The 55,164-nt window shown below is 66.4% G+C and carries 62 protein-coding genes, 1 tRNA gene and 1 pseudogene (1 of these 64 cut by a window edge); 38 read left to right on the top strand and 26 right to left on the bottom strand.

The features are described 5' to 3' along the window. Positions 1-335: the end of a hypothetical protein gene (locus ACFW6D_RS05180; protein ID WP_379324920.1), read on the top strand. 718 nt of this gene lie to the left of the window's left edge; only the last 335 of its 1,053 coding nucleotides appear in the window; its start codon lies beyond the left edge, outside the window; it ends in the stop codon at positions 333-335. A gap of 87 nt (positions 336-422) precedes the next feature. Here ACFW6D_RS05180 and ACFW6D_RS05175 read toward each other — a convergent pair whose 3' ends face one another. Next, positions 423-632 carry a DUF5302 domain-containing protein gene (locus tag ACFW6D_RS05175; protein WP_379324918.1) on the bottom strand — a complete coding sequence of 70 codons (210 nt, stop codon included), beginning with the start codon at positions 630-632 and terminating at the stop codon, positions 423-425. Positions 633-805: 173 nt separating this feature from the next. On the opposite strand from ACFW6D_RS05175, the gene ACFW6D_RS05170 reads away from it, so the two are divergent. Continuing rightward, positions 806-1,627: a hypothetical protein gene (locus ACFW6D_RS05170; RefSeq protein ID WP_379324916.1), complete on the top strand. Its 822-nt coding sequence runs from the start codon at positions 806-808 to the stop codon at positions 1,625-1,627. On the opposite strand, the gene ACFW6D_RS05165 is transcribed toward ACFW6D_RS05170, so the two are convergent. Then, the gene (locus ACFW6D_RS05165) at positions 1,605-2,468 is read right to left on the bottom strand and encodes a DUF1266 domain-containing protein (protein WP_379324914.1); all 864 of its coding nucleotides are present in this window, start codon (positions 2,466-2,468) and stop codon (positions 1,605-1,607) included. The genes ACFW6D_RS05170 and ACFW6D_RS05165 overlap by 23 nt on opposite strands. A gap of 88 nt (positions 2,469-2,556) precedes the next feature. Between ACFW6D_RS05165 and ACFW6D_RS05160 the strand changes: the two genes are divergently transcribed. After that, positions 2,557-3,252, top strand: coding sequence for a helix-turn-helix domain-containing protein (locus tag ACFW6D_RS05160; RefSeq protein ID WP_379324912.1), 696 nt, complete (start codon positions 2,557-2,559; stop codon positions 3,250-3,252). Positions 3,253-3,375: 123 nt separating this feature from the next. Then, positions 3,376-3,864 (top strand): NUDIX hydrolase, encoded by a 489-nt coding sequence (locus ACFW6D_RS05155; RefSeq protein ID WP_379324910.1) that lies wholly within the window; start codon positions 3,376-3,378, stop codon positions 3,862-3,864. On the opposite strand, the gene ACFW6D_RS05150 is transcribed toward ACFW6D_RS05155, so the two are convergent. From ACFW6D_RS05150 to ACFW6D_RS05135, 4 genes are all read right to left on the bottom strand, one after another. Beyond that, a complete protein-coding gene (locus ACFW6D_RS05150) occupies positions 3,840-4,238 on the bottom strand; it encodes a VOC family protein (protein WP_379324908.1) in 399 nt (132 codons plus the stop codon). The two genes, ACFW6D_RS05155 and ACFW6D_RS05150, sit on opposite strands and share 25 nt — an antisense overlap. A gap of 50 nt (positions 4,239-4,288) precedes the next feature. Further along, positions 4,289-4,702, bottom strand: a complete 414-nt coding sequence (locus ACFW6D_RS05145; protein ID WP_379324906.1) for an arsenate reductase ArsC — start codon at positions 4,700-4,702, stop codon at positions 4,289-4,291. A 131-nt stretch (positions 4,703-4,833) separates the two neighbouring features. Further along, positions 4,834-6,135 carry a D-arabinono-1,4-lactone oxidase gene (locus tag ACFW6D_RS05140; RefSeq protein ID WP_379324904.1) on the bottom strand — a complete coding sequence of 434 codons (1,302 nt, stop codon included), beginning with the start codon at positions 6,133-6,135 and terminating at the stop codon, positions 4,834-4,836. A 56-nt stretch (positions 6,136-6,191) separates the two neighbouring features. Next, positions 6,192-6,869 carry a TetR/AcrR family transcriptional regulator gene (locus ACFW6D_RS05135; protein WP_379324902.1) on the bottom strand — a complete coding sequence of 226 codons (678 nt, stop codon included), beginning with the start codon at positions 6,867-6,869 and terminating at the stop codon, positions 6,192-6,194. A 130-nt stretch (positions 6,870-6,999) separates the two neighbouring features. On the opposite strand from ACFW6D_RS05135, the gene ACFW6D_RS05130 reads away from it, so the two are divergent. The 9 genes from ACFW6D_RS05130 to ACFW6D_RS05090 all read left to right on the top strand — a co-directional run bounded on the left by ACFW6D_RS05130 (position 7,000) and on the right by ACFW6D_RS05090 (position 14,975). Next, positions 7,000-8,493, top strand: a complete 1,494-nt coding sequence (locus ACFW6D_RS05130) for an MFS transporter (protein WP_379324900.1) — start codon at positions 7,000-7,002, stop codon at positions 8,491-8,493. Positions 8,494-8,661: 168 nt separating this feature from the next. After that, the gene (gene crcB / locus ACFW6D_RS05125; protein WP_379324898.1) at positions 8,662-9,072 is read left to right on the top strand and encodes a fluoride efflux transporter CrcB; all 411 of its coding nucleotides are present in this window, start codon (positions 8,662-8,664) and stop codon (positions 9,070-9,072) included. A 64-nt stretch (positions 9,073-9,136) separates the two neighbouring features. Then, on the top strand, positions 9,137-9,499 hold the full coding sequence (gene crcB, locus ACFW6D_RS05120) for a fluoride efflux transporter CrcB (RefSeq protein WP_379324896.1): 363 nt from the start codon (positions 9,137-9,139) through the stop codon (positions 9,497-9,499). Positions 9,500-9,546: 47 nt separating this feature from the next. After that, a complete protein-coding gene (pgm, locus tag ACFW6D_RS05115; RefSeq protein WP_379324894.1) occupies positions 9,547-11,184 on the top strand; it encodes a phosphoglucomutase (alpha-D-glucose-1,6-bisphosphate-dependent) in 1,638 nt (545 codons plus the stop codon). Beyond that, on the top strand, positions 11,181-12,512 hold the full coding sequence (locus tag ACFW6D_RS05110) for an MFS transporter (RefSeq protein WP_379324892.1): 1,332 nt from the start codon (positions 11,181-11,183) through the stop codon (positions 12,510-12,512). The genes pgm and ACFW6D_RS05110 overlap by 4 nt, the downstream gene beginning before the upstream one ends. 73 nt (positions 12,513-12,585) lie before the next feature. Beyond that, complete coding sequence (locus ACFW6D_RS05105; protein WP_379324890.1) at positions 12,586-13,326, top strand: DsbA family protein; 741 nt, start codon at positions 12,586-12,588, stop codon at positions 13,324-13,326. A 180-nt stretch (positions 13,327-13,506) separates the two neighbouring features. Beyond that, a tRNA-Ala gene (locus tag ACFW6D_RS05100) sits at positions 13,507-13,579 on the top strand. A 132-nt stretch (positions 13,580-13,711) separates the two neighbouring features. Beyond that, a complete protein-coding gene (locus ACFW6D_RS05095; RefSeq protein ID WP_379324888.1) occupies positions 13,712-13,999 on the top strand; it encodes a hypothetical protein in 288 nt (95 codons plus the stop codon). Positions 14,000-14,072: 73 nt separating this feature from the next. Next, on the top strand, positions 14,073-14,975 hold the full coding sequence (locus ACFW6D_RS05090) for an ankyrin repeat domain-containing protein (RefSeq protein WP_379324886.1): 903 nt from the start codon (positions 14,073-14,075) through the stop codon (positions 14,973-14,975). On the opposite strand, the gene ACFW6D_RS05085 is transcribed toward ACFW6D_RS05090, so the two are convergent. The 3 genes from ACFW6D_RS05085 to ACFW6D_RS05075 are packed head-to-tail and all read right to left on the bottom strand — an operon-like array spanning position 14,969 to position 17,204. Next, positions 14,969-15,388, bottom strand: a complete 420-nt coding sequence (locus ACFW6D_RS05085) for a type II toxin-antitoxin system VapC family toxin (protein WP_379324884.1) — start codon at positions 15,386-15,388, stop codon at positions 14,969-14,971. The two genes, ACFW6D_RS05090 and ACFW6D_RS05085, sit on opposite strands and share 7 nt — an antisense overlap. After that, positions 15,385-15,516 (bottom strand): hypothetical protein, encoded by a 132-nt coding sequence (locus tag ACFW6D_RS05080; protein WP_379324882.1) that lies wholly within the window; start codon positions 15,514-15,516, stop codon positions 15,385-15,387. Before ACFW6D_RS05080 ends, ACFW6D_RS05085 begins: the two co-directional genes overlap by 4 nt. Beyond that, positions 15,516-17,204, bottom strand: a complete 1,689-nt coding sequence (locus ACFW6D_RS05075) for a lipase family protein (RefSeq protein ID WP_379324880.1) — start codon at positions 17,202-17,204, stop codon at positions 15,516-15,518. Before ACFW6D_RS05075 ends, ACFW6D_RS05080 begins: the two co-directional genes overlap by 1 nt. 242 nt (positions 17,205-17,446) lie before the next feature. Between ACFW6D_RS05075 and ACFW6D_RS05070 the strand changes: the two genes are divergently transcribed. Then, positions 17,447-17,941: a hypothetical protein gene (locus tag ACFW6D_RS05070; RefSeq protein WP_379324878.1), complete on the top strand. Its 495-nt coding sequence runs from the start codon at positions 17,447-17,449 to the stop codon at positions 17,939-17,941. A 21-nt stretch (positions 17,942-17,962) separates the two neighbouring features. Then, positions 17,963-18,589, top strand: a complete 627-nt coding sequence (locus ACFW6D_RS05065) for an APA family fibronectin-binding glycoprotein (protein ID WP_379324876.1) — start codon at positions 17,963-17,965, stop codon at positions 18,587-18,589. A 12-nt stretch (positions 18,590-18,601) separates the two neighbouring features. Here the strand turns inward: ACFW6D_RS05065 and ACFW6D_RS05060 are convergent, their stop codons facing one another. Continuing rightward, positions 18,602-19,069 carry a nuclear transport factor 2 family protein gene (locus ACFW6D_RS05060; RefSeq protein WP_379324874.1) on the bottom strand — a complete coding sequence of 156 codons (468 nt, stop codon included), beginning with the start codon at positions 19,067-19,069 and terminating at the stop codon, positions 18,602-18,604. 161 nt (positions 19,070-19,230) lie between these two features. Between ACFW6D_RS05060 and ACFW6D_RS05055 the strand changes: the two genes are divergently transcribed. From ACFW6D_RS05055 to ACFW6D_RS05045, 3 genes are all read left to right on the top strand, one after another. Further along, positions 19,231-20,247 carry a fatty acid desaturase family protein gene (locus ACFW6D_RS05055; RefSeq protein WP_379324872.1) on the top strand — a complete coding sequence of 339 codons (1,017 nt, stop codon included), beginning with the start codon at positions 19,231-19,233 and terminating at the stop codon, positions 20,245-20,247. A 70-nt stretch (positions 20,248-20,317) separates the two neighbouring features. Then, positions 20,318-20,962 (top strand): dihydrofolate reductase family protein, encoded by a 645-nt coding sequence (locus tag ACFW6D_RS05050; RefSeq protein ID WP_379324870.1) that lies wholly within the window; start codon positions 20,318-20,320, stop codon positions 20,960-20,962. A gap of 36 nt (positions 20,963-20,998) precedes the next feature. After that, positions 20,999-21,322, top strand: a complete 324-nt coding sequence (locus ACFW6D_RS05045; protein WP_379324868.1) for a hypothetical protein — start codon at positions 20,999-21,001, stop codon at positions 21,320-21,322. Here the strand turns inward: ACFW6D_RS05045 and ACFW6D_RS05040 are convergent. From ACFW6D_RS05040 to ACFW6D_RS05015, 6 genes are read right to left on the bottom strand one after another with little or no spacing between them, the layout of a single operon-like run. After that, positions 21,319-21,966 carry a hypothetical protein gene (locus ACFW6D_RS05040; protein ID WP_379324866.1) on the bottom strand — a complete coding sequence of 216 codons (648 nt, stop codon included), beginning with the start codon at positions 21,964-21,966 and terminating at the stop codon, positions 21,319-21,321. The genes ACFW6D_RS05045 and ACFW6D_RS05040 overlap by 4 nt on opposite strands. Positions 21,967-22,021: 55 nt before the next feature. Then, complete coding sequence (locus ACFW6D_RS05035) at positions 22,022-23,512, bottom strand: DUF4246 domain-containing protein (protein ID WP_379324864.1); 1,491 nt, start codon at positions 23,510-23,512, stop codon at positions 22,022-22,024. A gap of 51 nt (positions 23,513-23,563) precedes the next feature. Beyond that, a complete protein-coding gene (locus ACFW6D_RS05030; protein WP_379324862.1) occupies positions 23,564-26,080 on the bottom strand; it encodes a polynucleotide kinase-phosphatase in 2,517 nt (838 codons plus the stop codon). Continuing rightward, on the bottom strand, positions 26,081-27,478 hold the full coding sequence (locus ACFW6D_RS05025; RefSeq protein ID WP_379324860.1) for a 3' terminal RNA ribose 2'-O-methyltransferase Hen1: 1,398 nt from the start codon (positions 27,476-27,478) through the stop codon (positions 26,081-26,083). A 41-nt stretch (positions 27,479-27,519) separates the two neighbouring features. Next, a complete protein-coding gene (locus ACFW6D_RS05020) occupies positions 27,520-28,857 on the bottom strand; it encodes a permease prefix domain 1-containing protein (protein WP_379324858.1) in 1,338 nt (445 codons plus the stop codon). Continuing rightward, a complete protein-coding gene (locus ACFW6D_RS05015) occupies positions 28,848-29,207 on the bottom strand; it encodes a PadR family transcriptional regulator (protein WP_379324856.1) in 360 nt (119 codons plus the stop codon). The genes ACFW6D_RS05020 and ACFW6D_RS05015 overlap by 10 nt, the downstream gene beginning before the upstream one ends. A 175-nt stretch (positions 29,208-29,382) precedes the next feature. Here ACFW6D_RS05015 and ACFW6D_RS05010 point away from each other — a divergent pair, with 175 nt between their 5' ends. After that, complete coding sequence (locus ACFW6D_RS05010; RefSeq protein WP_379324854.1) at positions 29,383-30,087, top strand: LppP/LprE family lipoprotein; 705 nt, start codon at positions 29,383-29,385, stop codon at positions 30,085-30,087. A 117-nt stretch (positions 30,088-30,204) separates the two neighbouring features. Here ACFW6D_RS05010 and ACFW6D_RS05005 read toward each other — a convergent pair whose 3' ends face one another. After that, the gene (locus ACFW6D_RS05005) at positions 30,205-31,305 is read right to left on the bottom strand and encodes a metallophosphoesterase (protein ID WP_379325051.1); all 1,101 of its coding nucleotides are present in this window, start codon (positions 31,303-31,305) and stop codon (positions 30,205-30,207) included. Between the two features lie 372 nt (positions 31,306-31,677). On the opposite strand from ACFW6D_RS05005, the gene ACFW6D_RS05000 reads away from it, so the two are divergent. The 3 genes from ACFW6D_RS05000 to ACFW6D_RS04990 all read left to right on the top strand — a co-directional run bounded on the left by ACFW6D_RS05000 (position 31,678) and on the right by ACFW6D_RS04990 (position 34,228). Then, the gene (locus ACFW6D_RS05000; RefSeq protein ID WP_379325049.1) at positions 31,678-32,766 is read left to right on the top strand and encodes an alpha/beta hydrolase; all 1,089 of its coding nucleotides are present in this window, start codon (positions 31,678-31,680) and stop codon (positions 32,764-32,766) included. A gap of 103 nt (positions 32,767-32,869) precedes the next feature. Next, positions 32,870-33,433 (top strand): nuclear transport factor 2 family protein, encoded by a 564-nt coding sequence (locus ACFW6D_RS04995; RefSeq protein WP_379324852.1) that lies wholly within the window; start codon positions 32,870-32,872, stop codon positions 33,431-33,433. A 420-nt stretch (positions 33,434-33,853) separates the two neighbouring features. After that, positions 33,854-34,228, top strand: a complete 375-nt coding sequence (locus ACFW6D_RS04990) for a nitroreductase/quinone reductase family protein (RefSeq protein ID WP_379325047.1) — start codon at positions 33,854-33,856, stop codon at positions 34,226-34,228. 103 nt (positions 34,229-34,331) lie between these two features. Here ACFW6D_RS04990 and ACFW6D_RS04985 read toward each other — a convergent pair whose 3' ends face one another. Both ACFW6D_RS04985 and ACFW6D_RS04980 read right to left on the bottom strand, forming a co-directional pair. Beyond that, on the bottom strand, positions 34,332-35,090 hold the full coding sequence (locus ACFW6D_RS04985; RefSeq protein ID WP_379324850.1) for a DUF2071 domain-containing protein: 759 nt from the start codon (positions 35,088-35,090) through the stop codon (positions 34,332-34,334). Beyond that, a complete protein-coding gene (locus ACFW6D_RS04980; RefSeq protein ID WP_379324848.1) occupies positions 35,087-35,425 on the bottom strand; it encodes a metalloregulator ArsR/SmtB family transcription factor in 339 nt (112 codons plus the stop codon). The genes ACFW6D_RS04985 and ACFW6D_RS04980 overlap by 4 nt, the downstream gene beginning before the upstream one ends. 204 nt (positions 35,426-35,629) lie before the next feature. Here ACFW6D_RS04980 and ACFW6D_RS04975 point away from each other — a divergent pair, with 204 nt between their 5' ends. The 4 genes from ACFW6D_RS04975 (at position 35,630) to ACFW6D_RS04960 (ending at position 37,775) form a co-directional block, all read left to right on the top strand. Next, positions 35,630-35,911: a hypothetical protein gene (locus ACFW6D_RS04975; RefSeq protein WP_379324846.1), complete on the top strand. Its 282-nt coding sequence runs from the start codon at positions 35,630-35,632 to the stop codon at positions 35,909-35,911. A 487-nt stretch (positions 35,912-36,398) separates the two neighbouring features. After that, positions 36,399-36,716 carry a hypothetical protein gene (locus tag ACFW6D_RS04970; RefSeq protein WP_379324844.1) on the top strand — a complete coding sequence of 106 codons (318 nt, stop codon included), beginning with the start codon at positions 36,399-36,401 and terminating at the stop codon, positions 36,714-36,716. A gap of 168 nt (positions 36,717-36,884) precedes the next feature. Next, entirely contained in the window at positions 36,885-37,181 is a 297-nt protein-coding gene (locus ACFW6D_RS04965) for a hypothetical protein (RefSeq protein ID WP_379324842.1), read from the top strand. Positions 37,182-37,319: 138 nt separating this feature from the next. Continuing rightward, entirely contained in the window at positions 37,320-37,775 is a 456-nt protein-coding gene (locus ACFW6D_RS04960) for a hypothetical protein (RefSeq protein ID WP_379324840.1), read from the top strand. A gap of 226 nt (positions 37,776-38,001) precedes the next feature. Here ACFW6D_RS04960 and ACFW6D_RS04955 read toward each other — a convergent pair whose 3' ends face one another. Together ACFW6D_RS04955 and ACFW6D_RS04950 are read right to left on the bottom strand one after the other, a co-directional pair. Then, on the bottom strand, positions 38,002-38,421 hold the full coding sequence (locus tag ACFW6D_RS04955; protein WP_379324838.1) for a hypothetical protein: 420 nt from the start codon (positions 38,419-38,421) through the stop codon (positions 38,002-38,004). 56 nt (positions 38,422-38,477) lie between these two features. Next, positions 38,478-38,912: a hypothetical protein gene (locus ACFW6D_RS04950; RefSeq protein ID WP_379324836.1), complete on the bottom strand. Its 435-nt coding sequence runs from the start codon at positions 38,910-38,912 to the stop codon at positions 38,478-38,480. Positions 38,913-39,141: 229 nt separating this feature from the next. Here ACFW6D_RS04950 and ACFW6D_RS04945 point away from each other — a divergent pair, with 229 nt between their 5' ends. Together ACFW6D_RS04945 and ACFW6D_RS04940 are read left to right on the top strand one after the other, a co-directional pair. Then, positions 39,142-39,675: a helix-turn-helix domain-containing protein gene (locus ACFW6D_RS04945; RefSeq protein ID WP_379324834.1), complete on the top strand. Its 534-nt coding sequence runs from the start codon at positions 39,142-39,144 to the stop codon at positions 39,673-39,675. A gap of 9 nt (positions 39,676-39,684) precedes the next feature. Next, positions 39,685-40,257 carry a PIN domain-containing protein gene (locus ACFW6D_RS04940; RefSeq protein ID WP_379233674.1) on the top strand — a complete coding sequence of 191 codons (573 nt, stop codon included), beginning with the start codon at positions 39,685-39,687 and terminating at the stop codon, positions 40,255-40,257. Between the two features lie 114 nt (positions 40,258-40,371). Here the strand turns inward: ACFW6D_RS04940 and ACFW6D_RS04935 are convergent, their stop codons facing one another. Next, on the bottom strand, positions 40,372-43,416 hold the full coding sequence (locus ACFW6D_RS04935; RefSeq protein WP_379325045.1) for an arabinosyltransferase domain-containing protein: 3,045 nt from the start codon (positions 43,414-43,416) through the stop codon (positions 40,372-40,374). On the opposite strand from ACFW6D_RS04935, the gene ACFW6D_RS04930 reads away from it, so the two are divergent. Then, positions 43,349-43,708: a hypothetical protein gene (locus ACFW6D_RS04930; RefSeq protein ID WP_379325052.1), complete on the top strand. Its 360-nt coding sequence runs from the start codon at positions 43,349-43,351 to the stop codon at positions 43,706-43,708. The genes ACFW6D_RS04935 and ACFW6D_RS04930 overlap by 68 nt on opposite strands. A 197-nt stretch (positions 43,709-43,905) precedes the next feature. Here ACFW6D_RS04930 and ACFW6D_RS04925 read toward each other — a convergent pair. The 3 genes and pseudogenes from ACFW6D_RS04925 to ACFW6D_RS04915 form a co-directional block, all read right to left on the bottom strand. Continuing rightward, positions 43,906-44,202: pseudogene (locus tag ACFW6D_RS04925) on the bottom strand (hypothetical protein); the annotation flags it as partial. 108 nt (positions 44,203-44,310) lie between these two features. Beyond that, positions 44,311-45,336: a serine hydrolase gene (locus ACFW6D_RS04920; RefSeq protein ID WP_379324832.1), complete on the bottom strand. Its 1,026-nt coding sequence runs from the start codon at positions 45,334-45,336 to the stop codon at positions 44,311-44,313. Then, positions 45,333-46,208, bottom strand: a complete 876-nt coding sequence (locus tag ACFW6D_RS04915) for a LysR family transcriptional regulator (protein ID WP_379324830.1) — start codon at positions 46,206-46,208, stop codon at positions 45,333-45,335. Before ACFW6D_RS04915 ends, ACFW6D_RS04920 begins: the two co-directional genes overlap by 4 nt. Before the next feature lie 195 nt (positions 46,209-46,403). Between ACFW6D_RS04915 and bla the strand changes: the two genes are divergently transcribed. Then, on the top strand, positions 46,404-47,294 hold the full coding sequence (gene bla / locus ACFW6D_RS04910; protein WP_379325043.1) for a class A beta-lactamase: 891 nt from the start codon (positions 46,404-46,406) through the stop codon (positions 47,292-47,294). A gap of 1 nt (position 47,295) precedes the next feature. Here bla and ACFW6D_RS04905 read toward each other — a convergent pair whose 3' ends face one another. Further along, positions 47,296-47,904, bottom strand: coding sequence for a TetR/AcrR family transcriptional regulator (locus tag ACFW6D_RS04905; protein WP_379324828.1), 609 nt, complete (start codon positions 47,902-47,904; stop codon positions 47,296-47,298). A gap of 36 nt (positions 47,905-47,940) precedes the next feature. Here ACFW6D_RS04905 and ACFW6D_RS04900 point away from each other — a divergent pair, with 36 nt between their 5' ends. From ACFW6D_RS04900 to ACFW6D_RS04865, 8 genes are all read left to right on the top strand, one after another. Further along, positions 47,941-48,348 carry a RidA family protein gene (locus ACFW6D_RS04900; RefSeq protein ID WP_379324826.1) on the top strand — a complete coding sequence of 136 codons (408 nt, stop codon included), beginning with the start codon at positions 47,941-47,943 and terminating at the stop codon, positions 48,346-48,348. Between the two features lie 73 nt (positions 48,349-48,421). Continuing rightward, positions 48,422-49,627: an SGNH/GDSL hydrolase family protein gene (locus tag ACFW6D_RS04895; protein ID WP_379324824.1), complete on the top strand. Its 1,206-nt coding sequence runs from the start codon at positions 48,422-48,424 to the stop codon at positions 49,625-49,627. A 198-nt stretch (positions 49,628-49,825) separates the two neighbouring features. Continuing rightward, positions 49,826-51,238: a sensor histidine kinase gene (locus ACFW6D_RS04890; protein WP_379324822.1), complete on the top strand. Its 1,413-nt coding sequence runs from the start codon at positions 49,826-49,828 to the stop codon at positions 51,236-51,238. Beyond that, positions 51,235-51,645: a roadblock/LC7 domain-containing protein gene (locus tag ACFW6D_RS04885; RefSeq protein WP_379324820.1), complete on the top strand. Its 411-nt coding sequence runs from the start codon at positions 51,235-51,237 to the stop codon at positions 51,643-51,645. Before ACFW6D_RS04890 ends, ACFW6D_RS04885 begins: the two co-directional genes overlap by 4 nt. Further along, on the top strand, positions 51,642-51,986 hold the full coding sequence (locus tag ACFW6D_RS04880; RefSeq protein WP_379324818.1) for a DUF742 domain-containing protein: 345 nt from the start codon (positions 51,642-51,644) through the stop codon (positions 51,984-51,986). Before ACFW6D_RS04885 ends, ACFW6D_RS04880 begins: the two co-directional genes overlap by 4 nt. A gap of 52 nt (positions 51,987-52,038) precedes the next feature. Beyond that, positions 52,039-52,581, top strand: coding sequence for an ATP/GTP-binding protein (locus ACFW6D_RS04875; protein WP_379325041.1), 543 nt, complete (start codon positions 52,039-52,041; stop codon positions 52,579-52,581). After that, positions 52,578-53,831, top strand: a complete 1,254-nt coding sequence (locus ACFW6D_RS04870; protein ID WP_379233654.1) for a cytochrome P450 — start codon at positions 52,578-52,580, stop codon at positions 53,829-53,831. Before ACFW6D_RS04875 ends, ACFW6D_RS04870 begins: the two co-directional genes overlap by 4 nt. Next, positions 53,828-55,048, top strand: a complete 1,221-nt coding sequence (locus ACFW6D_RS04865; RefSeq protein WP_379324816.1) for a cytochrome P450 — start codon at positions 53,828-53,830, stop codon at positions 55,046-55,048. The genes ACFW6D_RS04870 and ACFW6D_RS04865 overlap by 4 nt, the downstream gene beginning before the upstream one ends. The last annotated feature ends 116 nt before the right edge of the window (positions 55,049-55,164 follow it).

The raw sequence follows: 55,164 nt of genomic DNA, 5'->3' as shown, positions 1-55,164 counted from the left end.
TCCTGGAACGGCTCAGCGAGGGGGAGACGCCGACCCAGGTGGTGGTCGACCTGATCGCCGACGCCATCGCAGTCTCCGAAGGCAAGGTCCGCGACCTGGACGGCATCATCGAGGCCGCGCAGGAAATCGAGGAACGCGACGACGATCCCGACGCCTGGACCGACGGCTACCGCATCTGCCGCCTCGACCCCACCCGCCCGGCGATCGATCTACTCGAAGACCTACTCGGCGCGATCCGCGGCTGCTGGCTGGTCTACAGCGAGGCCGACACCGACGCCACCTTCGAGAGCACCGTTCGGACCGAAGCCGACGCGGATACCTCGCGCTTGCAGTAGCGCCCTCGCAAACGAAAAGCCCTGTGCTGCACGGTAATTACCGGCGGCGGCAGGGCTGATCACGGAATGGCGAGTCGATCGCGCGAGCTACCCGCCCGCGCGCCGACGGAACGTCCGCTTCCCACCTGCTTGCGCATGCGTCCCACGGACTTTGGCGGCATTCTGTGCCGCCCCACCCGTGGTGGAGTGGCCGTTCTTCCGCTCGAGCGCCTCACGGAACTTCCGCTTGGTCGCCTCTTCCGGGGTTTCGTTCACGTCACCGGACTGTTCGGCGGAGAGTTCCTGTTCATCGGGCATGAGTACAGCCTGCCACCTCAGCGCACCTTTCAACACCATCGGGGGAGGACCATCGCCCCGTCCGCAACGGTCCCTCGGTAGGATCCACCGATGCGGGGCAGGCCAGGAGGGATGTGGCTGTGATCGAAGTATGGGGTGCTCGAGTCGCGGTTCGTTATGCGAACGGTCGGCTGGTGACGACACCGCTGCGCGCGGACGACGAGACCGCGCTCGATATCGGCGTAGCCGAGCTGGCCAGGATCGCGCTCGCGACCACCGAGGACGGGCAGATGGCGCTGCTGCTGTTCTTCCGGTCGGCGGAGTTCGTGGTGAACGGTGCGCCGACGCAACGTCATCCGGTGCCGGTGTACCTCGAAACCGACTTACGCGAGCAGGCGCAGACACTGATCAGAGCCGTCGAACGCGACCTGATCAGCTTACGAAGGGTGTTTTCGCCTCGACCGAATCTCACTCCGCCGCAACCGGTTCAAGGCCCGAACGGTCGACAACGACCCGATGTCAACGCGGCCGCCTATCGAATGCGGCACGCGGGCAACTCCTTACGTGAGATCGACATCCTCCACGCGTGTGCTCGCCCCGACGAATACGTCCTCGAAATCGCACAGGCAGGCCACGAGGGCGCGCCGGGCTTGGTCGCGATCACCACGCTGCGCCTGCTGTTCGTCTCCGCGTGGGCGGTCTACGAATTCCCGGTATCGGTCCTCACCGGAGCCGAAGTTCTCACCGGACAGGTTGCGACACTCAGGATTTCGGGCGCGGGCGCCGACCTCGACTTCGTCGATTGGGAGCCCGCCGACTTCACCCGCATTACCGAGGCCGTCCGCCTCGCCTGCGAAATCGAGCACGTCGACGGCTCCATCGCCCAGTCCATGCCCAGTTCGGCCGACCTCTTCGGCGAATGGCAACTGCTGGTCGAGCGTCGCAAACTCGGCATGGTCGCCGACGACCCGTTCCGCCGTCAAGCCGTCGGCATCATGCTGACGATGCCGGGCTGAACACCGGCGCACCCGCATGCAGGGCCACCCGCCGCCACGGACTCGACGGCCGCAGGTGCAGCCCCGCGATCATCCGCCTGCGTTCGGCCACTTGGCTTTTCGCGACCGACAGGTCCTGTGTGGCCGCCCAGAAGATCGCCCCGGTGAGAAACCCGTCCCCGAACTGCCGCCAGTTGCGATAGTGCTGGCGCGCCCGGTCCAGCCCGGTCAGCATGTGCTCCCACGCCTCGTCCTCGGTCAGATAACCCGCCGTGCACGCGGCGCGGGCGATGAACACCAGGCGCGCCAGATCCCATGCGGTGGCGTCGATCTGCAGTGGCGTCGGCAGGCTGTCGGTGATGCCGAGCTTGATGGCCTGCAGCCACGCGTCGTAGTCGCGATCGATCCCGGCCGGCCCGCGATAGCCACGGAAACCCGAGAGCGTGTGCAGGAATTCGCGATGTTCGTCGGCCAACCCGGACCGGTCGACCCGGCCGGTATCGGTCGCCGCCATCACAGCCAGCGGATGCACGAGTTCGAACAGCGGCGCGTGCATCCCGACCAGCAGTCGCCGCGCGGTGTCGTGCGCGTCCTCGGCATTGTCGACGCCCCACGACTCGTGCAGTCCCTCGATCGCAGTCTCGCGCCGCGTAGATGCGCTGTCGGGTTCCTCCGGCACGAACTCGACCCCATCGCACTGCGCACCCCAACTCCGGCCGTAATACGCACCGACAGCCAGGGCCCGGATCCGGTCGTCATCTACGGCCGCCCCGGACCAAACGTCGGGTTCGCTGTCGATGTCCGCCCCCGGGAACCCGGCCACACGCGGCCGCCCACCCTGCACTGAAGCTGTCGGTTGCATGGCCACCCCTCTGCCGAGCCGAACGTAGTGCCGTCAGATCTTACGAGGGATAGACAACGTGTCAGTGGGTAGGGCTACCGTCGAAAGGGTGGCGGAATACCGGGAACGCGCATCACGGCTGGACCGAGCGGTGGTCTGGTCGCGGACGGTCCCTGCCCATACGGGCCCGGTCACCGTGTTCCCCGACGGGTGCATGGATCTGATCTGGACCGAGGGCACGCTGATGGTGGCGGGCCCGGACAGCCGTGCGTTCCTCACGCCGACCGCGCGGGCGAGCGAATTCGTCGGCATCAGGTTCGCCCCGGGCACCGCACCCGCGTTGCTCGGGATTCCGGCGGTGGAATTGCTGAACCAGCGAGTCGACCTGACCGAGTTGGCGCCGTCGCGCACGACCCGCGAACTCGTCGACCGCGTCGACAACGCGCCCGACCGCGTGGGGGCGTTGGAAGCGATCGCATTACGATTCGCCGCCGAAAAGGGCCCGGCCGACCCGGCGCTCACCGCCATCGTCGATTCCCTGTCGGCAGGCGCGACAGTGGCCGAAACCGCCGCCGAGACGGGCCTGTCGGCCAGAATGCTGCACCGGCGGTCGCTGTCGGCCTTCGGCTACGGACCCAAGATGTTGGCCCGTATTCTGCGATTTCAACGTGCGCTGGCGGCGGTTCGCACCGGAATTCCGGCCGCGCGAATCGCCGCGACGACCGGCTTCGCCGACCAGGCCCACCTGTCGCGAGAGTTCCGTGACCTGGCCGGATGTTCAGTTCGGGCCTTACAACCGCGCTGATCGACACCTCGATGCCCGGAAAGTCTCATTCGGAATCATCGTGACGGAGGGTTACGCTCACAGGGCACGACCTCCTCGCAAGTGCTTAGGCAAGCCCGAACACCGACGAGAGGATGTGACCTGATGATCGACGAATCCGTGTACTCCACACTCCGTATCGAGGCTGAACGAGACGAAATCCGTCGGCTTGTCGTCGGAGCGGTCATCGTCCGTCATTCTCGAGTGCTCATCCTGCGCCGCCGACGATCGGATTTCCTGAGCGGCCGATGGGAGTTGCCCAGCGGGGTCGTCGAGCCGGGCGAGGCACTCGACGAAGCCCTTGGCCGCGAAGTGTTGGAGGAAACCGGCCTGCAGGTCACCGGAATCAGCGATTATCTCGGTGATTTCGACTATCTGACCGGTGAAGGCGCCCGCACCAGACAGTTCACCTTCGTCGCCGACGTGGCCGCCACCGGACCGGTGACGCTCACCGACCACGACGCGCACCTGTGGACAAGGCTCACCGGGGAACCCCCGGTCAGCGACGAGGTCCGCGAGATGCTCGGCCGCTATCAGCAGCGTCAGCGCGACCCGCACGGCTGGTCGGCCTATTCGGCGGGCAACGGCGCGTAGAGGTCGATCCCGTGCCCGTCGGGGTCGGTGAGCGAGGCGTAGCGCTGACCCCAGAAGGCATCCCAGGGCGGCAGTTCCCCGTGATGGCCTGCGTCGACGAGCTCGCTGTAGAGCTTGTCGACCTCGGCCGGATCGGCGCACCGGAACGCGAGGCTGCTGCGGCCGGGTCCGGTCGGCGGCTGCCAGCTGGGCACGAACGAGGCGATCGTGGCCTCGGTGTCCAGTGCCAGCCGCAGGCCGTTGCCGATTTCCGCCTCGGCATGGGGCTCGGCCTCGGCACCGTCGGGGAACACCAGACCCAACCGGCGGTAGAAGGCCACCGAGGCGGCCATGTCGGAGACGACTACGGAAACGACATCGAGTTGAGGAGTCATATCCGCAGCGTAGGCGCCCGCTCCCGGCTCGGTCTTGAAGAAATCGGACGCTAGCGGGCGGGCACCGGCACCAGTTCCGCGATCAGGTTGCCGACCAGAATCCGCAGGTGGTCACGAATTCCGCGCACCACTTCGATCGGCTGCCCGGCCGGATCCGACAGCACCCAGTCGCGATAGCTGATCCCGGGAAAGTACGGGCACACCTCGCCGCACCCCATCGTGACCACCACATCCGAGAGCCCGACGACGTCGTCGGTGAGCGGTTTCGGTCGCGCGCCGGAGATGTCGATCCCGACCTCGGCCATGGCCGCCACCGCGGCGGGATTCAGCGCGGCCGCCGGTGCGCTGCCCGCGGTGCGCACCTCGATCCGGTCACCGGCCATGGCGCGCAGGAACCCCGCCGCCATCTGTGATCGGCCCGCATTGTGGACGCAGACGAACAACACTGTGGGTGTGTGGGCCATGGTCGCCCTTTCGGCGCAGGGGCGAAGTGCTTGTGGCGCTTCGGATATCGCCTGTCATCATTCCATCCGGGCGCAGTGTCGGGGCGGGTGTAGGCGAAGGCGGCGACACTGTTGTCCGTGCGGTGTCCGCCTCAGTCGAGGGTGCCGAGCACCCGGTTCACGTAGTCGTTGGCGAAGACCCCGATGGGGTCGAAGCGGCGGCGTACCTCGGTGAAGCGGTCCCATTCGGGGTAGCGCGAACGGAGGGTTTCGGCGGTCTGGAAGTGGCGTTTGCCCCAGTGCGGCCTGCCGTCGTAGGCATCGAATACCGCCTCGCACGCCCGGAAGTACGGTTCCCACACCATGCCCTGATACTGATGCACCGCGATGTAGCAGGTCTCGCGCCCGCTCGCGGGGGAGAGGAAGGCGTCGTCGGGAGCGACCCAGCGCACCTCGATCGGCATCGGCGTGCCGAATTGCCTTCCCAATTCCAGGATCTCGCGAATCGCGGCAGCCGCGTGCGCGCGCGGGATCGCGTATTCCATCTCGTTGAACTTCACCAGCCGTGGGGTGGAGAACACGCGGTAGGACCGGTCGACCTGGCGGTTGTTACTGCCCGCGAGGGTGGCCGCGCGGTGAATCATGGGGATGGTGGCGGGAATTCGCCGACCCAGCCTGCACATGCCGTCGTAGACGTGGTTCGCGACGAGGATGTCGTTGATCCACTCGCTCACCTTGCCGCGCGGTTGTTCGGGCGCCGAGGTGCGGTTGATGGCCTTGGTCATCGCGGTCTGGCTGTGCGGGAACGCGAAGAACTCGAAATGGGCACTACCGTCGGCGAATTCGTCGATCCCGTCGAGCAGCTCGGTCAGCGGCACCGGCTTCTCGACGCACTCGAGCACGAAGGAAGGCTCCAGTTGCAGGGTCGCCGCGGTGACGACGCCGAGCGCGCCGATGCTGACCCGCGCCGCCTTCCAGCCGTCCGGATCGGTCTGCTCGTTGAGTTCGGTCCGGGTGCCGTCGGCGCCGAGCACCTCCACCGAGTGCAGCGCCGCGGAGATATTGCGCAGCCGCGAGCCCGTGCCGTGGGTGGCGGTGGCGGTGGCGCCCGCGAGGCTCTGGGTGTCGATGTCGCCGAGGTTGGGGAAGGCCAGGCCGTGCGCGTGCAGCAGCGGGCTCGCCGCGTGCAGCGAGATGCCGGCTTCCACGCGCACCCGCCCGTTGGCGGCGTCGACGTCGAGCACCTTGTTCATTCCGCTGAGGTCGATCAGCGTGCCGTCGGTGAGCACCGCGTCGGTGAACGAGTGTCCCGACCCGGCCACGCGCACGGTCCGCCCCGCGGCGGCCGCATCGGTCACGATCGTGGCCAGTTCCTCGACGTCATGCGGTGCGGCGACGACGGCGGGTGTGCAGCGCTGCTGGCCTGCCCAGTTCACCCAGGTGCTCTTGGTCATGTGTCCAAGATTAGAGGATGCGGTGTGACGCGCGCTACTGGTCGGGTGTGCTCGGCTCAGCGACGGCGGCCGAGGCAGCCCGCGGCCTTGGCCTGCTCGACCTGTTCGTCGGTCATCGCCGCGACCAGCAGCGGCCTGCGAGGTACCGAATCGGTGCGCACGCCGTTGAGCGTGATGGCCATATACCGTTGCCACACTTCGGGATTCACCGGTCCGGCGAACTCGGCGATGGAATTGACCATGTGGATCAGGGCGAAGAAGTCCGTGGTGACGATGTCGGCGTCGACCGCGCCCGCGTCACGTGCGCGATCGACGATCGCCGCGACCGACGGGTGGATCCGGTCGCGCAACTCCGCGAATCGGGCCGGATCTTCCTCGAGCTCGAGCATCACCTCGCCGAAACCGCGATTGGTCGCCAGGTGTTTGCACGCGCTCTCGAAGAATTCGACGAGCCCGAGCCAGGCATCCGGATTGCGCAGGGCCTCCTCGGCCGCGTCGGCGAAGTCCTTGACGTGCTGGTCGAAGACCTCGGCGATGAGTTCCTTCTTGTTCGCGAAGCGCCGGTACACCGTGCCGACGCCGACGCCCGCGCGCTCGGCGACGTCGTCGAGGGTGATCTCGAGGCCGTGATCGGCGAACAGTTCCCGGGCGGCCTCGACGATGCGTTGCTGATTGCGGGCGGCGTCGGCGCGCAGTCTGCGGGGTGGAGTGGCAGTCGTCGTGGCGTGATTCACAAGTACATCCTATCAATCCGAGGATTAAGTGGAGGTCGTTTCTCCGTTACTCTGGTAGCTTCGAATGAAGCGGAGGCGTTATCTCCGATTATGCCACCCGGCAACCACCCGCAGCCTTTCAAGGGGAGTTATGACCACCACACTCGACACGGAGCCGAAAAGCTCCGCGGATACCGGGCGTCGCGGCTCGCACGCCCTGCGTTGGTGGGTGCTTGCCGTCCTCGGCATCGCCCAGCTGATGGTCGTGCTCGACGCGACGATCGTGAACATCGCCCTGCCCGCCGCCCAGGCCGACCTGGGCTTCGGCGACGGTGACCGCCAATGGGTGATCACCGGCTACGCGCTGGCCTTCGGCAGCCTGCTGCTGCTGGGCGGCAGGCTCAGTGACCTGTTCGGTCGCCGCAACACCTTCATCGTCGGCCTGATCGGCTTCGCGGTGGCCTCGGCCATCGGCGGCGCGGCCACCAGCTTCGAGATGCTCGTCGCGGCCCGCGTCGGCCAGGGCGTGTTCGGCGCGCTGCTCGCGCCCGCCGCGCTCTCGCTGCTCACGGTCACCTTCACCGAACCCGGTGAACGGTCCAAGGCATTCGGCATCTTCGGTGCCGTGGCCGGTGCCGGTGGCGCGATCGGCCTGCTGCTCGGCGGCGTGCTCACCGAATGGGCGTCGTGGCGCTGGGCGATGTATGTGAACCTGATCTTCGCCGCGGTCGCGCTGGTCGGCGCCGTGCTGCTGCTGGCCAAGCACACCTCCACCTCGCGGCCCAAGCTCGACTGGTACGGCACCGTCACCGTCACCGCCGCCCTGTTCGGCATCGTCTACGGCTTCTCCCACGCCGAGTCCAACGGCTGGAGCGACCCGACCACGCTGGCGTTCCTGATCGGTGGCGCCGTGCTGCTCGCGGCCTTCGTGTGGATCGAGACCAAGGTCGCGAACCCGTTGCTGCCGCTGCGCATCGTCGCCGACCGCACCCGTGGTGCGTCGTATCTCACGGTGTTCATCATGGGCATCGGCATGTTCGCGATCTTCCTGTTCCTCACCTTCTACATGCAGCTGACCCTGGCGTACACGCCGATCGTGACGGGTCTGGCGTTCCTGCCGATGGTGGCGGGCATGGTGGTCTCCTCGACCACCGCGCCGTCGCTGCTGCTGCCGCGGGTCGGACCCAAGATCGTCATCAGCGGCGGATTCCTGGTCGCCGCCGCGGGCATGCTGTGGCTCACCCAGATCGGTCTGGACTCGGGTTATGTCACCCACATCCTGCCCGCGCTGGTGCTGCTCGGCCTCGGTCTCGGTGGCGCGATGTCGGTCGCGTTCCAGGGCTCGACCGCAGGTGTACAGCACGAAGACGCCGGTGTCGCCTCGGCGATGGTCAACACCAGCCAGCAGGTCGGTGGTTCCATCGGCACCGCGTTGCTCAGCACCATCGCGGCCTCGGCGATGACCGACTACGTGTCCTCGCACCAGCCGGGCCCGCTCACCATGGCGCAGGGTGCGATCGAGAGCTACACCACCAGCTTCTGGTGGGCGACGGCCACTTTCGTCCTCGGCGCGATCGTGATCGCGGTCCTCATGCCGAACACGGTGCCCGCTCCGGCCGAAGGCGAGCCGGTACTGGCGCACTGATCTGACACTGCCGACGATGGCCCGAACCGACAATTGGTTCGGGCCATCGTCGTTCGCGGGTCCGGTCTGCTGAAAGTTTGCCGCGATCGCACCGCACGCCTTAGTGTCGGTGGGTCTCGATACCATCAGCAACGACCATCATCGGATCGACCAGCGGGGAGGCAGCGCATGACATCGCGGCCCCCGGCGCTGGATACGGCCGTCCTCGCGGCGATCTCGGTGGGGGGCGGGCTCGGTGCCGTCGCCCGTTTCGGAATAGGCCGTTGGTGGCCCCCGGCGGGCGGATTCCCGTGGTCGACATTGACTGTGAATGTGCTCGGCTGCTTCGCGATCGGGGTGCTGATAGTCGCGGTCACCGAGCTGTGGGCGGCACCGAAACTGGTGCGGCCGTTCCTGGGAATCGGTGTGCTGGGCGGCTTCACCACCTTCTCCACCTATAGCCTCGAGATACGGGGACTCCTCGACAGCGGTGCGATGGGCACGGCGATGGCCTACCTCGGTCTGTCGGTGCTCGCGGCGCTCGGTGCGGTGGCGATCGCGATGATCGCGACCCGGTGGGTAGCGCGGAGGGGTGCGTGAATTCGATGACGGAAGGGGGCGAGCCGATGGTCGAGATGTGGGCTCCCGCACGGGGAGGCGCGCGATGACGGTGGCGTTGGTGCTGGCCGGTGGCATGCTCGGTGCGCCCGCCCGATACCTCATCGACCGGCAGATGTCGGCCCGGTTTCCGACTGGGCTGCCATGGGGGACACTAACCGTTAACATTGTCGGTTCGGCGTTGCTCGGGGGTTTGATCGGCGCGAGTACCAGCAGTGCGCTGCTGGCGTTCGCGGCAACCGGCTTCTGTGGTGCGCTGACCACGTTCAGCACGTTCGGCTACGAGACGATCCGTCTGGTAACCGAGGGCGCCTACGTGTACGCCGTGGGCAACGTCGTGATCAGCGTCGCGGCGAGCCTGGCCGCGGTGTACGCCGCCGCGTCCCTGACCCAGTGGTTGTGCGCATGATTCTCATGACCAGCCGCGCGCAGCCGACACGGAAGGGAACACCCACCATGGCCCACGATCGCGCCGGACGGCCCGCCCGCCCGACCGACCTGGTGGACATCGCTCACCTGGTCACCGCGTATTACAGCCTCGTCCCCGACCCGGACGAGCCGAGCCAGCAGGTGGTGTTCGGCACCTCCGGTCACCGTGGGTCCAGCGAGGACGGCGCGTTCAACGAGGCCCACATCATGGCGATGACGCAGGCCATCGTCGAATACCGCGCCACCCGCGACATCACGGGCCCGGTCTACCTCGCGCGCGACACCCATGCCCTGTCCGAGCCTGCCTGGACCACCGCGCTGGAAGTCTTGGCAGGCAACGATGTGACCGCGGTGATCGACGCCCGCGGCCGCTACACCCCCACCCCCGCGCTGAGTCATGCCGTCCTGAACCACAATCGGGGCGGCACCAAGCACCAGGCCGACGGCATCGTCGTCACCCCCTCGCACAATCCACCGCGCGACGGCGGCTTCAAATACAACCCACCGCACGGCGGCCCCGCCGACACCAAGGCCACCGACGCCATCGCCGCCCGCGCCAACGAACTGCTGCGCGGCGGCCTCTCCGAGGTCAAGCGGGTCTCGCTCGATCAGGCGATGAACTCCCACGTCGAGCGCTACGACTACCTCGACAAATACGTCGCCGACCTGCCGAACGCGTTGAACCTGGACGCGATTCGCGGCGCGGGCATCCGCATGGGCGCCGACCCGATGGGCGGCGCGAGCGTGGACTACTGGGAGGAGATCGGGCAGCGTTTCGATCTCGAACTCGAGGTGGTCAACCCGTTCGTCGACCCCACCTGGCGTTTCATGACCCTCGACAGCGACGGCCAGATCCGGATGGATCCGTCCTCGCGCCATGCCATGGCGGCGCTGGTCGGCATCAAGGACGACTACGACATCTCCACCGGCAACGACGCCGACGCCGACCGGCACGGCATCGTCACCCCGGACGGTGGCCTGATGAACCCCAACCACTTCCTTGCCGTCGCGATCGAATACCTCGTCGCGAACCGGATGTGGTGGGACGCACTGACCAAGATCGGCAAGACGGTGGTCACCTCGTCCATGGTCGACCGCGTGGTCGGCGTGCTCGGCCGTGACGTGCACGAGGTGCCGGTCGGGTTCAAGTGGTTCGTACCCGGATTGTTCAGTGGCAGTTTGGCTTTCGGTGGCGAAGAGAGCGCGGGCGCGTCCTTCCTCCGGATGGACGGCACCGTGTGGACCACCGACAAGGACGGCATCCTCCTCGCGCTGCTCGCCGCCGAGATCGCCGCCGTCACCGGCCAAACCCCGTCGGCCCGCTACGGCGAACTCGAACGCCAATACGGCAGCCCCGCCTACGCCCGCATCGACGCCGCCGCCACCAGCGCACAGAAGGCCAAGCTGGCGCGCCTGACCCCCGATGCCGTCACCGGCACCGAGATCGCGGGCGAGGAGATCACCGGCATCCTCACCACCGCGCGCGGCAACGGCGCCCCGCTGGGCGGGCTGAAGGTGACCACCGAGAACGCCTGGTTCGCCGCCCGCCCGTCGGGCACCGAGGACAAATACAAGATCTACGCCGAGTCGTTCCTCGGCCCCGAACATCTCACCCAGGTGCAGGCCGCGGCCGAGGAGATGGTCAACCAGGCGCTGGGCGAGTGAGCTCTTCGACCAAAGTTCGGCTACCTCCCGAGATCTGGGTACTGATCGCGGCGGCGTTCGTGATCGCGCTCGGCTTCGGCCTCGTCGCACCGGTTCTACCGCAGTACGCGCGCGAATTCGGGGTCGGCATCGCGGCCGCGTCGGCGATCGTGAGCGCATTCGCGTTGATGCGGTTGTTGTTCGCGCCCGCCAGCGGTCGGCTCGTGCAGAAACTCGGCGAGCGGCGGGTGTATCTGGCCGGCATCGTGATCGTCGCGGTGTCGACCGGTGCGTGCGCGTTGGCGCAGACGTATTGGCAACTGCTGGTGCTGCGTTCGCTGGGCGGCATCGGGTCCACGATGTTCACGGTGTCGTCGATGGCGCTGATCATCCGGGTGTCACCGCCCGCCGCGCGTGGACGGGTCTCGGGCGTGTACTCGACGAGTTTCCTGATCGGTTCGCTGTTCGGTCCGCTGGTCGGCAGTAGTTTGGCCGGGTTCGGACTGCGCGCGCCGTTCGTCATCTACATGGCCGCGCTGCTCGTGGTGTGTGTGATCGTGTTCGCCGGGCTGCGGGAATCGCCGGTCCTCGCCCCCGAAAACGGTGTCGCGCCGGTCGAATTCACCTTCCGGCAAGGGTGGTCCGAACCCGCCTATCGCGCGGTGCTGCTGTCGAGTTTCGCCGGTGGCATCGCGGTGTTCGGCGTGCGGATGGCGTTCGTGCCGTTGCTGGTGGTGGAGACGCTGCATCAGGAAGTCGGCATGGCGGGCGTCGCGCTGACCGTGTTCGCCGCGGGTAATGCGGCGGTGCTGTTCCTTTCGGGCAGGCTCTCGGACCGGTTCGGTCGAAAACCGTTCTTGATCGCCGGGTCCGTCACCTGCGCGGTGGGCACCGGCGCGCTCGGCTTCGCGCCGAACCTGCTGTGGTTCCTGATCGCGTCCTTCATCGCCGGCCTGGGTTCGGGCATGTTCAGTCCGGTGCAGCAGGCGGCACTGGCCGATGTGATCGGGTCGCGGGCGCGCGGTGGTCCGGTGCTGGCCGCGTTCCAGATGGCGGCCGATCTCGGCACGGTGCTCGGTCCGATCGTCATCGGCTGGCTGGCCGAACGCACGTCGTTCGGGGTCGGCATGGCGGTGACCGGTGCGGTGCTCGCGGTGTCGGCGGCGGTCTGGGTGGTGACGCCGGAGCCCTCGACAATCGTGCATCCCGAAGATCCCGAGCATCCCGATCACGCGGGCGACGGCATCGACCCGCAGTGCAGTTGTGACGGCAGTCCCGACGGCGTTCCGGTGGTGCGCGACGGCATGGTTCCCGTCGGCCTGCGCAAGGAATACGGCGAATCGCAGTAGCTGATCCGCTGGTCAGAGGAATTTCGGCATGCCCGGGCGGCGAGCAGGCACGGCCTCGAGGCAGAGTGGACGGGTGAGCACAGCCGGTTCTTCGCACAATCCACGCCCCGTTTCCAGCAAAACCACCTACGCGCTGGCTGCGGTGGCGGTCGTCGTGATCGGTCTACTGATCTTCGCGGCGCTCAAGTGGAACAAGCAGGCACCCACCCAGGTCCGCAACGACGGCTACGGGGCCGTCCGCGACGCCGCCGTCCAGGTCACGACCACGCCCGAGGGCGTCATCCGCCTCGGTCGCCCCGACGCCACCAAGACCGTCGAGATCTTCGAAGACCCGATCTGCCCCGCGTGCGGCGTCATGGAAACGACCTTCGGTCAGGAACTGGCCCAGAAAATCGACGAGGGCAAGCTCGCGGTGAACTACCACCTCGTGGCGTTCCTCGACCCGCAGTCCAAGAGCAAGGACTACTCCACCCGCGCCGTCGCCGCGAATCTCTGTGTCGCCCAAGCAGGTTCCGCCGCGACCTACAGCAAGTTCCACGAGGCACTGTTCACGAAGAAGCAGCCCGACGAAGGCGGCTCCGACCTGAGCAACCCGGCACTGGCCACCCTCGCCACCGAATCCGGCGCCCCCGAGCCGGTAGCCGCGTGCATCTACAACGGCGCCCAGAACGAAGCCGCGAAGACCGTCGCCGCGAAGAACCTCGCCGACCTCGACGCCCGCACCGGCGACAAGGCCGCCACCCCCGCCATCTACGAAGGCGCCACCAAGATCGACTGGCTCGACGAGAACTGGGTAGTCACCGTAGCCCCCTGACCCCCACGTGAGGTTCGGCACATTCTACCCCTGACCAGCCGATCCGTCGCGCCCCCAGCTCCCCGAATCCAGCACCCCCACCCCCACACTTTCCCCATCTACCAGCCGATTTGTCGTCTCTCAGACGCATGGTGTAACTTCATTCAGGCAGCAGCGAGAGCCACTGCGACAACTGAACACGGGGCTATGGCGCAGCTGGTAGCGCACCACACTGGCAGTGTGGGGGTCAGGGGTTCGAGTCCCCTTAGCTCCACCCAACAACAAAAGGTCCGGCTTTCGAGCCGGGCCTTTTGCTGTTCACAACGACGTTCACAACGAGGTTCGCACCGAATTCGTTTGGGTCGGTAGGTAGTTCGCGGCGCAACAGCCTGCAATGATGGGCGACATGAGCCCTCCTGGTCAGCACAGTGAACTGCGTCTGACTGCCGAAGAATTTCTGGATGGCGCCGCCGACGAGCTCGGCGATATCGAGATCGTGAACGGCCGAGTCGTGCGCCTGAGGGCGCAAAGTGCACTTCACAGCCGAGTGGTGCGCAGGCTGGCGGGTTTGCTCGAAGCCGCACGCCGTGATGGTGGGCCGTGCATGGTCGTGGATTCCGTCCACCGTCGAGTCCTGCTCCTGGACGACCCGGTCGAAGTGACCGTCCCTTTCGACGTGCTCGAGCAATCCTGAGGAAATAGCCACGGCTCCGACGGAGCTCATCGCGAAGGCCGGTCCAATTCCGGCCGCCGCTAGGCTCGGCTGTGTGAGGTTGGATGATGATTTCCCCGCCGCGTGGGGGCGAACGCTGGTTGGCACACTTCATCAGGACCCTGACGATGGCGAGTGGGAGTTCAGCGACTGGTTCGAACTCGCTTACCCGAGTGAGAAGGACGGCCGCTACGGACATCACTCCGGTGGTTCGATCGCGCCGGACACCGTCGCGATCGCCGTCGACGGCGACATTATCGCTGTCGCCGATTCGGGTCATATCGCGCCGTTCAACCTCTACGTGTACGACCAGGAGTACTTCCAGTTCCTGCGCCTGCGTGAGGTGATCGACCCGGATCGGTGGGCTGAGCAGCCATGGGGACAGTTTCGCCCCGGTCAGCTTTTACATGCCTGGGACAAGTTTCACGGGCGTGTTTACTTTCGGCTTCCCGGGCGGCCGCCACTCGATTGGGGCTTCGATGATCCCGGCTGGCCGGGTTTACCTCCCGCTATGAGCTACGGCGGGGACTGGTACGACCTGGCGCAGCAGGTCGAAGACGAATACCCGACCGATTTGGCTGGCGAACCCGTCACCGCGTCCCCGCCGCGCCTGTTCCGGGCTGTCGAGGACAACGACGTGGCGACGGTGATCGAGCAACTCGCCGCCGGCGCCGATCCGAACATCGGTGTCGAAGCTCCTTTTGGTGTGCACGAGAGTTTCTGTGAGCCGCGGGGCCGGACCCCGTTGGGAATGTCGATTGCCGAGTGCTCACCGGAGATGACAGCGGCACTGCTGGCCGGAGGTGCTCGCGTAGACGGTGGGTCGCGGCATGCCTGGAGTCCGCTTCAGTATGCGATCAAACTCGGCAAAGCCGACCATATCGCCGTGCTGATTCGATACGGCGCCGCTGCCAGCTCTGACACGCGAACAGCGACATTGCCTACGGACCGTCAGTGATCCCAGGGGTTGATGACAGGCACGCCCATCGGCTCGAAGTCTTCGACATTGCGAGTCACCACCGTCATGCCGTGCTCGCTCGCCGTTGCCGCGATCATCGCGTCGCGCTCGGGACGGGGGTCGGGCACGTGCAACCGTGCGGCGCGGCGGCCGACGGCTAGGTCGAGCGGCAGGATTCGGTTCGCGAATACGTCGAGCACATCGGCTTCGAGCCACGTGCGCAGTCGACTTCCTCGGGCGGAGTCTCGCCGTTCGATCCGGCAGATACCGACTTCGACCTCCATGATCGTGATGACGCTCAGGAACAGGTCCGACGGTCGCCGCTGTGTCACCCATGAGCGCACCGCCGGGTTCGCTGAGTGTGACGGCTTGCGCAGTTCGCTGATGACGTTGGTGTCGAGGAGGAAAGTCACAGGTCTGCGACCCTCAGTTCCACCTGAAGTGGCGCCGGCTCGAATTCGATATCGTCGTCCATGCTCAGCCGGGACACGAGATCCTGACTGTCCGCCTTCAGGCGTCGGTATTCGTCGGTGCCGTCCATCACCCGGCGTTGCAGGTTGGGGTCGGGGCGGCGCCGGTCCAGCGGTCGAGGGTCCACTGGACGATTTGTGGGGTGAGGGGGGAGTCGGCGGCGACGAGGCTCATGTGGCTGAGGCCGGGGAAGGTGCGGTAGTCGATCGGTTCGCCTGCCGCGCAGCGTGCGTTGATCCAGTTCTGTTGTAGCTCAGGCTTGACGAGAGGGTCGGCGAGGCCTTGGGCGACCAGTACCGGTGAGGGGAAGGGACCGGTGGGGGTCTGGTTCTTCAAGAGGGTGCCGAATTCGCCGTTGAGAAGTTGATCGGGGAAGACCTGGTTCGGGATCTCGGAGCCGCGCAGGATTGCGGGGAGGGCGTCTTTGCCGTTGAAGCACAGGGTTCGGATCTTCTCGACGCCGTGTTTCGAGCCGGGAGTCAGGTGCTCGCTGAGCTGGAGTCGGGGGTAGAGGTTGTTCCAGGTGTTCGCGATGTAGGCGGAGATGGTCTTGCCGCCGACCTCGGATTTGTCGGCTTCCGCGAGGCCGAAGAGGTCGGCGGCGGGGGCGAAAGCGGCGACGCCTTTGACGTGGAACTCGGGGACGTAGCTGCCGGCGATCTGCCCGGTCCACAGCGCCGCTTGGCCACCCTGCGAATGTCCCCATATGACGGTGTCGGTGGTCGTCGAGATCTCGTCGAACTGCAGCGCCGCCCGCGAAGCGTCGAGCACGTTGCGCGCCTCGGCCTCGCCGACGAGGTACGGATGGGTGCCCTGCGTCCCGAGTCCGATGTAGTCCGAGGTCACCGCTACCCAGCCGTGCTGGGTCACCATCTCCTGGAGCGCGGTCCCGGCGCCGTCGTCGAACGGCGTGGCCGACAGCGACGGCGCGCATTTCGGCGCGATTCCGGTGGTGCCGTGGGCGACGGTCAGCAGGGGAAACGGTTCGTCCGAAGAGTTCTCGGGGGCGAGGATCGTGCCGCTCGATATTGCGGGCGAGCCATCGGGATGTGTTGTCGTATAAAGGATTCGCCACCCTCGCGCACCATCGGGCACGCCTTCGTCGAGCGCCTCGGACCGCAGTAGCTTGCCGGGTTCGCGCGGCACGTTCGCGGGCGCTGTGTAGAAGGGGCCGGGTTCGGGCAGCGGTACGCCGGAGAGCAGTCGAACGCTGCCGTAGGCGAGCAGCACGGCGATCGCGAGTGCCGAAGTGGCGGCGATGGTTCGGACCCAGCGGTGCCGGTGCCGCCGACGGGCAAGCGCGGTGAACAGCAGCTGCAACCCGAAGAAGACGAACCACGCCGCAACCCCGAACCGGAACAACACGAGCGTGAGAACCGGCCACGCGAACGCGACCACGCCAACAGTGATACTGGCGACCGCGGTGAGCGCCGCCGTGATCCGCTGGTCGACACCACCCCCGCGCACCACCTGCCACAACGCGACCACCCCGTGAACGATCAGCGCCGCCCCGATGAGAAAAGCGAGCCCCGGCGCCCCCGCCCTCGGCCACACCACCATCGCCCCACCCAGCACGACGAGCACGCCACCGAGCGCCCGCGCGTGCACCGGAACGCTGCCCGCAAGATTCGGGATCAAGGCTGTCGCGATCCCCACGAGAACGAACCCGACACCGGTAACGAGAGCGACCGTCTGCACATGCATCGGAGCGAGAAACAGCAGCACACCAACCGCGACGGCCGCGATCCCGATCGCCACGCGAAGCGGTGTCGACCCCAGCACTCGGCTACGCACCGCAGACCGCGCGCTCCCGGCCTCTTCGTTCAACGAATCCTCGCTCAACTCAACCTCTTTCGCCGCGGGTTCAGCCAGCACCCTCGACACCTGATCATCAGCCGAGCAGCACATCGAGGTGCTCGAAGAATATCGCCTGACCTGGTCAAAAGGACGCTGCCGAGCCCACAACCGCAAATGTCGGCAGGCGTGTCACAGTGGTGGTCATGCCCTATGACCTCCCGTGGTTCGATGACCGCCTGGTGTGGACCTTCCGCGTACTCGCCACCGGACCCGAGTTCCGTGAGACCCCCGGCCCGGGAATCGACGCACCACGCGCGTGGGTGGATGCGGTGGTCGCGGTGGCCCACGACCTGCGCCACCTACGTCACGGCCGGGAGGTCGATCCCGATCGTCTGATGTGGGAATTCTCCATCGGTGCCGACTACGACGTCGGAATCGGTTTCAGTTGGAGGTCCACATCGGCTATCGGCGGTTTCTCGAATGGCATGCCGATGGACGCCGCCTTCTGCGACGCCGCAGTGTGGGTCGCCGACCTCACGCAAACCGAACTGGCTGGATACGACTTCGTCCAGTGGCCGTCCCACGGGCACAACCTGCTGAAGCCCCGAAGCATCGACGGCCAACCCATATGGGCCCACCCCCACACCAACCACACCGTCTGTCCGATCGGCGAACTCAGCCGTGACGTGAAGTGGTAGGCGGGTTGTTAACGTCATGGGGTGGAACCTGACGAGGTCGACTCGACGACGCCCACGGTCTCGCGTCGTGCTGCGCGCTGGATTCTGACGGGGTGTGTGATTTCGCTGATCGGATCGCTGTGCGCGATCGGGTATCTGGCGTTTTCGCAGTACCGAATGGCGCATGACGATCGGATCGAAAGTGCCGAGGCGGGAATCAGTTTCGTTCCTCCCACGGGTTGGGAGCAGCGGTCGCAGGCGAAGGAGGACGGGGGTCGGCTGATCTATGGGCAGGTGGGACTGCAACGGCCCGGTTCGGACAATGGCTTCATCTTGATCGGCAAGCTCGACCAGTCGTTGTTCGCGTCCGGCGAGGCCGACAACGCACAGGCAGCGTGCTCGCTGGGTTCGGGGATGGGCGAGTTCTTCTTCCCGGCCCCCGGGCAGCGGACGGACCGTGCGGTGGAGGAAGTGCAGGGCAGCGATGTCAGCGGCAATTCGTGCTTCTATCGGGTGAAGTTCGAGAACGGCAGTCCCTCGGTCGAGGTGTATGCGGCAGTGGTCGGCTCTGGCGAGCGCCGCTGGTGGGTCTGCTGGCTCGGTGATGCCACCGCCCCGGTGGACCGGGCCGCCGCCGCCGAACTCGCGGCGTCCATCAGACCACTGTGATCGACCGCAAACTCAGTGGCCGGCGGTGACAGCGCGGTAGTCGGCGATCCGGTGCCCGGTCCGCCAGGGGCGCGCCGCACCCGACGCACACCAGCGCCACCACATCGACGGGTGCCTCAGCACGAGCGGCAGGACCGGCAGCGGATCGAAGTAGTTCATCCGCTGGATCGCCTTGCCGTCGCGCAGGATCATCCGATCGACATTCGGCCATTCGATCCGGTCGCGTCCCACGTGCGCGAGCAACCGGAACTCGATGAAGACCACCTCGTCGTCGCCGCGCCACCGGTCGACCTGCGCGCGCAGGTCGGGGAGGAACCGCCAAATCTGCTCGAACTCGCGTTGCGCTGCGGCGATGCCGTGCATAGGCGGTGACATCGGTTGGGTCAATACCACATCGGGATGCAGGATCTCGGGGATTCGAGCCACGGACGGCCGTTCCCAGAAGTCGATGAAATTCGCGACGAACTGTTCGGCGGACATGCGGCTTCCTCTCGTCATCTCGACGGTAGCGACTTACGCGCGCCGCCACGACCACCCTGAGTCGGATTCGTTGGGCGGTTCCGACCGGCCGATAGCGATCGGTCGTCATCGATCTGCAACCCGTTCACCCGGACGTGGCATCGATGCGCCATGCTTGTGCCGTGGTTATCGCGTCTGATGTCGTCCCCGTGCGTGGCAGTGAGTTCTCGGTTCTTTTGCGGCGCGTTCGGGCGGCGGGCCTGCTCGACCGGCAGGTGGGCTATTACGGGTGGAAGAGTGCGCTGACCGCGGGGGCTTTCATCGCTGGTTGGGCGGCCTTTTTCGCCATCGGTGACTCGTGGTGGACGCTGGCGGTCGGGGCGTTCCTGGCCGCGGTGTTCTCGCAGATCGCGTTCCTCGGGCACGACGCCGGGCACAAGCAGATCTTCGCCGGTCGCAAGGCCAACTATGTGTACGGCTTGATCGCGGGCAACCTCATGATCGGGCTGAGTATCGGCTGGTGGACCAGCAATCACAACCGTCACCACGCACACCCCAACACCGAAAACATGGATCCGGACGCGATGGGTGTGCTCGCGTTCTCCGGCGAGCGCGCGAAGGCCGGAAAGGGTTGGCGGCGTTTCATTTTCCGCTACCAGGCGTGGTTGTTCTTCCCGCTGCTGCTGCTGGAAGGTGGCAGTCTGCACTGGAAGAGCATCGTCGCGGTGTTCCGCTGGCCGATCCCGAACCGTGTCTGGGAGGGCGCGCTGCTCGCCGCCAACTTCATCGGCATCATCTCGGCGGCGTTCCTGGTGCTCTCGCCCGGTAAAGCGTTGCTGTTCATCGCAATTCAGCAGGGCCTGTTCGGCCTGTACATGGGCTCGACTTTCGCCCCCAACCACAAGGGCATGGAAGTGCTGCCCGACGGCGACAACACCGACTTCCTGCGTCGCCAGGTCCTCACCTCCCGCAATGTGCGCGGCAGTTTCCTCGTCGACACCGCGATGGGTGGCCTGAACTACCAGATCGAACACCACCTGTTCCCGTCGATGCCGCGCGCCAACCTGCGTCACGCGCAGCCGATGGTCGCGGAGTTCTGCGCCGAGATCGGCGTTCCCTACTGCGAGACGGGCTTGTTCGAGTCCTATCGTCAGGCGATGACCCACCTCAACGTAGTGGGTCGCCAGGCCGTGCGGTAGCTACCTGATTGTGGGCGGTGAGGATATGTTCGTCACTGCTCGCAGTTCGCAATCAGAAAGGGCACCGGTGATGGCTCAGAGGGTCCGCGTTCAGAACTTCACCATTTCCAGCGACGGATACGGCGCGGGGGAGGGGCAGAGTATGGAGCACCCCTTCGGCCACGCCAACCCCGCCGACCTCATGTTCTGGGCGGGTGCCACCGCGCACTGGCCCAACCGCACCGCCCCCGGCGGTACCTATGGCCTCGATGACTACATGACTCGCGACTTCACCTTCAACATCGGCGCGGAAATCATGGGCCGCAACAAGTTCGGCCCCCAGCGCGGACCGTGGGAGAACTACGACTGGCAGGGTTGGTGGGGCGACAACCCACCGTTCCACACCCCGGTCTTCGTCCTCACCCACCACGAGCGCCCGTCATTCACCCTGTCCGACACCACGTTCCACTTCCTCGACGCCACCCCGAAAGACGCACTCGCCCGGGCTTTCGAGGCGGCTGACGGCAAGGACGTGCGCATCGGTGGCGGCGTCGCCACGGTCCGCGAGTTCCTCGCCGCCGACCTCATCGACGCGATGCACATAGTCGTGGCACCAGTGGAAATCGGTGCGGGCGAACGCTTCTGGGAAAGCCCCGACGAATACGACGACCGCTTCCACCACGAACAGATCCCCAGCCCCAGCGGAGTGACACACCACTTCTTCTGGCGTCGATAAGTACCGCGTGACCTGCGCGGCAGCGATAATGGTGTGGTGCCAAAAGATCTCGTGCTGCTCGACAACCTGACGCTGGAACAGTCCTCGGTAGTCGCGAACAACGCGATGAACCGCGGCCGAGGACTGTCCGGCGTGAACAGCTACACCCGCGAGTTGGGATTCGATCCGTTCGAGATACTCGCCCAACGCCTACGCGCCGACCCGACCGCTGACGTCACCGGCCTCACTTACGACCGCCGCCGACACCAGATCCGCGGCCACGGCCACCTCGATTTCGCGGCCACCTACCTCGGCGCCGACCCCGCCTCAGGCCCCGGATACACCGGCCAACCATCAGTGATGTCGTACTACGACTGCTAGTTCTGGCATACGGGGAAAGCGGCGGCGGGGTGGCAGTGGGCGGGGCAGGCGAGGAGGTAGACCTGGTTGCCCAGCATCAAACCGTCGTCGAGGCCCTCTCGCTCGACGGATTCGTTGACGTATTCGTAGAACTCGAAGCCTTCTGGGATTTGGCAGAGGAAGACCAGGTCCGTGCCGCATGCGCAGCGGTGGTGTTCGGGGGCCTGCAGCCAGATCGGGGCACCGCCCACGCCGAAGCTCGCGTCGTCGGCCGCGACCTTTGTCAGGGTCAGGCGACGCGGTCGAAAGTAGGGGTCAGGGCTCGGCATCGGTATACCGTTGCGCTGCAGCAGGATCCGCCAAAACGCTAGATCGTTGTGGGGTGGTTTGTCCCAGAATTGCTCGGGGAGTTGTTCTTCGGATGCGTAGCTCGCGTCGGGTTCGTCGGGGCATTGGAACACCAACAGTTGGTCGCCGCCGAAGTGGGGGATGTCTGCTGGAACAGTTATCTGGAAGAACAGGGCCATCTGTGTGCCGCATCCACACGTCGGCCACGGCTGTGTCGCGTCCAATAGCGGCCATCCCCCGATGGTGTCCCGGTCTCCGGCTTCTGCGGCGTGCTCGCTGACGTTGATCGCGTAGGTTGTCTTCGCATCCGAACTCACCCGTCAAGGGTAGTGGTCGGCTGTTGCAGTTCGCACCGGCGAGCATTCGCCGAAATCAGTGCTCGCAGAGGTCGAATTCTCGCTCGTACAGGTCGTTGTTGTGTTCGTCGACGAAAAACTTCCGCTCTTGCATCAGCTGCGCGCGGAACTCCTCGGCTTGGGCCGCGGTCATCGTCGACGTGGGCGACCACGGTTGTTGGGGTGCGATGTCGGAGGTCGAGACGATCGTGACCGAGGGGTCGACCAGGAAGAACGCGAGGATCTTGCGGTGGCCGTTTCTGGTCGGGTCCTGCAGGCGGAACGGTGCGACGCGGTGTTGGAGGATGTTCGGGAAGGCCACGCAGCGGCCTGCCTTCGCCTGCACCGATCCCAGTTCTTGGTTGAGGGCGTCCTCGTTGTCGAGGCCGTAGACCTCGAGCATTCCGGTGCCGTCGTTCTGGTCGTATTCCGGGTCGTCGACGGCCGCGCGGAAGCCGAGCATGCTGTCGGTGATGTTGTCGGTGTCCCAGTAGTAGATGCCGGTGGCGACGATGCGTTCGTTGAGCATGGCTTCGACATGCCATGAGCCACCCGGGTATTCGGGCTTCTCGGGCGTGAGGTGGATGTTGGCCAGCCGCACGATCACCTGTAGCCGGCGGCCGTTGAGGTCGACCCGGACGGTGTCGTCGACGGGAGTCGGGGGCTCGAAGGTCGCAGCGTCGGGGATGGCCGGACGGCGGGTTTCCCACCAGTGGTCCATCACCTCGTCGAAACCATCCCGTGTGTCTTCGTCGGCGTCGTCGGGCAAGGTGGGTTCGGTATCGTCGTACCAGGTGAAGGGGTCGGCCTGAATCCGCGCAGGGCGGGGCTGGCGGAGATCGGTCAGCACGTTCGCCAGCAGGGGGAGCATGCGGGAAAAGAGTTCGGGGAGCACGGATTCGAGTGTGTGATGCCGGGCTGGATCGACATTGTTCACGTAGGAGCGGAAAGTGACGGCACCGTCGTCGGTGACGTCGACATCGGTGGGCAGCCACTGGAACTTCTGCGAGTACGCGTACGGGGCGTCGGTGGTCGCGGGGGTGAACCAAGGCGCGTCGGCGGGTTGGCTGACACCGCGCACCAGGCAATACAGCGACGGGTGGACGAGGTTGCGCACCTGCTCGTTCGAACCCGGATGCCAATCCTGTTCGGTCGCGGGGACCTCTTCGATAGCCCGCGCGGCATCCCGCAGGCGAGCCCGCAACGTGTCGTCGATCAGCGTGTCCGACTGCCACACACCGTCGACTGCGGACACCTCGATCCCGGTCGACTCGTCGCGCAGCGCGGCGTAGTAGCCCAATTCATCGAGGACGTAACGAATTTGGGCATCCGTCAATCCTTGATCGGCGGCTTCGCGACTCCAGCGCGCGACAATTTCGGCGTCGTTCATCTTCCGCTGCCACTCGGGTTTGGCCCGGATAGCGGCGCTCAATCGCATCATCTCGAGCTCGCGCACTGTTCGGATCGGCGCGACAGACACCAGATGGGCAACGCGAAAGGGCAACGGAAAAGGGGACGGCTTGCTCACCTCAGGCACCCTGCCACAGCTTCGCGGCGAAGACACATTCGCTCACGACGATCAGAGACGCGGATCGGTAGGCACGGATTCCATTGCCAGGATGGCGAATACGAGTTCGTGGATGCGCCACAACGGTTCGCCGGTCGCGACGGCGTCCAAGGCTGCCAGGCCGAGGGTGTGTTCGCGCAGGGCGAGGGTGCGTTTGCGGCTGAGGGTGCGGTCGCGAAGGCGAGTGAGGTGTTCGGGGGCGGTGTAGTCGGGGCCGTAGATGATGCGCAGGTATTCGCGGCCTCGGCATTTGATGCCTGGTTGGGCGAGTTTGCCCTTGGTGCGGTGGGCAAGGCCGGCGTGGGGCTTGATGACCATGCCTTCGCCGCCTGCCGCGGTGAGGTCGAGCCACCAGGTGGTGGCTTCGGCTTCGGCGACTGGATCGGACAGGTCGACGATGCGGTGGGCGGTGGGGCGGAAGGTTTTCGGGTCGGCGGCTACCAGGCGGTCGCTGATCGCGAGGTGCCAGCTGTGGTCGCGGTCGGCGTAGGTGGCGCCCTCGGAGGCGAGGAGGGCGAAGGGGGCGATCTGGACGCCGTCGAGACCTGTTGTCGGCCAGCAGTATTGACGGTAGGCCTTCGTGAAGGCCGTCGCGTTGTCGGCGCGGGCCGCTGTGCTGTCGCGCAGGGCGCCGAGGTCGAGGCCGCGGGCCATACCGGCATCGAGCGCGGCGACCGCGGACGGGAGCGCCGAGCGGGCGGCGGCACCGGCGGCGGCGTACTGCGTGCGGATCAGTCCGGTGGCCTTGGCGGACCAGGGCAGCAGTTCACAATCCAGTAGCAGCCAGTCGGTGTTCAGTTCGTCGAAAAGTGGTGCGGCAGCCGCCCGTACACGAGCGAGCAGGGTTTCGGTCAGGGTGGAATCGTTGAAGAAGGACCGGCCGGTGCGGGTGTAGATCGCGCCGGTGCACCCGTCGCCGACCCCGAAACGGGCGGCAGCCTGATCGCGGCACACGAGCACCACGGCCCGCGAACCCATGTGCTTCTCCTCGCACACCACCTTGTCGACCCCGGCCGCGCGATAGTCGGCGAAGGCCTCGGTGGGATATTCGAGGTGGCCCTCGACGCTAGAGGTGGACGGCGGCGACATGGTCGGCGGCAACCACAGCAGCAGGCGCGGGTCGATGGCGAACCGGCTCATCACTTCCAGTGCGGCAGCGGAGTTCTCGGCGTCGACGATCACCGTGCCGTGCTCGGTGCGGATGTGCCTGCGGCCGGTGACGTCGGCGAGATCGAGAGTCTCGTTGTCGCGGGTGGATTCGGCGACGAGCGGTTTGATCGGCTCGTAGTACACCTGTGCGGCCGGAACCGCGACGAAGGTCTTCTCCGGGTAGCGCATCGCCGTCAATTCGCCGCCGAACACCGCGCCGGTGTCGAGGCAGACGGTGTTGTTGATCCACTCCACCTTCGGCGTCGGCACGTGGCCGTAGACAACCGTCGCCGCACCGCGATAGTCACGCGCCCACGGGTAGCGCACCGGCAAACCGTATTCGTCTGTCTCCCCGGTGGATTCGCCGTAGAGACAGAAGTCGCGAACTCGTCCGGAGGCGCGACCGTGGTACTCCTCTTTGAGCCCGGCGTGCGCGACGACGAGGCGCCCACCGTCCAGTCGCAAGTGACTCACCAGATCGTGAATCCACTGTGCGGCGGCCGCGACGAATTCCGGTGTCTCACCGTCCAATTGCTCGAGCGTCTCCGCCAGGCCGTGCGACACCGTGACGTTCTTGCCGCGCAATTTCCGCAACAGCTTCTGCTCGTGATTGCCCGGCACGCACAGGGCATTGCCACTCGCGGTCATCCCCATCACCAACCGCAGCACGCCGGGCGAATCCGGCCCACGGTCGACGAGATCGCCGACGAACACCGCCTGACGACCCTCCGGGTGCGTGGCATCGACAGGTCGACCCTGCTCGTCGCGAACCAGCGTCCAGCCGAGTTCACCCAGCAACGTTTCCAATTCGGCGCGACAGCCGTGCACATCGCCGATGATGTCGAACGGGCCGGTGAGTTCGCGCCGGTCGTTCCATGCCTTTTCATAGGTGATCGTCACATCGGACGGATCGCTGACGACATGCACCTTGCGGAAACCCTCACGGCCCAGTTCGCGCAATGACCGCCGCAGATCCTGGCTCTGCCGCTTCAGAACATTGCGTCCGAATGTGCGGTCGGTGCGTCCCTGAGTCCGTTCCCACGCAACAGCTTCGGGGGTATCGATGACGATCGCCACCGGAAGCACGTCGAAGGACCGTGCCAGCGCCACCAATTCGGCGCGCGCGTGCTTCTGCACATTGGTGGCGTCGATGACGACCCGGCGACCGGCGCGCAATCGGATACCGGCGATGTGACCGAGCGCGTCGAAGGCATCCTTCGTCGCGGACTGGTCGTTCTCGTCATCGGCGACCAGGCCGCGGAAGAAGTCCGACGACAGCACCTCGGTGGGCTTGAAGTGCTCAGCGGCGAAGGTGGACTTGCCGGAACCGGAGATGCCGATGAGCGCGATGAGCGACAGTTCGGGGAGGTCGATGTTCATTTACGCGGCCTTCCGGAACAGTGCGAGCTGGGTGGGGGAGCCGGTCGAAGGGTCGTGGTCGCCGACCGGGCGGATATCGACGGTGTAGCCGAAGGTGTCGGCGACACGGGCGCACCAGGCGGCGAATTCCGCACGGGTCCACTCGAATCGGTGATCATCGTGACGGTGTCCGTCGAGAGTTTCGTAGTTCACGTTGTATTCCACGTTCGGCGTCGTCACGATCACCGATCCCGGTGCGGCATGGCCGAATACGGCGCGTTCGAGGGCGGGCAGCCGGGACTCGTCGACGTGCTCGATCACCTCCATGAGCACCGCCGCATCGAACCCTTGCAGCCGGTTGTCGTGGTAGGTCAGCGCCGACTGGATGAGCTTGATCCTGGCCCGCTGCCGGTCCGACATCCGCTCGAACTTCAAGCGTCGCTCCGCCATCGAGAGCGCGGCGCTCGACACATCGGCACCGACGATCTCGGTGAATCGTGGCTCGGCCTGCAGCGCCAGCAGCAAAGCACCTGGGCCACAACCGAGATCGAGCACGCGCGAGGCGCCGGTCTCGGCCAGCGCCGCCAGCACGGCCTCCTTGCGCAGCTTCACCAGTGGGGTCTTGCGTTCGGCTGCTTCGACGCGTTCGACTGCGTCACCGGGGATTTCGGCATCGTCGATCACTTCGTCGACCGAACGCAAACGTTCCAGCGCGGACAGGGTGAGCGTTCGTCGACCGGCCAGGTACCGGCGCGCGATCAGTTCGCGATCAGGATGCGTGCCGAGCCAGCCTTCACCCGCGCGCAACAGCTTGTCGACCTCGTCGGCATCCACCCAGTAGTGCTTGGCGTCATCGAGCACCGGCAGCAGCACATAGAGGTGGTTGAGCGCCTCGGCCAGCCGCAACATCCCGGTCAGGCGCAGGTGGGTGTAGGGCGACGGGCCCCACTCCGGGAACTCCGGATCCAGCGGCTCCGACGTGGTCGACACCGTCCAGCCCAGCGGCGCGAACAACCGCTCGACGATCCCCGTGCTACCGCGACACGGCAGCGCGGGAACTTCGATCTCCAGCGGAATCGCCGTGTCCGCCAGTTCGGCGCGATCGCGACTCGTCCCGTTCAACGCCGACCGGAACACCTTGCCCAAGGCCACCGACAGCAGGCTCGACGCCACATACGGCCGATCGTTGACATAGCGTCCCAGCGCGGAACCGTTGTGCCCCTTCGACGGTCGCGCCAGCTCCACGGGATCGACCTCCAGCAGCAGCGCGACCGTGCACCGGTCGACATCGGCGTGTGGATAGAACACGTGGGCCGTGCCGCCGGTGGTCGTGAACGACTGCACGCGGTCGGGATGCTTGACCACGAGGTATCCGAGGTCCGTCGCCGGGGTGTGAGTCGTGGAGATCGTCAAGAGCACTTACCGATCCTGTCACGCCTGGCCAGCGAATTTCGCCAGGATCAGACGAACCCGAACGACGGCGGGATGGCGACGATCACGATCGCGGCCCAGAGGCCGTACACCGGGAGGTAGTTGGTTTGCCAACGTTCCAGATCGGCGAAGCCCTTCGTTCCGCGGAGGAATCTGAAGCTCAGGTGTGCCGACCACACCAGGTTCACCAGCAACACCACGTTCAGCCCGAGGGCGACCACCTTGTTCGGGGTGGAGCCGAACTCCGCGATGCGGGTGAGCATGGCGGCCAACATCAGCACGTCCACGACCAGCGCCGTCACCACCAGCAACAGCTGTAGGCGGTCGAAGAAGCCGGGCCGGGCGAGCGGGTCGCGGGCGGAGATCGTGTAGAGGAGCAGGCCGAGGACCAGCACGAGGATCAGGTCCATCTGGATGAGCAGCTCGCGGTCGATGTTCGCCAGGCTGCGGGTGGACGCGAGGGCGATGAGCAGCGCGAACAGCATGACGATGGTGAGCGGGGTGAAGACCCGGGTGAGCACCGGCGCGATGTTCTCCACGACGTTCTGTTTGGCCTCGACCAGCCAGGCGGCGACGATCACCGCACCCGCCACCCCGAACGGGAGCACCCAGTCCTCGATGATCGGTTCGATGGTGACGTCGAGGGTGTCGAACGCGGCGACCGTGAGCCCGATCAGCACACCACCGCCGAGCGCCAGCAAGGTGAGGTAGACGAACCACTCCCCGGTGAACCGGATGAAGTCCATCCGACGCCGTGCGGACCGCCAGTCTCCGCCCGCGTAGGCGAGCCCGACCGCGAACCACAGCAGGATCGGCGCGTGGATCCCGGCGATGATCTCGGTCGCGCCCTCGGGCTCGAACGGATACAGGTTCAGCACCAGCGCCGCGAGTGCGAACGGCACGACCAGCACGGCGGCCACTCGGGCCGAAACCTGCCGCTTCCATGCGAAATATCCTGCGAGGAACGGCAATACGAGCAGGCTGATGTTGAGTCCCAGCGTGGATCCCTCGAGCCAGGTGAACCCGGCTTTCAACGCGAGCGCCGCGCCGACCGCGAGTCCGAGCACCACCATCAGTTCCCGTTTGCCCTCGCCACTGTCGGACTCATCGGGCACGAGAACCAGTTGCTTCCACAGTCTTTCGGAATGCTCGCGCGCGAACTCCCGCGAGATGGCATCCACGCTGCCCATCCGTTTGACCGCGACCAGGAACGCCTCGTCATCGGCGAGCCCCGCGTCCTGCAGCGTCGAGATCCGTTCGCGCAGATGGTCTTCCATCTCGTCGACATCGGCGACCGATATCGCGCGATGACGCTGGACGTAACCACGCCACTGGTCGATGAGTGCCTGCAACTCCATCACGCCCATCCTTTCGCCGCGAACGGCTGTGTGCCGTCGCGCCAGACCTGCTCCAGTGCCGCGCCGACCACGCGCCACTGCGCCTGTCGTTCGGCGAGCGCGGCCAGGCCCGAATCGGTGATCAAGTAGTGCTTGCGTCGGCGTCCACCCTCGGAAACTCGCCACGTCGAGGACACGTGTCCCTGTCGTTCCAGTCGGTGCAGCAGCGGGTACAGCATCCCGTCGGTCCACTGCATTCGTCCGTGTGACAGCTCGTTGACCTGCTCGAGGATGGCGTAACCGTAGGACTCGCCCTCGGCCAGAATCCCGAGCACCAGCGGCGTCGCCGAGGCGGCTACCAGGTCCTTGTCTATGCGCATCGCACTCCTATACCTAGAACATCTAGGTAATAACCTAGCACCTCTAGGTATCAGGGTGATGATCTCGCACCCTAGGGTGAGAGTTTCGTTTTACGGCCTAACGGCTGCCGCGAGGGCCCCGATGAAGTCAGCACAGACGCGCTACAGCGCGTAGGGGACACAGAATCGAGGAACCATGAAGAACGCAGTTCGGATGAGCGCACTGGTCGCCGTCGCCGCGGCAATGGTCGCAGGATGCACTGACGAGAGTGGTTCCGGCACAACGACATCGACCTCACGCTCGACGGCCGCGTCGTCGACGGTGCGCACCTCGGCGCCGGTGGTCGAACCGCCCAGCGCGATCGAGCCCGCTCCGCAACCCGGCGCCACCACCGCACCGGAGGTCGAAAAACCTTCGGCCACTGGGGTTCCCGAGGTTATCCCGGTACCCGATACCACCGCCGCGCCCGCTCCCGCGCCCGCGAACAACATCAGCGGCCCGGGGCGCTGCATCGACACGGGTTCGACCGGCGTGCAGAACGCGCTCGCGAGCCTGCCCGGAAGCTGGGTCGCCGGTCAGGCCTCCGCCAATGAGCCGGGCATGTGCGGTGAGCTGCTGTGGGTGCGCGCTATCGGCGGCAATTCGGCCGGAGCTCCGATTCACGTGCTGTTCTTCCACGACGGAAAGTATTTGGGTACAGGAACTTCCGAGCCGTACGCCTTCACCACGGTGACGGGTTCGAACCTCACCTCCGCGACTGTGCAATACCGCTGGTTGGCCGGTGACGAACCCTTCGCCGCGCCCCAGGGTGGTCCTGCCACGATCACCTACTCGTGGAACGGTTCGAATGTCGTGATGAGCGGTCCGCTGCCGACGGAAGTCACCCAGCCGCACCGCTGATCCACGCATGAACGAGTCGCCCATTCACGTTGCGTGAATGGGCGACTCGTGTGTCAGCCAGTCGGAGTAGGCGTCGTCGGAAGCTGATGTCGGAGTCGGCGCGGTTCAGGGAAAAAATCAGCGCTCCGGGTGCAGCACGAGCACCGTGATCTCGCTCGGCGCGAACACCCGCAGTTGCGGACCCCAGAAGCCGGTGCCGCGGCTGGTGTAGAGCTGGGTGTTGTTCGCGTGTCGGCTCAGACCGGCGACCACCGGCTGATCGAGGCGGACGAGATAGTGGAACGGCCAGATCTGGCCGCCGTGGGTGTGGCCCGAGATCTGCAACGCAACCCCTGCCGCGGCGCTGTCGAGGATCTGTTTGGGCTGGTGGGCCAGCAGGACCACGGGTACGTCGGGGGCGCCGGTCAGCGCGGCGGGCAGGTCGGGGCCGTGACCGGGCAGCCCGACACCGGTCGGGTCGTCGATGCCGGCGATGACGAGCCGGTCGCCGTCGCGGGTGAGGACGCTGTGCTGGTTGTGCAGCGGCTGCCAGCCGAGCGAGGCCATGTAGTCGATCCAGCCCTGCGCGTCACCGAAATACTCGTGATTACCGGTGATGTAGAACCGGCCCAGCGGGGCTTCGACCTTGCCGAGCGGATCGACCTGGGCCTGGCGTCTCGCGACCGAACCGTCGGCGAGATCACCTGCGTGACAAGCGATATCGGGTCGCTGCGCATTGACCACCTCGACCACACGCTCCGACCACCGCTGCCGGTTCAGTGCGGCGTAATGAGTGTCGGTGACGACCACGACTCGCAACCCGTCCAAACCTTCGGCCAGCCCGCGAATCGCGACATCGACCGTCCGCACCCGCGGCACCCGCCGCGCCTCGAACACGCCCCACCCGATCAGCACCGCCGACGTGACCAGCACCCCGACCGCCACGATCTGCGCGCCGTCGACCCCGGCCACCGCCAGCGCGCCCCGCGCGAACACCCCGATCACCGACCAGGAGAACACCACCCACACGACCCCGAGCAGGGTGTCGCCGACGATCACCGCCGGGTCGGACTGCGCGGGCCCGTGCCCGAGGAACATCGCCAGCGGCAAGCACACCGCGCCCGCCAGGCAGATCGCCGTCCCGATCCAGAACAGTGCCCCGCTGCCACCGGTCGGTGCCGAGACCAACATCCACCACGGCAGCCCGAACATCAGCGCGGGGACCAGCAACAACAACATCAGGCGTACGGCGAACTTCACGGCGGTCCCGTTCTGGGCAGGGCGGCCGGGCGCGGCCACGAATCGACTTCCAGCGTAGCGCTCGGTCCGCAGCGACCATGTCCTAGAACCCGCGGACCTCGGCTGATGAGGCAGAGCTATCGGTCGCTGGAACGAAGCGGGCTGTCTCACTGCACAATTGGATACGCCCCAGGAGTCAGGGGCGCGCTATGCTGCCCGGCAGGCCCCGTTCGCAGGTTTCCTACCGCAGCGGGTGGAGTGGGGACGCGGCGTGGCCGCATATAGCGAAAGGTCTGAACACCGATCATGCGTGGCGTAATCGTGGGAGGGGCGCACCAGCGCCGACACCGATCCGGGCTGTTGCGGCGGGCCATGGCCGGTGCCGTGGTGGCGGTGCTGCCGTTCGGTGCGACGATGGCGCCCGCGGCCGCCGATGCCGACCCGTCCGCCATCGACTTCCGGGTGGACACCTCGATGGGCGAGATCAACACCAGGATCATCCGGGCGGCCGACGGCAACACCGATCGGGTGGTCTATCTGCTCGACGGCGAACGCGCCGAGGACGACCTCAACGGCTGGGAAAAGCACACCGATATCCCCGCGAAGATGGCGAAATTCAACATCAACGTGGTGATGCCGGTCGGCGGGCAGTCCAGCTTCTACGCCGACTGGGAGCAGCCGAGCAGCTTCAACGGCGTCAACCCCGACGGCTCGATGCTGCCCAGCGCCGACTCCGGCTCTGCCATCGGCGGCTGGGAGGACACCCAGGGCAAGACCACCAAATACATGTGGGAAACCTTCATCACCGAAACCCTGCCCGAAGCCATGAAGTCCCGCCTCGGCTTCAGCTCCACCCGCAACGGTGTGGTCGGCCTGTCCAGCGGTGGCAGCGCGGCGATGCTGATGGCGGCCTACCACCCCGAACAGTTCACCTACGCGGGCTCGCTCTCGGGCTACCTGCACATGTCGATGCCCGGCATGCGTGAGGCGCTCGGCGGCGCGATGATCGCCAGCGGCGGCTACAACATCGAAGCCATGGCACCCGCGGGCAGCGAGAAGTGGATGCGGATGGACCCGTACGGCTTCGTAGACAAGCTGATCGCGAACAACACCCGCCTCTATGTCTCCGCAGGCAGCGCCAAGCCCGCCGACCAGGACCTGTCCTCGATCGACGCGATCACCCAGGGCATGCCCCTCGAAGCGATCGCCCTCGCCAACACCCGCTCGTTCGAAAAGCGTATCACCGCACAGGGTTACGAGAACGTCAGCTACGACTTCCCCGAAATCGGCATCCACAACTGGGGCACCTGGGAACAGGTAGCCATTCGCCTCATGCCGGACATGGCCCGCAATATCGGCAAGCCGCTGCCCGCCGGCGCGACACCCCCCGGCGGCGGCGCTCCGCCCGCCGACGGCCCCCCGGCTGGTGGACCGCCCGCCGGTGGCGAGCCGCCGAAATAACCTGCGCCCCAACCGAACTGCCGCCATCCTGCTGGACAGCGGCAGTTCGGGCGAAAAGCTGACAGTTGACCTTGACGCTGCGTCAGGGTTGGAGGCTTGCCGCATGACGAACAACCCGCCTTCCACCGCCCGGCTCCGCCGAACGCTCCTGATGCTCGCCTTGCCAACGGCGCTGCTGGCCTCCGCTTGCTCGACCGGTGCCGCCGCGACCGAGCAGGATTCCCTACGTGGTCAACTGCGAGAACTGCTGGACCGTCAGGAGATCCAAGCATTGGTCGATCGCCTGACGGCCGCCGTCGACGAAGGCCGTTTCGATGCCTTCACCACGATCTACACCGCAGACGTGACAGCCAAGTCGCCTGGCGGCGAGGCGCGGGGACGTGAAGCCGTGATCGCGCTGGCCAGCCGGAATTACTCGAGCGAACGGCACGAGTCGCATTACATCAGCAATGTGCAGATCGACCTGGAGAGCGACCGGGCAGCGGTCAGGGCGAACACTATCTTCACGATTTTTCCGACCGTTGCCGTGGCGGGCAGGATGGCGCCCGAACCCCTCTTCACATCGGGAGGGCCCTATCGATTCGAGGCCGTCCGCACCACCGAAGGCTGGCGATTCTCCCGCGTCGAAACCCAACCTCTTTGGTCCACAGGCACTCTGCCGACCTGATCCGCCGCTCAGCACGGTTCGGCGTAGTCGATGATGTCGGCTGGTCACACCGCGGAAGTGCGGCCCGCGGTGTGACTCCTCGGTTGGGGCGGGTGACTATCAGGTCGGGCTCAGTCTCGAGCTGCCGTAGCACCCGCGGTTCCGCTGACAGAGCGACTGACGGGGCACGGCTCCGGCGCGCATCCAAACCAGGTGGGCTGTCGCCGTGCAACGCACTCTTCTGCCGCCACCCGCGCGTCTCGAACCGGCCACCGCATGAGCGTGGAAGATCAACGGGCCGTGCAACTTCCGGCCGCTGGGTATTCGCGCTCATGCCGATTACCGCGCATGTGTCGCTGAAATCAGGTCGGCGGGTAAGTTTGCGCTGATCTATGTTGGCCGACAATCGAACTGACACTTCGCTAGATTGAGGTCGTGACCCTGCAACACCGTGTGGTAACGACAGTGCAACGGTACATCGGTAACCCGATCCTGGGTCGGTTGCCGGTTCAGACCTTGCTCGAAACGACGGGGCGTAAGAGTGGTCAGCCGCGGATCACGCCGATCGGTGGTCGCCGAAGCGGCAACTCGTTCTGGCTCGTTTCCGAGTTCGGCGAGAAGTCCCAATACATCCGAAACATTCAGGTGGACAACCGTGTTCGGCTGCGTATTCGTGGTCGGTGGTACTCCGGTACCGCTCACTTGGTGCCCGGCGACGATGCGCGAGCTCGGCTGCGCGAGCTGCCGCGGGCCAACAGTGCAGTCGTCCGAGCGTTCGGCACCGATCTGCTGAGCGTTCGCATCGACTTGGACTGAGCTGGGCGACCTCTCGTACCACCGTCCGAAGCATCCGCTTCTGCCGATGGGCGAGTGTCGGTGCCGCTGGTCGATGTCCGAATCGGATGGCGGACGCTGCTTCTCAGCGGGCGCTGGGCCCGTCGGTGGCGTAGTCGGCAACGACATGCTGAGGTTGCAGGGGCCGCCAGGTCACCGGTACCTGGCGCATCAGTAGCGCACAGTCGAGTTCCGCGCTGCCCGGCGGGAACCGGTCCGGGTCGTCGAAGGTCGTGGACCGAACGGATCGGACGTCGACGGGCTCGACCTGCCATGCGTCTGTTCGGAGCTCGAGCCCGTCCAGACGTCGGCCGCCTCGGGTGGCCGAGAATCCGGCCGAGCCCTGCCTGAAGAACTCCGATGCCTGCCCGAGATCGGCGAACAATTCGCTGCCCTGGAATCGCTCGGTGGTCCGGACGTCCACACTCACGGAGATGGTTTCGTCGCGGGTGCGGTAGGCGACGTGGAGGTCCTGTGCTGTTTCGCGGACGTCGAACCGCGCGGCATTGTGCTCGCCGGGAAAGAGTCGCCCACCGGCCAGAACGTTGATCAGCGAGCCGCTGTCGCGACGTGCGATATATACACCGGTCGCGGGTCCCTGCGGGCCATCCCATTCGACCGCGATGCGATGCGCCGCGTTCTCGGTACGCAGTCCGGCCCAGCCGGGTAGCGCACTGGGCCGGAACTGTCCGAGGCGGATCAGGCAGATGCCGGCGACCGCCCAGCCGTTGACCAATTGCGGTCGCATTGTCGGCGGCATCAGGGTTGCGGCGATCGCGGGGTCGACTCGGTAGTTCACAAGCAGGCGTCGTTCTATGACGCTGGACATTCGCGGTGGTCTCATCCGAGTTCCTCGTTCTTGGTGTTGCGGGCTCTGCGTTGCCTGACGATGACCTGTTCGGGGCAGATGACGCTCAGAAATCTGCCGACGCCCAACGCCAGGCGCTCCTCGACCAGCGAGTAGAAGATTCGATTGGCGTCTCGGCGCTCCCGGACCAGCCCGGCGGCTTTGAGCACACCCAGATGCCGGGAGATCGAGGGGCCACTGATCGGGAATCTCGCGGCGATGTCACCCGCGGTCAACTCGCCGGAGCGGAGGTCCTCCAAGATCTGGCGGCGCGTCGAATCGGCCAGCGCGCGGAATACTCCCGCTTCGTCGGCAGGGGCGATCTCGGTCATGTTTGCAATTTAGCACTCTAGCTAAATAGCGAACAAGGGCTGCGACAGGCGGTGTCGACAATGTCACCCGTCATACCGCCGCCTGACGAGCGCGCACCGGTGGCTCAAATAGATTGGGACGCAACCGATCTTGAAGTGTGCCGGTTTCCGTTATGGGACCATCTGTGTCGGTTGGGCACCCGCTGGCCAGAAGGAGGCAGCACAATGTTCGACGAGCAAGCCACATCCAATTCGAAGGGTCCGGCTCTGGTCACCATCGGACACACGGCTCCCGACGGGGACGGAACAACCGCCTTCACCGCGAGCGATGGCACCGCCATACCCGCGGCAATCGTGGTCGTGCACGCGTCGGGAAACCTCATCGCGCAGTACACCGCAGGCCCCGCCGAAGGTGCTGCGCCTGTGCGTCAAAGCCGGATCGAACTGGACGAGTCCGGCGGTTACGAGCTGACCGTGGCCATAGATCCCGAAGAAGTGGATAGGTAGAGGCGCGAACCGAAACCAGTCGCGAGCTGAGCGCCGCACGGTCATGCCGATTTCCGTGCGGGGCATACCCGTATCCGTGGGACTAGTCCGATGCGCTCCCGAACAGGAGCAGTCCGTGACGGTCGTCGTTGAGCACGATGTATCTGAAGTCCCAGAACACGGGATATCCGGGAAGGCCGGCAAAACCGCCGGTGTAGATGACTGAACCCGGGCCGATGGATATTTTCACCGATGAAACCGAATGCAGTCCACCCGCGTATGTGCGGGCCCTCGACGCCTTGAATGCCCGGAGGCCGCGACCCGCGCGATTCGGTGCGAACGCACGACAAATGCCGCGTGGCACTGGGACAAATTGCTGTAGGGCTGGACAGCGCGTTGTTGTGCTGGAAACCGGAGAGCAACCGGCAGTAGCACTGTAATCTTCTGCTGCGGTCGATCATTCGGTCCGAAGCTGCACGTATCCGTGCTGTTGGAAGGGAAATAATCCATGGCTGAGATCCCACCCCCACCGACGATCACCAGTCCCGCCGAAGGCGCTGTTGTCGACCGGCGGTCCACGATCGGCGGCACATGCCTGCCCGGCGCGACAGTAAAAGTGACAGCGAAAACGAAAAACATCCCTCTGCTGGGGCTCGGCACCAGCGTCGGCACGCCACCGGAGGGAATCACCGCCGATGTATGGGTCGTGCGGGATTTCTCCGAGCTGGAGGCGGACCCGGGGCAGGTGCGGCTCTCGGTGACGCAAACGACCGCGAACGGAACCAGCGTGGAGGCTACCCGCATTTTCACCGTGCGACGCCCCTAGGCGGGGTCGAGTCGATGCCGCCTATCGAGCGGTCACGAACGTCCGCATCCAGGCCGACTACCGTGCACCGGCGGTTGGATCACGCGAGGCGCAACCGATTCCAAGATCAGCATCACTGTGGGACCTTCTGTCGCGGTCGGTATCAGCCGACCAGGAGGAGGTGTTGCGATGTCTGACGAGCAAGCCACACCCGAAGTCACTGACCTGGGAGAGATCCCGCCGACCCTCGCCGTGGCCGAGGTATCTGCTGCCACAGATGCTCGCAACAAGCTGTTGCAGGCTATCGGGCAAGAAGCGCAGTACGTCTCCGGAAAGTCTGCCGGGCAGGTGGTGGTCCAGACTGGCGATGCGGCCGCTTCGGCCAGAAGCGTGATCACTGGGACGAGCCAGACCATGCGTTTCGAACCGGCCGGCGCCGCAGAGGGCCTCCACTGTTGCAGGACGGGCGCGCGGTGGATACATTGACGCCGTGATTCTTTCAACTGGGAAGGGCGTCGTGCGCCTCAGTCGGTGATTCCCCGCAGGGCCCAGAACTCCGGCGCGCGGCGTCATGCGGGTGTTGGGTCGATAACCCGAGATCGAAAGCGCCTGCAGCGCAACCGTTTGACAGCGATCAGCACGATCGGCTTCGAATATCGGCCAGGACCGCCCGGACCCACCGACGTCCACCAGATCATGCCCCACATCGATACCATTCCTCTGACCGATCTCGTCGACACCTTCGAAATCAGCGCCGACATGGAGCCTGTGGGCGACGCTTACGGTGGCCTCGTACCCTTGTTCGTCCGGTTCGAGTCAGCGATGGAGCATTTTCACGGATCCTCTCGCCTCGCCATGGGACAGAAGGCTCCCGTACTTGCTTGCAGTTGTGGGGAATTGGGCTGCTGGCCGCTGCTGACGCGCATAACCTCGACCGGCGGCCTTGTTGTGTGGGACCACTTCGAACAGCCGTATCGCACCACTCGTGACTGCGCCGCATTCGGCCCATTTCTGTTCGACCGCAATCGGTACGACAAAGCTGTCCAGGACCTCGATGCCGCAATCGCCGCCCACGAATGACATGCCCGAGTCGCAGTTGGCCGGTGAGCAAGGTCCACCCTGTGTCGAGTGTGATGTCATCGAAGTCAGGGGACATGAATGCACCAGCGCTCGACGAACTCTGTTCAATGCAGCCCCGACCAGGGCAGTCGCAGCCTCTGATTCGGACGCTCGGTCACACGAAGCCCGTTCCAACTAGCCGCTGGGCGTGCTCACGAACGTCCGTCTCTGCCGAATTACGGACGGATCACACACCCAGTTCGTCGCAAAGGTCGATGTAGCGGTCGAGGTACTCGGGTGTAGATCGGTGGCGACCGAGGCCGATGGTGTCGAATTCGTCCAACCCGGCGGTGGCGGTGACGCCGATCATGCGGAGCGCGGCATTGATGGTTGAAACGGAGCGGATCGCGCCACCCGCAACACATGTGGCAGCCCACTGGTCACCGACTCCAGCAAAGTAGTCCGTGTAGACCAGGGCGAAGCTGGGATGGCTCCGGGCTGTGAGATCGGCTGCGATGACTCGCACGACGCCTTCGGTGGGAAAGAGTCTGGGCATGTCGGGAGACCGTTCGATCTGTTCCGCAACACCTTGTGTGGCTTGCCAGTACGCGGTGTATTCGTGTGTCAATGGGAAGAGGGTCAGTTCATTGCGCAACGGCGTCGGCATCAAGTCCCATCGGGTGGCCGCGCCCTCGTGTGCAAATCCGGGCACGATGAGCGCCGTTATCGAATGTCCCACGGCCTGAACCTATCCTTCTCGCTCACCGCCTGCGCGATCCATCCTGTATTGGCGCTGGGCGGGCGGTCTCGGACGTCCGCGTCTGCCGGTGAGGGCGCCTGTTCAGGAGGGCCACGTTGCGCGTGCTCGTTCTGCACAGGATGAGAGTTCGCGTCCGTGACGCCGCGCTCTGACCACGCACTGAAATGCCGTGACGCGGGTGATGGGCGGTCATCCAAGTCGTCGCCGCGGACATACTTGCGAAAACAGTTGTAGATCGCGTAGTAGGCGAGCTCGACCGAGTCGGGGAAGGCTAGATCGTCGTCCTGCAGCGCGGTGATGGGCTCGAGATAGCGGCCGCCGATATCCGTGCTATCGACACCGGCCCGAGCTGCGCGAAGGGCATGGCTCGGCAGGTCGACATCGACGTGGTGTCGCATTCCGACCACCGAGTCTCGGTAGCGAAGCGGGGCGGGTCTTTCCTGGACGTAAACGGTCCACGTCAGCAGGGCATCCTCGCAGAGCGATAGGTGGACCTGCCGTCGACGATCGGCGCCCAGCCGAAGGAACAGTTGCCTCGGCGTCATGGGCGATTCTAGCTCCGGTGCGTGGTATTATTCGAACGAATCGAAACTGGTTTCGAAACGTACGCTTGCCTGAGGAGGTGTCTTGACAACACAACCGCTCGAGGAACGCACATTCCTGCCCGATGACGGTGAGCGACTGGCCCCCGTCATGAGCTTTCTCGAAGCCCACGAGCGTCGTTGGGGTGCCGCCGCGAAGCCTAGCTATGCCTTGGTCGGAACCGACGAGGGTGACCGAATCGAGCTGCCCGCCGATGTTCACCAAGCATTGAAACAGGTGGTTGCGGCACTGCTCGCAGGTCGGGCGGTCACTATCGCGCCGCACAGCATGACCTTGACGTCTCAGCAGGCCGCCGACCTGCTCGGGGTCAGCAGGCCTACGGTGAAGCGGCTGATCGAGAAGAACGAACTACCCGCCGAGCGGATAGGCACCCGCCACCGGCTGAAGTTGGACGACGTTCTTGACTACCGCGAGGCCCGCCGCCGCCGTCAATACGACGCACTGGCAGAAACCGCGGTCGATGTCTCGATCGAGGAAGATCCCGCCGACGTAGAGCGCCACCTACGCGAGGCGCGGCACCTGGCCGCAGAACGGTACCGGGGTAAGCGCAACAGCTGAGGGGGGTCGGTGTTCGCGGTACTGCTCGACACGTGTGTTCTCTGGCCAAGTCTGCAACGCGACTTTCTGCTGTCGCTCGCGGTCGAAGGGTTGTACCGGCCGCTGTGGTCGGAGCGAATCCTGTTGGAATTGGAGCTGAGTGAACAGGCCAAGCTCGTCGGCCGCGGCGACGACGAACTGTCAGCAGCCTCACGTGCCCGCAAGTTGATCGAGGTTCTCGAATCGAGGTTCGACGACGCACTGGTCATGAATTGGGAGCCCCTCGATGGATCGTTCGGGCTACCCGACTCGAATGACGAACATGTCGCGGCAGCAGCTGTCGTTGGTGGCGCCGGGGCGATCGTGACCGACAACCTGCGCGACTTTCCCAAAGATCTTCTGCCAGAAGGACTCTGTGTGCGGTCTGCGGCGCAGTTCGCCGCTGACACTGTTGCAGTATCACCGGAAACCGCCTTGCTGGCGCTGCGGACAATGTTGCGTCGATACCGAAATCCGGTGGTCACAACGGATGAAGCCCTGAAAATTCTCGCATCGCGGTATCGCATGAATGAAGCTGTTGAGCTCCTGAGCGCAATTCGCTGACCGCTGTTGTGGCGGAAGTGGGCTGTCGAGTGGCTGCAGTGCTGGTCGTCCGACCCTGGTTAAGGGCAATCGGGGTCGGACGACCGCGGACGGGTGTCGAGTGAGGCGGCCGCATTAGTTGGTTTTTATCGGGCTTTCGTTCGTTGTGCCCCAGCGGGATTCGGTGTGGGTGGTGATTTCTGCTGAGGGAGCGGCGACTGTGCGGGTCAGGCGTTGGAGTTCGCCCCAGTCTCGGGTCCAGTCGTTGGTCAGGTAGGTGGGGATGGTGCGGGATTGCATGAGCATGGTGGTCCAGCCGAGGGGGCCGCCGCCGGTTTCGCCCTGCCAGGTTTCGGAGACCTGGGCGTTGAGTTTGTCGGGTTGGATTCGCCAGATGGGCATCTCGGCTACGCCGTTGCGGTGGTCGAACGGGTGTTGGCAGGGGAAGGCCAGTCCCACATGCCAATCCGTGAGGATGGGGTCGGAGGTGCCGACGACGGTGTTCAGGGTCGACAGCTTGGGTAGGCGGGGTGGGGTGATCGCGAGCCACTGCATGGGGTCGGGCTCGCTGGTGTCGGCGATGAGGCGAACTGCTGTGGTGCCTGCGGGGATTCGGTCCAGGTCGATCGGGAGGTTGCGCCAGCCTGGGGCTCCGCCGACTGTCGGTGGCGCCAATTCGCCTAGGACGGTGGAGGTTCCGTCCTCGGTATGGCGGGCGAACTCCACCCGCAGTCGCTGGCCGGGCATGCGTGAACCGTCAGGCGCGGTGGACTCGATTCGTCCGGCCACTGTCAGAACCAGCACTCTGTGAGCTGGATTCTGGTGGGCAGCAGCGAGATCCAAGCGATACCACTGGGTTGTCAGTTGGGTGCGTTGCGGTTCGCCGGTTGAATAGCTTCCGAGCACAGGTGTCCGCTCCGGAGCGAGTCCGAACGGCAATGCCACTGTGCTGCCGTTCACGCCAGGGACAGCGGGACCGGGGGCTCCCGGCGGGCCGGTGGGTGCGCCACCGGGTGCCGACCCGTTCGTACCGCCCGGTGCCGCACCGCCAGGAGCTGAGCCGCCGGGACCACCCGGTGCCCCGCCTGGTCCACCGGGCGCGCCACCTCCACCCGGTGCAGGGCCCGAACCTGACGGCGGGGCCGATGATTGGCCGGGTCCGGGATCGGGAGCGAGACTTCCGACGCCATTCGGGGTGAAGCCGGTGTTCTCGGCGGCCAACCCCTCGGCGACGGTTCCGTTGATCGGGGCGAGCAACGAGTCCGCGGTGTTGGTCTCGACAAGAACCTCGTCAGCCATTGCGCACTGATCCCCGGTCAGCGCACGCAGATTCGACAGTCCGACGGAGTAGGCCGGATACTGCGAAATGCCCGCCACTGCCAGCGATCCCACTTCGAACAACACCATGGCTGCCGCAGCGATCGTCAGCGGCGCAACCGCCGGGATCCTGCGAGACGGTCCGCTGCGGCGGCGATCAACGCGATCAGCAGAGTGGACAGCGCCTCCGCTGCGGATTTCGCCGTCGATTCCATCGCTGCCGCCGACCGGCTCGGCACCGGTGTTCGCCACGGGCGCCGAGTAGTACTGGAAGAGGGCCGCGAGTAGGGCCATCGCTGTTGCAGCGAGGAAGACTGTCGATACCTCGATGCCGCTGATGGACGGAGCGCGGTCGGGCCAGGGGACTCCGTAGCCCGAGACGTACCACCAGCCGTTGGAGCCGGTGAAGCTCACGGCGAGCAGGAACAGCACTGCGGCGGCGAACAGAGTTCGGAGGTAGTTGGTGCGGGTGAGGGCTACCGCGGTGATCGCGGCTAGAGCGGCGGCCAGTCCCGCGTAGACGCCGAAGTGGTGGGTCCACTTGGTGGGGGTGAACATCATCAGGAGCAGGGCCATGAAGACGACGGCGAGGATGCGCGTCACCGGGCCGCGGGCGGTGGTGGGGATGCGGCCGTGGCGCAGGGTCGTGATGATGCCGACGATGAGGCACAGCAGCATGGCGAGGATGCCGAAGCGGCGGGCGAGGGAGCCGTCTGGGTTCACCGAGAGCAGGGAATCCCAGCGGGTGCGTTCCTCGAACCAGGACATGTCGGGGCCGACGAGTTGGCGGACGCGGGTGGCTTCCAGGACGGTCGACAAGGTTTGGTCGGCGAAGACGACGACCAGCACGAGGGTGCCCGCGACGACGATCGGGACTACGAGCGCGGCGAGCCGCAGGAACGTGGGCTTGCCGCCCGAATCGGGGGTGGCGCGGGCGACGATTGTCCTCAGCACCGGCCTTGAACCAGCCAATAGTGCTGCCACACAGATCAATCCGGTGGGGCCAGCCGCGAGGGAGAACGCGGCGATCAGCACCGCGACGGCGGCGGGTAGCAGGCGACGGGTGGCGATCGCTCGTTCCATCGAGCACCAGGTGAGCAGGGCGCCGACCGCGATGAGGGGTTCGGGGCGCAGGCCGTTGTTGTAGGGGAGCCAGATCGACAGGAAGACCAGTGCCGCTGTCCAGCGGGCCACGCGGCTGGCTCGCACACCAGAACCCAAGCGCGGCAGCACTTCCCGGCTGAGCACCAGCCAGCACACGAACCCGGCGAGCAGCGCGGGCAGCCGCATCCACAGACCGGTCTCGCTGACCCGGGTCATCTGCGCGAGCACCTCGTACGGCCACCCGAACGGGGCTTCGGCGACCTGGAACCACCGGTAGTAGTTGGCGGTATAACCGGCTTCCTTCGAGGCTCGCGCCATCGTCAGGATGTAGCCGTCGTCAGAACTGTTGGCGCCGATCACATGCCAGATCACCAATGTGCCCGCGACCGTCGCGTCGAGGCCGGTGAATCGCCACCAGCGGGCGGGCAGTACGCGCCGCGCTCGTCGACCGTCGCGAGTATCGCTGCGGTGCAGGCAGATCAGCGCGAGGAGCGTGCACAGCACGGCCCCGATGATCGCTGCCAGCTTCCAGCCGCTCGGGCTCGACGAGAACCGCGCGTCGATCTCGGCGTGCAGGCGCGCATCGCCCATTCGCCCGCGATCCAGTTCGGTGTAGACCCCGACTACCTGTGGTCGCACGTCAGCGTCCACCGTCGTCTTCATCGGCGAGCCGTCCGCCCGCTTCAAGCCGGTGAGTTCGGCTGTCGTGCTCGACGCCGTCGAAACGACCGTCAACGCACCGCATGCCGCCGGCTGCACGTTCCCGGGCGCAGCGCCGGGCCCGCCACTCGGACCGGTAGGCGGGTTGGCGGTCGACGGCGCAGCACTCCCGGGAGCGTTGCCCGCAGGCGGAGCGCCCACCGACGGACTGGAACCCGAAGGCGGCCCACCGGGGGCCCCGGCCGGGGGCGAGCTGCCGGCCGGAGGAGTGCTCGGAGGCGGACTGGCGCCCGGTCCCGCCGAATTCGACGGTGGCGCGCCGTTGGGTCCGCTCGGCGGTGCGCTGCCCGATGGGGGAGCGCTGCCCGGAGGCGGCGACCCCGGAGGCTGACCGGCACCTGGAACCCCGGAGTTCGGTCCGGCGCCGACAGAGGTTGGAGGCCCGGCGTTCGGCGGAGCGCTTCCCTCGGTGGGACCGCCGGGTGGGGGGACGCTGCCGGTCCCCGGTGGGACAGGTCCAGTGGGTGGGATCTGCCCCTCAGGGACGGAAGCCGGGGCGCCGCCCTGTGCCTGGCTCCCCGCGATATCTACGATCGACGCACTCAGCAACAATTTGTCCCGCAGCACAACCGACAGCGTCCGCCCAGCTCCCGGCCGGTCCTCGATGCGCGCGACCAGGCCTTTCGACCCCGCCCGCGGCGCCTGCGCCGGAACCGTGGACAGCACGGTCCCGCCGGTCATCTCGCGCAGGGCGGTGCACGGAATGCTCACGTCGAGCGACAGCGGCACGTACCCCACGAGCGGTGCGCTGACTTGCATCGACTGCGGTTGCGGCCAATCCAGGCTCGCGCGCGTTTGCTGAACCGGCAGCAACGGAGTCGCCACCGCCAGCACTACACCCAGCGCCCCCGCCGCGATCCCGAATTTCCGCAGTCGGCCGAAGCCGGAAGAATCTCCACCCACAAGCGATGATGCTAGCCATGGTCGTGCACCTTAGCGCGGGCGGCGCAGTTCGGTGACGGCGATGCGGGCGGCTTCACCGATCGCGGCGTCGACCACCGGCAGCATCGGGTCGGCACGGGCAGCCCGGGTGAAAACCGCTACCGCGACCGGTGTTTCGCCGGGGAACTCGATCACGGCGACTTCGTTGCGGATCACGCCGATGGTGCCGGTCTTTCCCGCCACGAGGACTCCGCGATGCGGGAAGGCGGCGGCGATGCGATGCTGCCAGATCTGCTTGCCCATCACCGTGCGCGCGAATGCTGTGCTCGCCGTAGACAATATGTCGCCTGACCACAATTTCCACAGGAAGCGGGTCATCTCCTCGGGGGTCGTCGCGCTCGCGTAGGAGGGGTCGTAGGCGGCGACGGTCCACGCCTCGTCGTTGTCGGTAAGTGCGGCGAAAGCCTCTGCGGTGCTGTGGGTATCGGTGTCGCGTACGAGGCTGCGGTACTGGTCGGCGGTGCCGCCGACGATGCGGGTGTCGGTGAGGCCGAGTTCGTCGACGAGGTCGCTCACCGCGGCGAGACCGACCTCGCCGAGGATTACGTCGGCGGCGGCATTGTCGGACACCGTCATCATCGATGTCACCAAGTCACGGCGACTCAGTGTGACCGGATCATGCAGTGCCGCAATGCCGGTCGGGCCGGGCGTGCAGTCGGCGGGGTCGATGGTGAGCCGCCCGGCCGGATCGATCTGCCCCCGATCGACTTGGCGCAAGAACGCCGCGAACAACACCAGTTTGTACACCGACGCGAACACCACACGGTCGCGTCCACCGACGGAGACCTCGCCTGGCGACCCGTCGCACCTGCGAGCGTGCAACCAGCCGGCACAGCCCGCGTCCGCGAACACCGCACGGATCCGCGAAGCCGGCGCTTCAGGAGCTCTCGCACCATCGGAGATCGTCGTGCTCGAACCGCCTGGTCCCACGTCGGTCCGCCCGGATCTACTGAGGCCCGCGTCGACCGAGCCGGGGACTCGTCGACCGCCCGCACTCGCCGCGCCGAAGGTGGTCATCGCAGCCGCTCGCGATAGAGCGCCCGGTCCACCGTGTCGGCATATGTCCCGGCATCGGGGCGACGAATCACTCTGACCCGCACCGCAATCGACTGCGGAGCCAGAGTCAGCCACGCCACGCCCGGTGTGGGTGTCGGCGGTGTGGCCGTCACGCCGAAGCTCGTTCCGGCAGCAACCGCGGCCAACACCGCCCGATCGTCGGACGCCGCGAGTGGCGGTGCGTCCAGCCCGCGTTCGCGCAGCAGATCGACAATGCTGTCGAAGGCGGGCGGGTTCGCCGCGCGGGGTGGGTGCGCGAAATACAGCCCGGCGAGCATCGGGAACGTCGGCCGTTCGGTGGTGGTGGTGCGGTGATCGGCGGGCACCACCAACCAGCGCGGCAACTTCAGCACCGGTCCGGCCTCGACACCGTCGACCAGCGCGGGATGTTCGATCACCGCCACATCGCACACGCCTGCCCGCACCTCGGTGACCAGGTCGACGGTCGTGCCGAGCGTCGTCGCCACACTCCCACCGGCGGCGCGCAGGCCGGTGACGCAGGCGGTGACCAGGCGGTCGGGCAGCGCGCTCGTCGCCGCGAATCGCACGGTGCCGCTGAGTTGGGCGATCCGCTGCGATTCGGCGAGCAACCGGTCGGCGTCGTCGACCAGCAATCGGGCGCGGGGCAGCAGGTGTCTGCCCGCGGTGGTGAGCAGCGCGCCCTGGCTGGTGCGGCGGATCAGTTCGACGTCGAGATGCTGCTCGAGGCGGCGCAATCCCTGGGACAGGGGTGGTTGGGTCATGTCAAGCGCCGCTGCCGCCCGCCCGAAGTGGCCCTCGTCCGCGACGGAGACGAAGAACCGGAGGTGGCGGATCAGATCCATATCGGCCATTGAACCAGCGCGCTTGCCGCGACTTGGACGATCGGCCATGACAAGGCGGAAGCGATCAGCCTTCGGAATAGGTTTACCGGTGTCTACCTGCGGTGATATCGAGTGCGACTCGTTCAGGGTGCTGTCCGATATTGGCCTCGAAGTGGCCGATGGTGATGTTGTGCACCGGTGACTTCCACCGCACCGAAGCCCCTCCTGCGAACCCGGATCGCCGCCTTCGTGCTCGCGGCCTCGGCCGTGACTTTCACCGGCTGCTCGAGCAACGATGTCGAACCGGCGCCGAGTACGTCGACAACTGCCTCCGCCGCTCCGGTCTTCGCCGATCTGGAGGCGAAATACGGTGCCCGCCTAGGACTCTCGGTCGTCGACACCGGCAGTGGGGCGACCGTCGACTACCGCGAGGGTGAACGCTTCGCGATGGGCTCGACCTTCAAAGGCTTGGCGTGTGGCGCACTGCTGCAGGCACATCCGCTGGCCACGGGCTATTTCGAGCAGGTCATCCACTACACCGCCGCCGACATCGTGGTGAATTCCCCCGAGACGGAAAAGCACGTCGACACCGGCATGACCGTCTCGGCGATCTGTCACGCCGCGATCACCGTCTCAGACAACACCGCGGGCAACCTCGTCCTGCGACTGCTCGGCGGCCCCGAGGGCCTCACCGCCTTCCTGCGCACGCTCGGCGACACCGTCACCCGCCTCGACCGCTGGGAACCCGAACTCAACACCGCCGTCCCCGGCGACGAACGCGACACCACCACCGCCGCGGCCCTGGCCGCCGACTACCGCGCCCTCGTCCTCGGCACCGCCCTCGCCGCCCCTGAACGCGCCCAACTCACCGAATGGCTCCTCGCCAGCGCCACCGGCGCCAAACGCATCAAAGCGGGCCTGCCCGCCGACTGGAAGGTCGGCGACAAAACCGGCACCCCCTCCTACGGCTCCGCCCTCGACGTAGCCATCGCCTGGCCTCCTGGCCGCCAACCCCTGGTCCTCGCGGTCCTGACCACCAAGCCCGACCAGAACGCGGAACCATCCAACGATCTCGTAGCGGAGGCGACGAGGGCCGCAGTCGGCGAACTCCGGTAACTCACTCGATGCGCCAGCCTGCGGTGACCGACTGCGTGCAACGTTGCGGATCGTCACCGGCCCCGACGAACAGTGCTGTGAGCATAGGGATTCCGTAGTTCAGAGCCGCGGGTGGCAGGGGGCCGGTGGCGACGAGGCCGGCCAGACCGTGGCCGATGGTCCAGCTCTGGGTGGCCAGGTCCAGCGGGTCGATGTCGGCGCGGAATCGGCCGATGGCTTTGGCCGAATGCACGGCGGTGACCAGGCGATGCAGGGTCGCGTCGGCGGCTGCGGCGTCCTCGAGGTCGAAGCCGGCGTCGAACATCACCCGGTAGAGGTCGGGGTTGGTCAGGGCGTTGGACAGGTAGGCGCTGCCGAGGGCGGCCAGGTCGTTGACCGGGTCGTCGGTGGTCGGCACCTCGGTCAGGCGGGTGGCGAGGCGGGTGAAACCTTCCTGGCGGACCGCGCGCCAGAGACCGTCGATGCCGTCGAAGTAGGTGTAGACGGCCATGGTCGACACCTCGGTGCCCGCCACCAGACCCCGCAGCGTGACGGGTTGCCGCTCGCGCAGCAGCAGCGCGGCTCTGTCGATCAGCATCGAGCGCACCGCGAGATTCTTCGTCCTGGCCATAGCGAAATATTACATAACAGCGTTATGGTATTGGGCATGACTGTGGAACTGATGAATCCGGACGGGCTGCCTAAGCCGGAGGTTTACCGACAGCTCTCGATCGCGACGGGCTCGCGCCTGGTCTTCCTGGCCGGACAGGTCGCCCGCGATGCCGACGGAAACCCGGTCGGCACAGACGATTTCGCCGCCCAGGTCGAGCAGGCGTACCTCAATGTCGGCACCGCGCTCGCGGCCGTCGGCGGTTCGTTCGACGATGTCGCGAAGCTGACGATCTACGTCGTCGACTGGGGCCCGGAGAAGTTCCCGCTGCTCGGCGAGGGTGTGGCGCGGGCGGCGGCGAAGTTGGGGGTCGATCCGGTCAAGCCGATCACGCTGATCGGGGTCGCCGCGCTCGGGGAGCCGGATCTGCTCGTCGAGGTCGAGGCGACAGCCGTGCTCGACTGAGACATCCCAGGGTTCGCCGCTGTCGAGGGACAACGGCACCTAGGATGTTCTCACCCTGATCGAACGGAACACCTTGCGCCTACGCTGGATCGCCGCGCCTGTCGCCGCCGTAGCCGCGCTGGTCGTGGTCGCATTCGGTGTGCGCGACACCGAACCCACCTGGTCGAGTGCCTGGGCTACCGCTGTCCAGTACCCCATCTACCAGAACTGGTCGGCGATGGGGTTTTCCGAACAGACTGTGCGACAAGTGGTTCGGCTGTCACAGGACGGGCCGCAAGTCCGAATTCGGCTGTCGAACCGCTATGGCGAGTATCCCCTGCCGGTCGCGGCGGCGACGGTTGCGCGAAGTGCGGGTGGCGCAGCCGTTGTCCCGGAATCGGTGCGGGTGTTGACTGTTGGTGGGGATTCCGCTTTCGTGGTGGCCCCGGGTGCCGAAACAGTCACCGATGCAGTGGAATCCGTGGGGCCGTTGGTGGCGATAACGCTCTACTTCACCTACCCCACGGGCCCCGCGACCCAGCACGGGCAGGCGCTGGCCACCGCGTACCGGGCACCCGGCGATCACGTCGCGGATCCTTCGGCAACGCACTTCACCGAAAAATCGCAGTCCTGGTACTACCTGGCAGGTGTCGACACGCTCCGGCCCAGCGAAGCTGATGTGACCGTGGCCTTCGGTGATTCGCTCACCGACGGCTTCCGCTCCACCCCCGACACCGACCAGCGCTATCCCGACCTGCTCGCGGCGGCCGGCTATCACGGTCCGGTGGTGAATGCCGGAATCAGCGGCAACCGACTGATCACCGACTCGACCGTCCTCGGCGACAGTGCCATCGCTCGTTTCCGCCGTGACGTGCTCGACCAACCGGGCGTCGGTACCGCTGTCGTCCTGATCGGCATCAACGACATCGGTCTCGCGGGCAACCCGGGTCCGGACGGCATCGTCTTCCCGCAGGTGTCGAAGGAACAGCTCATCGCCGGGTATCGAGACTTGATCGCCCAGGCGCGAGCGGCGGGGGTGCGCATCATCGGTGCGACGATCCTGCCCTTCGCCGGGTCGGCGTTCTTCTCGCCGGAGAAGGAGCGCCTGCGCACCGAGGTGAACACTTGGATACGGGAGGCGGGAGCCTTCGACAAGGTGGTCGATCTAGAACTGGCCCTTGCCGCACCGGGCGATCGCACGCGCCTCGCCGACGCGTTCGACAGCGGTGATCACCTGCACCCCAACGATTCCGGTTACCGCGCGATCGCCACGGCCATCGCACCCGCGCTGACCACGTGATCACCGTCTCGCCGGAGCTGGCACGACCAGGTCCGATACTGACCCGTACCCCAACGGCCGGTGAACCCTGATCGGTCGAGTGGCAGGTAGGGCGGGGGCTCGATATGCTCGACTCCACCTTCGAAACAGGCTGCCTTGCTGCGTGTTTGAAAGACCACTGATGGCAGGGGGCTTGTGAGTACTGCGGAAGTGCCGCTGATGGCGCAGACAGTTGCCGAACCGGCGGAATCCGGTGACAACGCCGGATCCGTGGTGCTCGGCGCCGGGGTGGCCGTGGTGGCGATCGCCGCGGTGACCGCGGTGCTCGCGCCGCCCGCTGTCGGCATTCCGGTACTGGCCGCTGCCCTCGCCGCGGCGCTGATCGGTTGCCCGGCAATCTGGTACGCCCTGCGTCAGCGCGCACAGGCGCGTGCGAGCCTGGCCGCGGCAGGACGAGCCGAACAGCAATTGGCCGACACCGTGGCCGAGGCGACCGCACGTCTGGCCAAGGCGGACGAGCACACCGCCGCGTACGCGTGGGAAGCCCAGGAGAATTCGCGCCGCGGCGCGGCCGCACTGTCGGCGTTCGCCGGCGCCGCGGGCCGCATCCAGGCGATGACCACCTCCATGCTGGCCGAACTGCGGGAGATGGAACACCGCCACGCCGACCCGAGGGTGCTCACCGACCTGCTCCATATCGACCACCGCACCGCCCAGGCGGGCCGCCTCGCCGACAGCATCGCGGTGCTGTCGGGTGCGCGAACCGGGCGCCGCTGGGCGAAACCGATTGCGATGGAATCGATTCTGCGTGGGGCGATGGGGCGGGTGGCCGGGTATCAGCGCGTGCGACTGCGGGCGATCGCCGAGGTCGGTGTTGCCGGGCATGCCGCCGAAGGCGTGATGCACACCCTCGCCGAACTGCTCGACAATGCGTGCAACTTCTCCCCGCCCACCACCGAAGTACACGTCTACGCCGCGGAAGTGCCTGCTGGCGTGGTGATCACGATCGAGGACAGCGGTCTGATCATGAGCGACTCCGCGCTGCGCCGCGCCGAAGCCGCCGTGTCCGGGCGCGATCACCAGGGCAAGGGCGCCGACCTGGCCTCGCTGTCGGGCACCCGCCTCGGGCTCGCCGTGGTCGGGCACCTGGCGCGCAAACACGAACTCACCGTGTCGTATCGGCCGTCGGCGATCGGCGGCACCGCGGTGGTCGTCGTCATTCCTCGTGAGCTCACCGCACGGGCCGAACGTCGCAGTCGCCCGGCGGTCACGGCACCACGCGTCGCTGAATCCACCACGCTGAGCCAGTTCGACAGTCCCATTCCGCGCAGGACCGCCACCGGCACCATGGATTCCGGCGAAGACACGGGCGCACTGGACGCGGTCGAGCCGTTCGGCCAACACGCGCGAGCGGAGTCGAACGGCACCACACCCTCGCTGCCGAAACGTCGCAGGGGCGACACCCTGGCTCGAGTTCACCCCGAAGGCCTCACCAGCGCCCCCACCGCCGCGGCGCCACCGGCCAAACCCACTGCGCTGGGCGCTTTTCAGCGTTCCGCGCCGGGCCGCAACCTCACCAGCCACGAACCGGGCAACGCCGCCGCACCCGTCGACCCACTGGAGGACCGATGACCACGACCGCCCCCGCCAACCTCGGCTGGCTGCTCGAGAAGCTGCTCGCCCGCACCCCGCGCGCCAGGCACGCCCTGCTGCTCTCGGGTGACGGACTGAAGATCTGCCACACACCGGAACTCGATATCGACCGCGCCGATCAGCTGGCCGCGATCGCCGCCGGGTTCCAGAGTCTTTCGCACGGGGCCTCCGTCGAGTTCGGTGACGGGCGTGGCGGAGTTCGCCAGTCGATGACCGAGTTCTACGGCGGCATCCTGTTCGTGGTCGAGGCGGGACGTGGCGCGCACTTAGCGGTGGTGGCCGCCGAGGACGCCGACGCCGGCTTGGTCGGGCACACGATGCACGAGCTGGTCGAACAGCTCGGCGAGCACCTGGCGGCCCAGCCACGCCGCGGAGCGATCGAGTGATCAGGGCAGGTCGCGACGACGATCCCGACCGCTTCTACACCCTGACCGGCGGCCGCGCGCCCATGACCGAGGACTTCGACCTGGTCACCCTCGTGGTGAGCGAGTCGGCGCCGAGCGTGGGCATGTCGTCGGAACAGGTCGCGGTGCTCGACATGTGCCGGGCGCCGACCGCGGTCGTGGAGATCGCGGCCGAGCTGCGCCTTCCCGTCGGGGTCGCGACGGTTGTGCTGTCGGATCTGCTCGCCGCGGGCAAGATCACGGTGCGCCCACCGCTGTCGGCGGCGATGTCGCTGGATGCTTCCACCCTCGAGAAGGTGCTCGTTGGACTTCGCAAGCTCTGAGAACGTGCCCGAGCGGGCTGGAGCGCCGCTGCACAGCACGGCACAGCACGGGTTGAAAATCGTGATCATCGGCGGATTCGGTGTCGGTAAAACGACATTGGTGCGGTCGGTGAGCGAGATCAGGCCACTCGACACCGAGGCCACCATGACCGACGTGAGCGCCGGTGTCGACGACACCAGCGGTGTGCCGGGCAAGTCGACCACCACCGTCGCCTTCGACTTCGGCCGCATCACTCTCGACGACGAACACGTGCTGTATCTGTTCGGAGCGCCTGGGCAGCAGAGGTTCTGGTTCCTGTGGGACCGGCTGTTCGCGGGCGCGCTCGGCGCGATCGTGCTGGTGGACCAGCGCCGGATCAGCGACTCCTGGTACGCGATCGACCGGCTCGAACATCAGGGCACCCCGTTCGTGGTGGCCTGCAACGACTTCGGCGATGCCCGTGAGCCCGAGGCGGTGCGCGACGCCCTCGATCTGGATCCGGCCGTGCCGCTGGTGATGTGTGACGCGCGCTCGCGCGAATCGAGCAAGCAGGTGCTGATCACACTGGTCGAGCACCTGTATTCCGCTGTCTCGCAGGGAGAAACCGTCTCATGAGCACACCCACCGGCGCCTGCCCGATCACCGGCGCGGTGCCGTTGAGCGGCCCGGAATTCCACATCGAACCGCACGAGGTCTATCGGCGGATGCGCCGCGATCACGGGCCCGTGGTGCACGTGGAGCTGCCCGGTGGGTTCCCGGCCTGGCTGATCATCGGTTACCGCGAACTGCATCAGGTGACCAGCGATCCGCTGCTGTTCCCGCGCGATGTCTCGCTGTGGAACCAGTGGGGCCGGGTGCCGGAGGACTGGCCGCTGCTGCCGATGGTCGGGCGACCCATGCCCTCGATCTACTTCACCGCGGGCGCCGAACATCGCCGACACCTGGCGATGGTGGAACCGGCTCTCGACGCGGTCGACCACTTCGAATTGCGCAGGGCCTGTGAGGAAATCGCGGACCGCCTCATCGACGGGTTCTGCGGTCGCGGGACTGCCGACCTGATGGCGGAATTCGCGGTGAAGCTGCCAGTGCTGGCGCTGTCGCGCATCCTCGGCATGCCCGACGCCGACGCCGACGACCTCGCCCTGGTGATCAAGATGCTCGCCGACGGCGGCGCCGACGCCCAGGCCGGGCACGCCCGCTTCGCCGAGCACATGGCACGGCTGCTGGCGACCAAGAAGGCCCGTCCCGGTGGGGATCTGGTGTCGCTGATGCTGGCCGATCCCGAGCCGTTCACCGACGAGGAATACATGATGGACCTGATGGCGATCACCGCCGCGGGCCATCTGCCCACCGCCGACTGGCTGGGCACGTCGATGCGGTTGATGCTCACCGACGACCGTTTCGCCAACGCCCTCGGTGGCGGCAGGCGCAGCGTCGGCGAGGCCATGAGCGAAGTCCTCTGGGAAGAGGGCCCGACCTCGATCCTGGCCGGTCGGTGGGCCGCGCGCGATACTCGCTTGGGTGACAAGACGATTCGCGCCGGTGACATGCTGCTGCTCGGCCTCGCCGCAGCCAATCTCGATCCGCATGTGCGCCAATCGTTTTCCGAGGGCGGCTCGGTCCCCACCGGCAACAACGCCCACTTCGCGTTCAGTTACGGCGAATACCGCTGCCCGTTCGCGGCGCAGCAGATCGCCGAGATCATCGCCAGGACCGGTATCGAGGTGCTGCTCGACCGGCTCCCGGATATGGACCTGGCAGTACCCGCCGACCAACTCACCCGGCGACCTTCGGCTTTCCTTCGGGGCATGAGCGCACTGCCCGTTCGTTTCACACCAGTTCGACCCGTCGGAGGTTTTTCGTGAGTTCCCAATGCCCCTTTGCCATCGACCCCATGGTCGGTGACCTCAACGGGGAGACCGCCCGACTTCGTGAGCTCGGCCCGATCACCCGGATCGACCTGCTCGGCGTGCCCGCCTGGACCGTCACCGATCACGCGATCGCGCGCCAGCTGACCACCGATCCCCGGCTGGTCAAGGACATCAACGCGTGGTCGCTGTACGCCGACGGCGTGGTGACCACCCAGTGGCCGCTGATCGGGATGGTCCTCGTCGACCGTTCGATGTTCAGTGTCGACGGCGCGGAGCACCGCCGGTTGCGGCTCAAGACCGCGCAGGCGCTGGCCCCGCGCCGGCTCGAGGAGCTGCGTCCGGTGATCGAGCGGCTCACCGCCGACCTGCTCGACGATCTCGAGGCCGCGGGTGCCGACGGTGCGCCGGTCGACCTCAAGGAGGTCTTCGCCTATCCGCTGCCGATGCGCGTGGTCGGCGACCTGATGGGCGTGCGGCGCGAGGATCACCCGATGCTGCTCGACTGGTACAAGAAGTTCTTCTCGGTGATGACCCCGCAGGACGAGCGCCTCGAGGTGATCGGCGGCCTCGATGTGTACTTCACCGACCTGGTCCGGCAGAAGATCGCGAACCCCGCCGACGACCTGACCTCGGCGTTCATCACCGCCGACGAGGGCGGCGAGCCGCTCACCGAGGAAGAGGCGATCGGCAATATCAAGGCCCTCGTCGCCGCCGGGCACGAGACCACCGTGAGCCTGATCATCAACACCGTGCGCGCGCTGCTCGCCGAACCCGAGCAGCTGGCGAAAGTCCTTGCGGGCGACGTGGAATGGAAGCAGGTGATCGAGGAGTCGCTGCGCTGGGACGGCCCGGTCTCGCACCTGTTGATGCGTTTCGCCACCGAGGACATCACCGTCGGCGACACCGTGATCGCCAAGGGGGAGGGCGTGGTGATGTCCTACCGGGCCATCGGCCGCGACACCACGGTGCACGGCGAGACCGCCGACGACTTCGACGTGACCCGCTCGACGGCCAACCGCCACTTGGCATTCGGCTACGGCCCGCACATCTGCCCCGGCGCCGCCCTGTCGCGTCTGGAAGCCGCGATCGCGCTGCCCGCGCTGTTCGCCCGTTTCCCGGCGCTGCGACTTGCGGTGCCCGACAGTGAGATCGGCAATCTGCCGGTGCTCACGCAGAACGATCTGGCCGCGTTGCCGATCATCCTGAACTGACTGGCGCGCGTCGTGCCCGGCGATCGAACAGGGCCGGGCGCACCCCCCCAGTCTTAAAAGGCCCAATTGAGCCCCCGCAAAGTCAAAGAGATAGAAGTTTTGAGCCCCCCCGAATG

The organism is Nocardia sp. NPDC058705 (assembly GCF_042749305.1).
In the GTDB taxonomy this organism is placed as follows: Bacteria; Actinomycetota; Actinomycetes; order Mycobacteriales; family Mycobacteriaceae; genus Nocardia.
This window is presented reverse-complemented; position numbering and strand designations above follow the sequence as displayed.

Bases quoted from the DNA above. Each gene is read 5' to 3' on its own strand.
- ACFW6D_RS05140 (WP_379324904.1), bottom strand. From the start codon at position 6,135: ATGACCAAGAGCACCTGGGTGAACTGGGCAGGCCAGCAGCGCTGCACA.
- ACFW6D_RS05000 (WP_379325049.1), top strand. From the start codon at position 31,678: ATGGCCGGTGCCGTGGTGGCGGTGCTGCCGTTCGGTGCGACGATGGCG.
- ACFW6D_RS04890 (WP_379324822.1), top strand. From the start codon at position 49,826: ATGGCGCAGACAGTTGCCGAACCGGCGGAATCCGGTGACAACGCCGGA.
- ACFW6D_RS04975 (WP_379324846.1), top strand. From the start codon at position 35,630: ATGTTCGACGAGCAAGCCACATCCAATTCGAAGGGTCCGGCTCTGGTC.
- ACFW6D_RS05145 (WP_379324906.1), bottom strand. From the start codon at position 4,702: ATGGCCCACACACCCACAGTGTTGTTCGTCTGCGTCCACAATGCGGGC.
- ACFW6D_RS04885 (WP_379324820.1), top strand. From the start codon at position 51,235: ATGACCACGACCGCCCCCGCCAACCTCGGCTGGCTGCTCGAGAAGCTG.
- ACFW6D_RS05175 (WP_379324918.1), bottom strand. From the start codon at position 632: ATGCCCGATGAACAGGAACTCTCCGCCGAACAGTCCGGTGACGTGAAC.
- ACFW6D_RS04965 (WP_379324842.1), top strand. From the start codon at position 36,885: ATGTCTGACGAGCAAGCCACACCCGAAGTCACTGACCTGGGAGAGATC.
- ACFW6D_RS05005 (WP_379325051.1), bottom strand. From the start codon at position 31,305: ATGTTGTTGTTGCTGGTCCCCGCGCTGATGTTCGGGCTGCCGTGGTGG.
- ACFW6D_RS04995 (WP_379324852.1), top strand. From the start codon at position 32,870: ATGACGAACAACCCGCCTTCCACCGCCCGGCTCCGCCGAACGCTCCTG.
- ACFW6D_RS04920 (WP_379324832.1), bottom strand. From the start codon at position 45,336: ATGACCACCTTCGGCGCGGCGAGTGCGGGCGGTCGACGAGTCCCCGGC.
- ACFW6D_RS04915 (WP_379324830.1), bottom strand. From the start codon at position 46,208: ATGGCCGATATGGATCTGATCCGCCACCTCCGGTTCTTCGTCTCCGTC.
- crcB (WP_379324896.1), top strand. From the start codon at position 9,137: ATGACGGTGGCGTTGGTGCTGGCCGGTGGCATGCTCGGTGCGCCCGCC.
- ACFW6D_RS04980 (WP_379324848.1), bottom strand. From the start codon at position 35,425: ATGACCGAGATCGCCCCTGCCGACGAAGCGGGAGTATTCCGCGCGCTG.
- ACFW6D_RS04955 (WP_379324838.1), bottom strand. From the start codon at position 38,421: ATGCCGACGCCGTTGCGCAATGAACTGACCCTCTTCCCATTGACACAC.
- ACFW6D_RS05155 (WP_379324910.1), top strand. From the start codon at position 3,376: ATGATCGACGAATCCGTGTACTCCACACTCCGTATCGAGGCTGAACGA.
- ACFW6D_RS05050 (WP_379324870.1), top strand. From the start codon at position 20,318: ATGGCTCAGAGGGTCCGCGTTCAGAACTTCACCATTTCCAGCGACGGA.
- ACFW6D_RS05080 (WP_379324882.1), bottom strand. From the start codon at position 15,516: ATGGACGGCACCGACGAATACCGACGCCTGAAGGCGGACAGTCAGGAT.
- ACFW6D_RS05130 (WP_379324900.1), top strand. From the start codon at position 7,000: ATGACCACCACACTCGACACGGAGCCGAAAAGCTCCGCGGATACCGGG.
- pgm (WP_379324894.1), top strand. From the start codon at position 9,547: ATGGCCCACGATCGCGCCGGACGGCCCGCCCGCCCGACCGACCTGGTG.
- ACFW6D_RS05015 (WP_379324856.1), bottom strand. From the start codon at position 29,207: ATGCGCATAGACAAGGACCTGGTAGCCGCCTCGGCGACGCCGCTGGTG.
- crcB (WP_379324898.1), top strand. From the start codon at position 8,662: ATGACATCGCGGCCCCCGGCGCTGGATACGGCCGTCCTCGCGGCGATC.
- ACFW6D_RS05165 (WP_379324914.1), bottom strand. From the start codon at position 2,468: ATGCAACCGACAGCTTCAGTGCAGGGTGGGCGGCCGCGTGTGGCCGGG.
- ACFW6D_RS05030 (WP_379324862.1), bottom strand. From the start codon at position 26,080: ATGAACATCGACCTCCCCGAACTGTCGCTCATCGCGCTCATCGGCATC.
- ACFW6D_RS04905 (WP_379324828.1), bottom strand. From the start codon at position 47,904: ATGGCCAGGACGAAGAATCTCGCGGTGCGCTCGATGCTGATCGACAGA.
- ACFW6D_RS05020 (WP_379324858.1), bottom strand. From the start codon at position 28,857: ATGGGCGTGATGGAGTTGCAGGCACTCATCGACCAGTGGCGTGGTTAC.
- ACFW6D_RS04950 (WP_379324836.1), bottom strand. From the start codon at position 38,912: ATGCGACACCACGTCGATGTCGACCTGCCGAGCCATGCCCTTCGCGCA.
- ACFW6D_RS04900 (WP_379324826.1), top strand. From the start codon at position 47,941: ATGACTGTGGAACTGATGAATCCGGACGGGCTGCCTAAGCCGGAGGTT.
- ACFW6D_RS05060 (WP_379324874.1), bottom strand. From the start codon at position 19,069: ATGTCCGCCGAACAGTTCGTCGCGAATTTCATCGACTTCTGGGAACGG.
- ACFW6D_RS05010 (WP_379324854.1), top strand. From the start codon at position 29,383: ATGAAGAACGCAGTTCGGATGAGCGCACTGGTCGCCGTCGCCGCGGCA.
- ACFW6D_RS05095 (WP_379324888.1), top strand. From the start codon at position 13,712: ATGAGCCCTCCTGGTCAGCACAGTGAACTGCGTCTGACTGCCGAAGAA.
- ACFW6D_RS05150 (WP_379324908.1), bottom strand. From the start codon at position 4,238: ATGACTCCTCAACTCGATGTCGTTTCCGTAGTCGTCTCCGACATGGCC.
- ACFW6D_RS04870 (WP_379233654.1), top strand. From the start codon at position 52,578: ATGAGCACACCCACCGGCGCCTGCCCGATCACCGGCGCGGTGCCGTTG.
- ACFW6D_RS04985 (WP_379324850.1), bottom strand. From the start codon at position 35,090: ATGAGACCACCGCGAATGTCCAGCGTCATAGAACGACGCCTGCTTGTG.
- ACFW6D_RS04970 (WP_379324844.1), top strand. From the start codon at position 36,399: ATGGCTGAGATCCCACCCCCACCGACGATCACCAGTCCCGCCGAAGGC.
- ACFW6D_RS05070 (WP_379324878.1), top strand. From the start codon at position 17,447: ATGCCCTATGACCTCCCGTGGTTCGATGACCGCCTGGTGTGGACCTTC.